Genomic DNA, 56,083 nt, shown 5'->3' on the forward strand with positions numbered 1-56,083 from the left:
GGCCACCAACAACAGGCAGCCGCCGCCCACCAGGCCCTCACCCACCTACGCACCGCCTACCAGCAACAGGCCGCCCCCGTCCTGACCGGACTGGCCCACCGCACCCCACCCACCGAAACGGTCACCCGCTACGAAGCCGCCCTGCGCAATGTCCTCCCCACCCACGCCGACCGCATCCTGACCGATCCGGCCTGGCCAGCCCTGACCACCGTCCTGCGCCGAGCGGAGACCGGCGGCCGTCCTCCATCCGAGCTATTGGCCGAAGCCGCCGAGGGACGCGAACTCGACACCGCCGAGCTCCCCGCCCAGGTCCTGATCTGGCGGATCGACAGCGCACCAGGCCGCCGAAAGGCCGCAGCATCAGCAGCCAGCACACTGACCACCACACGGAACCGGACAGCCACTCCAACGCCGGTAACCAGCAACCCCGGAGTCCTTTCCTCACGCCGCCTCTAACGATGATGTCCCGAGCAGACGGACGGATTCTCGTCACGGTGACATGCTGGAGTCCTCACCGGAAAAGGGAGTTGGGCACATGCAGTGGACCGTCCATGGCGAGCGGCAGATCTACAGCAACCCGTGGGTCAACCTGTGGCTCGTGGACGTGCAGCAGCCCGACGGCCGGCGGTGGGAGCACCACGTCGTGCGGATGCGGCACCTGGCCGTGGCAGCCGTGGTTGACGATCGGAAGCGCGTCCTGATGATGTGGCGCCACCGCTTCATCACCGACACCTGGGGCTGGGAGCTCCCGATGGGCCTCATCGAGGCCGACGAGACTCCCGAGCAGGCCGCCGCCCGTGAGGTCGAGGAGGAGACCGGTTGGCGGGTGGAAGGGGTCAAGCCACTGGTGTACGCCCAGCCCGCGAACGGCATCACCGACTCCGAGCACTACGTGTTCCGCGCAGACGCCGCCTCCTACACCGGCCCGCCCACCGAGCTGAACGAGTCCGACCGCATCGAATGGATCCCCATCTCGGAGATCCGGGGCATGATCGACCGCCGCGAGGTGGTCAGCAGCGGCAGCCTGGTCGGCCTGCTGTATCTACTGCTGGACGAGACGGCCTCAGGGGCCTAAGAGCTCGTAACGCGATCTTGCTCGGGGGTGCTAGTCGGCCGTGGCCGATGTCGCAATTCGGCTGTTCCGGGGGGCGACCATCCGACCGTGGATGGTGGACGGCGACTTGTGGGCTCTGACAGGCTCATCGATCCATAGCGAATGCTCAGCAGCCGGGGACAGTGTGCTGCGTGAGTGTCCCCCATCAGCCCGGTTCGCGCTGCGAGGGTGCGTCCCAGGCGAGTACGGTCGTACCCTCGGGTTTCGCGAAAGGGGCATGATGGAGGCAGAGTTGATGGCGCTCGCTGCATCGGGAGCGACAACGCTTGTACAACAGATGGCGGCGGACTCATGGGCTGGAGCACGTAACCGCCTCGTTGCGTTCTTCGCGCGTAATCGCCGCGGTGAGGAAGCAGCGATCGAGGGAGAGCTAGAGAACTCGCGCCGAGAGTTGGCGATGGCGGTCGAGACTGGCGACGAGGCAGCTATCGCGGACCTTGAGGCAGAGTGGCGTACGCAGCTCAAGCGCATCCTGCGTGCTAACCCTGCCGAGGCGGCTCAACTGCGATCCGTACTTGATAGTTTGGCACCCGGGTGGGAGACGCGACAGGTTACTAACGTCCATAACGCGATCAGCGGAGGCGTCCAGCTCGGCCCAGTGATCCAAGCGGGCAACACTGGACCGATCACCTTCGGCTAGCCCGCTGGCCCGTCATGAACCGCCATCGGAGAGCTGCCTCATCAGGGAGATTCCTGCGGCAAGCCTGCCCCAGGTGGCGGCAGTTAGCATAACTTTCTGGCTATGGAGGCATCGCAGGACGACTTCGACCGGCAGCACGTCGAGAATGACATGAGCGGGAACGTCTACGGAACATCGGGGCAGTTCGGCAATGTCTATGGAGATGTTCACTTCCATGGCCCCACGTCCGCACCGCCCCCGTTCGACGGCGCCCCGAAGCAAGCCGAAGGCGTCAGGAGAGCGAAGCGGAAGAAGAACAGCACCAGGGGGAAGCGGCAACGGCGAGAAGCGGCCGAGCGTGCCCGACAGCAGCTGAGGGCGGACGACAACAAGGCGATCAAGGGTTGCGGGCTCCTGGTGCTTGGGCTGGCCGTTCCGGGCTTTATTTACCTGGGCCTCGTTACCCGCGACTGGGCAGCTACCGGCGTGGTCGTCGGGGTGGTAGCCGTAGTCCTCTTCCTCGGTGGCGCTGGGATGGCCATGCGCGGTGACTGATACACGCAGTGTCCGTGCGGCGCCTAATGGTGCTGGCGTATCTTCCGAGGCATGAGCGAGAAGCGATCCGTACACAATGAGTTCAGTGGTGATGCTCATGGGCCAGTTGTCCAGGCAGGGGAAATTGGTCGGATTGTTTTCAACCCGCCACCGCAAGGGTTGCCACCGGAGGATCTGGCTATCTACCAGAGGCTGTTGGCCAGGGAGGCGGCCCGAGCGAACGCTGAGGATATGGCAGCACAAGCAGCACAGGCGGAAGTAGCGAGCCGTACCCACAGAGCCCTCAGGGCGCGCCGACGTAGATGGTGGTACCTGCTTCTTATGCTCCTCTGGGCTGGAGCAGCCATCGCGCATGTCTGGTTCACGCGGTTTCTTGAGGCTCCCCGAATTGAGGTCATGGTGCTGTGGCTCGCTGGGACAGTCTTCCTCGTCTTCCTCGGCGCAAGGAATTCGCTTGAGGCTCAGACCGGGCGCCGCCCGACCTGGTCAGACATGTTGCGGTGAGCTTGAGGTGACCGCAGGTCTCCACTCCTGCGCGATTGAGTGGACGACGCAGCGCGTCGGGCTACGGTCATCGACCTCCAACGAGACGCCTTGGCCACCCACGGTGGCCTGCGGGTCCCAGCCGTATGCCGGGAGCTTGCCGAGTGGCCCCTCGCATGAGGAGTGGACGAGCAGCTGGTCCGCAACAAGCAGGGTGGACACGCAGCGGATTCCATCCGTGAAGGCGTTCAACGCACGAGCGAGGCCCGAGTGCCCGTCGGCCCACCCTCGGCACATCCACACCAACACCGGCTCCCTCGGCGAAGCCGCCGACCAAACATGACCCGACAACAAGACCAGATCCGGTAATCAGAAGGAGACTTCAACCAAACCACGAAGAGGGTCAGCCGAAGGCGTCGCGCATACGCTGCTCGAAGGCGAGGACGGGGGCCTCGCGGGCGTGTGGCAGCATGCGGCGGTGCAGTTCCTGGACGTGGCCGCTCACACGCGGCGAGTCGATGGCCGTGGTGAGGTCGAGCGCGAGGCCGGCGCTCAGGCACGCCTGGTCGAGTTTGCCCTGCTGAAGCTGGGTGCTGGCCAGCCAGTAAGCGTGGAAGGCTCGTCCCCGCTGCTGGTCGGCGTTCTCGCGGCGCAGCCCCTCGGCGATGAGGGGTTCGGCGCGAGCTGCTTCGCCGAGGCGGGCGTAGGCGATCCCGGTGTCGACGAGGAGCTTCGTCTCGTCGAAGTAGCGGATCCAGGAAGGGGCTTCGGCTTCCCGCCCGCGTGATTGCTCGTACTCTTCGCGGGACAGGTCCACCGCCTGGTGGCAGGCGTGGACATCGCGCAGGGTGGCGTGAGCGAAGGCTTCTCGCAGGTGCAGCATCGACATGACGAGGGGCTGGTCGCCTGCGGCGCGGGCGGCGTCCTGGGCGTGGCAGGCGAGGGTGACGGCGTCGTTCGGGTTGCCGTCGTAGGTGGCCAGCAGACTCATGCACGACAGCACGTTCGCCATGAAGAGGCGGTCACCTTGTGCGTGGGCCAGCTTCAGTGCCTGGGTGAAGTAGGTGCGGGCGGTGCTGTACTGGCGGGCGTCGAAGTACGCCCAGCCGGAGAGACGAGCCAGTTCCGCCGCAACCGTTTGCAGGTCGTCGCGCAGTCCGCCCTCGGCGGAGTCCAGGAGACGGCTGACGTAACGCAGGTACCCGACGACAGCGGGCCGCAGGGTCGCCCCGCCGTGTGCGTTGTCACGTCGCCAGTAGTCCTCGACCGAGGAGCGCAGGGCGGTGAGGGTGGAGTGGGTGGCCCGGCCGTCGACCAGGGCGAGCAGGTCGTCCAATTCCTCAGCCGGTTCGGCGGGCTGGGGCTCTTCCGGTACGGAGTGAACGGGCTCGGGCCCCCACACCTCAGCACGCGCCGGGGCCGGAATCTCCCAGGACCGGTGGGCGAGGCCCAGCATCGCGCCGGGGATACGAAGGCCGTCGGCGACCCGCTCGATCACATCGATATGGGCCAGAGAGCGCCGCCCGGCCATGATTTCGCCGACTCTGCTGGGCGTCATGCCACACAAGCTGGCGATCCGCGAGGGGTAGATCCCAGCCTTGACCTTGACGAGCCGGAATACGCGGGCGAAGTCACGGCGGCGGCAGGCGTCCTGCCATTCCGCACTCGCCAGAAGCTCGGGTGGCAGGGCCTGGTGGACCGGTAGACGCGGCACTCGCCCCCCTCACTCGCCCTTACGGGCGGACTGGTGTGGGACCAACTCTTGAAGAGATTACCCACGTTGGGTAATCACGGTGGCCTGATCCCGTGATCGCCGTAGCGGTGCACTCGTATCCCACAGCCCGCCCGCGACGAGGGGATGCGATGCACGCGATGACCGCGCACGACCGACAGACCACCACCCAGCAGTGGCAGATGCAGTTCCGCTCGGTACGCAAGTGCGTCCCCCTCATCCGCGGTCTCGTCACCAAAACGCTCGCGAACTGGGGATACGGCCAGGACGATATCGACCGGGTGACCCTCGTCTGCGGGGAACTCTCCACCAACGCCGTCGAGCACGGCGGCAGACGAGGCCACCTCTTCGAGGTCACGCTGACCGCCGACGGCCCGCACTGCCTCGTCGAAGTCTCCGACGCCGGCCGCACACCGCCCCGCCCCGTCGAGGCCGACGAGGACGACGAAGGCGGACGCGGCCTGCTCCTCGTCGCCGCCCTCTCCAAAGAGACCGGCTATCACGACCGCGACCCGATCGGTAAGACCGTCTGGGCCCGCCTGGCTCTCAATGCTCCGGAGGTGCCATCCCCGTGCACCAACTGATCGCCGCCCCATACGCCGACCACCACCTCCTGGTGCGCCCGGGGAGCCCACGGGCCGCCCGTCTCCCCCTTCGCCGATACGAAGAGCTGCGCACCCCCGCCTCCTCCGTAGCACCCGCCTGGCTGGCCGACGCCGCCCGTCTCGCCTGGGACATGGAGCTGAGCGAGCAGGCCGTCAACGAGATCGTCCTGGTGCGCAACCACTCCCCATACGGCTACGGACGCGCCTCGTACGAGCTGAACCTCGGCTGCAACTACGACTGCGAGCACTGCTACCTGGGACTCAAGCAGTTCTCCGGCCTCGACTGGCCCGACCGCGAACGCTTGCTCCACGTCGTCCGGGACGCCGGGGTGCTCTGGTTTCAGCTCACCGGTGGCGAGCCGATGATCGACAAGTTCTTCCCCGAGACATACGAACTCGCCTACGAGCTGGGCATGCTGGTCAAGATCCTCACGAACGGTTCCCGCCTCGCCACCGCAAGGAACCTCGCCCTCCTGACACGACTCCGCCCGAACAGGATCACGCTCAGCCTGTACGGGGCCACAGCCGATGCGTACGACGGACTCACCCGTCGCCGAGGCGCGTACCGCATGTTCCTCAAGGGACTGGACGCAGCCCACGAGGCCGGGCTGCCGCTCGATCTGGCCCTGATCATCACGCGGCACAACGCCCACGAGGCCGACCAGATGCGCGCCTTCGCGGACCGCTACGCACTGCCGTACCGCGAGTACACCCACATGTCACCCACCATCTACGGCGGCGCGGAAACGCTCGCGACCCAGGCCCCCAACCACCTCGCCGACCGCGAGCCCTTCCGTGGTTGCAATGCGGGTCACACCTTCTTCCACGTCGACCCGCACGGCATGGCGTCCATCTGCAAGGTCGGCCGCGACGACGCGATCCCCCTCATGACCACGGGAGTCGAGGGCCTGAGCCGCCTCGGCGGCGTCGCCGACTCCCTGATGCTTCGCACCGGTGGTTGCACCGGCTGTCAGCTCTCCGGCACCTGCCGGGTCTGCCGACCGCTGGCCAAGGTCTACCAGGAGGCGGAGGCACCACTGGACAGGTACTGCCAGCACTCAACGACAAGGAGCTGACCCCATGACCGCAGTAGCAGTCACCATCGCCCCCATCCGTCCGCCGTCCGAACCCGACGAGGAGATCGTCCTCATCGAGGACGTGGACGCCTTCGCCGAAGCCACCACGCCCGGCTGCGGCGACGACAACCCCTACAGCTGACCATCCCTCCAGGGGGCTTCCCGCCGCACACGCCGCGCCGGAAGCCCCCTCAGGCACGTACGTCTGGAAGCCTGTCCGCCATGCCCGCACCCACCACCGCATTCAACGAACTCCCCTCCGGGATTCGCGCCGCCATCGAGTCGGAGACCGGCCCCATCCTCAAGGTCGATCCCGTCACCGCCGGCCTCAACAGCTCCCTCTCCGCCCACGCAAACACCGCCGACGGCACCGTCTTTCTCAAGGGCCTGCGCACCGACCACCGCTGGGTCTGGACGCAACAGCGCGAGGCGGACATCAACCCGTACGTCACCCCGCTCGCCCCACGCCTCCTCTTCCACGTCGTCGTCGACGGTTGGGACGTCCTCGGCTTCGAGACCATCGACGGCCGCCACGCCGACTACTCCCCCGGCTCGCCGGACCTCCCCAAGGTCACCGACGCTCTCCGCGAACTGGCGGCCCTCCCATGCCCGGACATCGAGCTCCGTCGCGCAGAACAACGCTTGGCCGGGTACGTCGCCCACCCTGCCGACGCCGAAGTCTTCGCAGGCGACGCCCTGCTCCACACCGACTGGAACAACCAAAACGTCCTCGTCACCGAAGACCGTGCGCACCTGGTCGACTGGGGCTGGGCCACCCGCGGGGCCGCCTGGCTCGACGCCGCCCACTGGGTCATCTGGCTTGTCGCAGCCGGCCACACACCAGCCGATGCCGAGCAACTGGTCGGACACGTCCCCACGTGGAAATCAGCACCCCCACGCGCCGTCGACGCCTTCGTCCAGGCCAGCGCAAACCTTTGGACGGAGATCGCAGGCGCCAAGCCTGATGCATGGACCAGCCGCCTCGTTTCCGCGTCACAGCGTTGGAACCAGCACCGAAGCAAGCACAGTCACGTACCGCCCCGAACGGTGCACTGAGTTCGTGCCCAACCCCCACACCGCAAAGGGACTGCCCCTCATGCCACTCGCCGTCCTCCTGATCGGCATCACCGGTTCCGGGAAAACCACCCTCGCCAAGGCCCTCGCCGAACGAGGCTTCACCCGCCTCTCCGTAGACGAGGAAGTACACCGCCTCCACGGCCGCTACGGCATCGACTACCCCGAGCACACCTACTTCGAGCACGAACGCCCCGCCGTCGAAACCATCCGCCAACAGCTCGCCGCCGAACTCACCGCCGGCCACGACGTCGTCCTCGACCACGGCCTCTGGACCCGAGCCGACCGCACGGCCTGGCAAACCACCGCCCGCCGGGCCAGCGGCCAACCTGTCATGGTCTACCTCCCGGCCGACCACGACGAACTCTTGACCCGCCTCAACGAACGCAACCGCCGCGAAGACGCCAATGCCCTCACCGTCACACCAGAGGCACTGGATGACTTCTTCGCCCGGTTCGAGCCACCGGCGGACGACGAAATGACGGTGACCTATACCGGTGACTTGGATGCCATTATCAAATATCGAGTGAGGTGAATCCGCTTAGTTGCGGCAGTAGAGCCCTACTCCGGAACTCTCACAAGGGGCCGGGCAAAGTCCCTGATTATCACCTGCTGTACGGCGCCAGCCCCTCATTTCCGGCGACGACCAAGGAGTCGACGAGCATCTGCCACTCGTCCAATTCGCCGAGTTCCTCGGCCGCCCTGCGAATTTCCTTGAGCCAGCTGTTCGAGAGCCACGACTGCTTAACCGTGACACGTCCATCTTGAATGCAGAGGTCGGAAACCCAATGCACGCCACGGATGACCTGCACTTCCTCCGAGAGCTTCCGCAAGATGCCGATGAGCGCGTCGACGCCCTTGGCCTCCCCGCGAGCTGTCGGCAGCCAATCGTCGAGCGACTCAACGAGGTCCTCAGCACGGACCCAGTCGACGGGTTCGCCAACGACCTCGTTGTACAAGCCCTGCGTCCATGGAAGAGGGTCCGGCAGCAGGGCAGCGGCAGCCCAGTCGCCCCAATGATGGTCACGGTAAGGACTTGAGTCGTTACTCAGGTAGCCAATGGCATGACGCAGCAACGACGGCCAGACACCTCGGGCCGCTTCAGCCAAGCGGTCGTTCTCTGCACCTACCGCAGCAAGACCGTGGAGAAAATTCGACATCAGCCCTGCATCTGCGCAAAGGACGTCGAGGTGTTCGAGAACCGGTCCGGCATCGACGTCCTTCGCGAAGCCCTCGAGCAGGGCCCGTGCGGCAACCAAGGTGTGCGTCCCGCGGTCGTCCGCGGTCCAGCCCTGCTTCTCCTGCGCAACCATGGCACGTCGCTCGACGTCGAGAAAGGCGGCGAGGAGAGCGGCTGCGTTGTCGGTGCAACAGTGGCCCGTCGACGCGGCTGCCCCGAGTCCGCGAATGGCTGCATCTAGAACCGCGATGTCAACGGAGTCACCTGATAGTGCCTGGAGGCGTTCGGCAACGTCGCCAGCAATCAGGACATTCGGCCGTCGCTGACCGTGCCGGTCCCACGGACCGATTTCTGCGCCACGGGCAGTCTCAAGCAACCAGTTCAACGTGGTCCGGTGGGCGCAAGGGTCGAGGTGGCATGCGGACCTCCAGACGACATCGCATCCACGCGCCAGGTACAGCCGCGTCTCCAAGGGCGCCTTGCCTGCCATCGCAAGACCAGCCTCGGCAACATCTTCGGTCGAGACGCCAGCCGCTTCCAGCGGCGCAGCCAGTGCGGGTGTGAGAAACGCCGGCAAGGCTTGCGCCACGGCTCGATCGGCACCAAGATCGAAGAACTGATCCGCGTGACGTTGGTCCTCGGCCTCCCGGAACAACAATGCGATGCCGATGACGAACTCAGTCACGAACTGCTCTTCGTTGCCCAGCGCCGCTATATCACCAGCGGCGGCTCGTTCGACCGCTGCTCTAACGACATGGGCAACGGCGTCCACAGGCCGATTCGCCATCAGGTCTTCATCGGCTTCGACCAAGGCACGTCCTGCCGCCAGGTCCGCAGCAATCTCCTCCGACGAGGGCAGCACGTACTCGGCGCCATGCTTGACCGAGCCCCAGTACCGATTCTGCAGGCGCAGGCTAGTCTGCACGACCTCCTGGTGAGCCGCGTGCGCTTCTTGCACGGCTTGCAACTCAAGCGGTGATTCGACCTCGATGTAGACCTTATCGCCATGCTGCTTAACTCGATATTGCTCCGGGTCCAGGCTGGCAGCCCAGTTCTTCGTACGCTCCTGGCTAATGCGCAGCCGGTCGCCGTTCTCGACAAGCTTGTCGGCAACCTTCTTCAAAGCCTGGGCACGCTCCTGCCCGCCGTGCACCATCAGCCACATGGCTACCTCACGCGGTGTCCACTGGCGACGTTCAAGGTTTGCGAGCCCCTCGGTTGCTGCACGCAGCCCTACGTACTCACTCGCCCTGCGGCCAAACTCCAACTCCCATACGGCAGGTTCGGCGAGAAAAAGGTCGAGCTCGGTGCCGATCTTCTCAATGTGGCGCACCAGCAGACCGAATAGCATCCCTGGAACTGCCAGGTTCTCGCAGCCGTTCAAGAGTGCCTCGACAACCACCCTCGGTGACGCACCCCGGCTCAACCACCCGTCGGCAAGACGTTCCATCGCCTGGAGTGCGCTCATAGCCGAGTATGGGCCCACCGACGTGCCCCGGTACCAGCTCCACACGTGGCTGTCGCCGACGTACAAGCGAGCAGTACCGTCCAGGTTCAGAACCGCACCGCGGTCTTCAACCTCTCCGTCCTCTGCCTCACTTTCACCGCCCTCGTCCCCGTCATCAAAGGGATCAGTCAACGCGTAAGGCGGACTAGGCCGCGACAGCGTTGCTACGCGTGCCCGCGCACCACTATTCAGGATGCTGTTCAAAACCCGCGCCGAGGTCGGAAACGGCGCTGTCTGGAACAGTTGCCAGAACCCGCCGAAGTAGTACTGGAAGAACGGTGGTCCGATAGCGGTCCACCGGCCCTGATGCCTCCGGACACCCTTATCCAGGTGCCAACTTGGCTCGTCGTCAATGTAGTAGGCCGCCATCAACGTCGCCAATAGCTCCGGGTCCTTCTGCGCCAAGGCTCGGGCGCTCAACGGCGAGTCCGCAGCCGGAGCCAGGAACGCTGGCGCGTCTTCCCCAATGGCTCGAAGGCACCTTTCGACGGCATCATCGATGTCCGGACCGAGCAGAGCCAACGTTTCGACGAACGCCTCCTTCGTTAGGTGGTAATCCAGCTCACGTCGGCGTCGCCGACACTGCGCCGTCCACCCAGACGGCGTGTCCCCGCTGGTCTTGCGTCGAGGGAACGAATTCCAGTAGGCAAGAAGGCGGTCCCGAAGTCGGACTCGTAGTTCGTTGCCAGCAGGAACGTCCGCCAGGGACAGGGCGTGCAGCCAGTCCGCGAGCAGTTCGAAGGACGCCTTTGACACGTCCCACGGCTTTTCGTCATCTAGGAGGAACTGCACAACGGGGTTCGTGACTCGACGGTCGACCAGCCCGTTGACCTTATACCGCTGCTGAACAACTCGAACCACGTCGCCGAGCACCAGGCCGACCGACTGATCCGTGCACGCTGACTTCAGGCATTGGTACGCGAATGGCGTCTCCAGAACCGCCTCCACCGGAACGTCAGTCCACCGGGGTCCGCGTGCTGCGGCGAAAGCCTCGAATTGCGAGCGCAGTTCGATGAACTTCCGGACAGGGCGAGCCTCCGGTGCTTTCAGCAGGCCCTCGCACGCAAGAGTGGCGGCCGACAGTGTCCACCGCGGTGCTCCCGCTGCCTGCAGCAACTCGATGGGGCTCTGACCACGGACAAGCAGGATGGCGGTCGCGTACCGCCGGACCTCGTCATGTGCAAAGTCCGGCTGGTTCCGATACCGGCTCGGTGGCGCGAGCAGATGATCCCGACGCAGTACGTCGACCGCTGCGGCATCAACCCGTGCACCAGGTCGACGGTCCTCGGGCAGCTTCATAGTCTCTGCGGCTACTGCGAGCAGTGTCTGTTCGCGTGCCTCCGCCGAGCCGACACCGGGCCGCCCATCGCCCCGTATAATCCTGCTCCACACCAGATCAAGGCACTCCCACTCACCCAGTGAGCTAGCTGGCTCCGCCCCGGTCCGAGCCAGAAGGTCCAGTACAACGGGCCTTCTCAGCAGCGAGTTCACGGGCAGGTCTCGCAGGACCGTACGCAAAAGCGGAAATTGGCCTGAGACGACGGAGATGTCCTCATCGCCCAACGGCCGCATCTCAAAAGACGAAATGGACTTCGGGAACCCCAGCTCCACCTGCTCCCGCACGAAACCAAGTGCCACGTCAGATGTCACCGCAACGAGCCCAACACCCGCCGCAGCCGCTGCCAGAACCAAGTCACTCAACAGACCAGCAGACCGCTCCAGAGCAGCATCAGCCGCGTCGATGACCAGGACTCGAGAAAGTGCCGATGCCTCCGCGAGCACGTCCTCCAGCGAAACCCCGAGCGCAGCTCGCAGCTCCAAACTCGACTGCGGCATGCCACGGAAGTTCACCACCACGCCCTGGAAGCCGGCGGGGTCTGCGGCTTCCAACTCTGCAACGGCCGACAGAGTCAGCGCACTCTTACCGATGCCCGACTCGCCAGATACCAACAAAGCCGAAGCACGGGTACCGGCCTCGCGCAGGGCATCAGCGAGTCGTTCGCGGCGGTCGGCGAACGAGATCTGGACCGACCCTCCGGACGACTCATCACCGATAGTGGCCCGCACGCCGGCAACGGCCAACTTGCGTTGCTCAGCAAGCACCGACCACGCATGCCGACTTCGAGTCGCTGCCGAGTCCAAGAGCACGTGAATGTCACGGCGGAGCACCTTGAGGTCCACCACAGCGCCAGTCGCGTCGTAGCGGGTCGCCTCGACCTCAAGACGGTCCCGCACCACCACCCCGTCGGCGGCATCCGAGGCAACGCTGTCCAGCGACGTTGCGACCGCTGTGCGGTCGCCTTCGTCCGGGCTCTGAACCGCAAAACCGAGGATGTGCAGCCGGCCAAGCAGCCGCCACTCCAGCCGCAGGATCTCTTCCTGCGTTGTGTCGTCTTCGACGACCTTCTCCACCATCTCCAGAAAATGCTCATGCCGCTTACGCACCGGCTTGGACCAGCGGCGATCGACGTCCATGGACGCTTGGAACGACTCCGGGTCGGCATGAGCACGCGCGATGCCGCAGAGCGTTGCGAGCTGGTCCCACTGATCGGACCGACCGGCGGTCGCGACGGCGACTTGGTGAGTGTCGGCGTCGAACCTCTCGACCTCGGCGAGAAGCGACCCGACGAGCTTCACCGTGTCGCCATGGCTCTGGACGAAGTTCGGCGTTGCTCGACATGCCACCGCAAGGATGACCTCAGCTGCCGCATCGCCGCATTCGATCAGAAGATCGTCCACCGGGTGCGCCGGACCGGTTTGGAACGACACCCTCCGGACCGGCAGCTCAGATACTTCCGCCCGTCGTGCGCCAGTCAACATGCCAGCGAGATAGACAGCCGCGACGCGGTGCGCGAACGAAACACCACCGCCGCCGGTCGCATAGGTACTCGATCCTCGCTCAGTTTCACCGGCTGCAGCGATGTCGCCTCCGGCGGTCGCATCCTCGGGAGCAGCAGCGAGTCCAGATGGCGTCTCACCCCCGGGCTGAGCAGCATCCGGTGCAACAGACTCGTCCATATGTTCCTCGGTGGCATCGTGCTGTCAGCGGCCTTACGGCTCACCGTAGCGGCGCGTCCAGAACCGTGCAGTGATATCCCATCAGTCCCAACCCAGTCCGCACACAGTCCGCAGGACACTCGATCGAGACTGTCACGCCCCATCGCCAGCCATCACTAAAAAGCCAGGTCAGCGACCCGCAGCCATCATCACCGCAGGTCACCGACCCACCCCCTTACTAGGAGACGAAGAAGGCCTGACCTTCGGTCGGAGCTTCTGACCCGCGGTTTCGCCGGTCAGATCGCTTGCCCGCCCGCACCCGGTCCAGGGACGCCGAGCACGGCGTCCCGCGTGGGCCGGGTGCGGTCTTCTTTGTGCGGCCAGGTACGGCAGCGCGACGGGCTTCGGTTGAGACCGGCCCGCGGTGCACTCCCCGTGCCGGGCCGCCTCCGCCACCGTCCGAACACGTCACGCCCGCGGCGTCGGCACCGTCGCGTCCCATGCCTCGCGGGCCGCCGCGATGGCCGGGCGGTGGGCGATGGACCAGTCCGCCAGGGACTTGACCAGGTGGGTGAGGCTGTGGCCGAGTTCCGTCAGCTCGTACTCGACCTGGGGCGGGACGGTCGGGTACACCGTCCGGCTCACCAGCCCGTCGCGCTCCAGGCGTCGCACGGTGAGCGTGAGCATCCGCTGCGGGATGTTGCCCGGCACGGCGCGTTGCAGCTCCTTGAAGCGCCTGACGCCGGAGGCGAGTTCGACGATCACGTACACCGACCACTTGTCGCCGAGCCGGTCCAGTACGTCCCGTACCCCGCACTCGTCCTGCGGCGTGTCACAGACGATCACGGGCTCGGCCGGCGCCGGGGTGGTTACCGCGGTGTGCCCTACTGACATCGAAGTGCCTCCTTACGGGATCCGTCTCCGCTCCCGAGGATGAGAGCACACGGCTGGACGGACAGCTGATCACACCGCTGGTCACACCGCCGGTTCCAGTGCACAAACCACCGCCCAGGAGGCTGTTTCCATGATTTTCGTCACCGGTGCGAACGGCGCTCTCGGCCGGCTCGTCGTCCGCGAACTCGCCGGGCGGGACGACGTCATCTTCGGTACCCGCACACCCCGCACCGCCGCCGAGCGACGCGTGGACTTCGACGACCCATCCTCACTCGATCTCACCGGTGTGGACACCTTGCTGCTCATATCCGCCGGGTACGGCGAGGACGACGTGGTCATCGCGCGTCACGAGGGAGTGCTGGCCGCCGCGGAGGAGGCCGGTGTACGGCACGTGGTGTACACCAGCCTCAGCGGTGACGGCGACCACCTGCCCTACGCGCTCGCCCACCGCTGGACGGAACGGCGCCTGGCCCGCTCCTCGCTGAGCTGGACGGTCCTCCGCAACGGGCTGTACGCCGAGTTCTTCGCCGCCGTCGCCGCCCCCGCGCCCGACGGGACGATCGTCGCGCCCCTGGGCGAGGGCGGGCTGGCAGCGGTGGCCCGCGCGGACCTCGCAGCGGTCGCCGCCCGCGTGGCGACAGCGCCCGGGGCACACGCGGGCAGGACCTACGAACTCGTCGGCGAGCAGGCCTTGGGCGGCGCGGACCTGGCGCGGGCGATCGGCGGGCGGTACCGGCCGGCCACGCTCGCCACGACGCGCGAGGCAATCGCCGCGGCCGGGCAGGCGCAGCCCTTCCAGGTGCCGATGCTCGTCGGCACGTACTCGGCGATCGCCGGCGGTTTCCTGGACGGGACCGGGATCACGGACAACGCCCTCCGCGCCCTGCTGGGGCGCGAGCCCCGTCCGGCCCTCGACGTGTACCGCGCCGCTGTCGGCGTCGGTACGGACCCGGCGCAGGACACCGCCGCAGATCACTGACCGCGCGCAGCCACGGGACGCCGCCTACCGACCGGCTTGGAGGGCTTCCCGGTGGGCCCGTAGGTTGGGCAGCCGAACACGGTCGAATGCGGGTACGAGGCAACGGATGCCGGCGGCGACCGCTGACGGGTGGCGAGCGGGCCGCTGGTGGCGATCGGGCCGCTGGTGGTGGGCGGGGGGCTGCCTGGAACGCGTGACAATCGGCGAGTGGGGAGCATGGTGGGGTCTGCGGTGCGGGAGAAGGAGTCGGAGTCCGGACGCACGCCCGGGGGCAGGACCGGGGACAGGACCGGCGGCGGGGATACGACCCCGGCTCATGTCCCGGGTGCGCAGCAGCGCGGTGAGCGGCTGCTCGTCGCGCTGCGCGAGCGGATCCCCGGGCCGCGCGTCCTCGCCTGGTCCCTCACCGCGCTCTTCTTCGTGCTCTATGCAGTCGTGGCCGTCCTGCGGCACGGCCGGATGCTCAACGGTGGATTCGACATCGGGATATTCGAGCAGGCGATCAAGGCGTACGCGCATCTGCGGGCGCCCGTGGTGGAGCTGAAGGGGCCCGGGTTCAACCTCCTCGGGGATCACTTCCATCCGATCCTGGTGCTCGTGGCGCCCTTCTACCGGCTCGTCCCCCGTACGGAGACCCTTCTCGTCGTGCAGTCGGCGCTGCTCGCACTGGCCGTTGTGCCGTTGACGCGCTGGGCGCACCGGGCTCTCGGGCCGGTCGCCGCGCTCGTGGTGGGGTGCGGGGTCGGAGCGTCCTGGGGGATCGTCTCGGCCGCGGCCAAGGACTTCCACGAGATCGCCTTCGCGGTGCCGTTGCTTGCGTTCTGCGCGGTCGCGCTCGGGCAACGGCGGTGGTGGGCGGGCGCGCTGTGGGCCGCACCGCTGCTGCTCGTCAAGGAGGACCTCGGGCTGACCCTGTCCGCCGTCGGCTTGTACATCGCCTGGCAGGCGCTGCGGGAACGGCGGGCGGCCTCCCGCGCCCCCTCCGCGGGCAAGACGTACTCCGCGCCCTCCACGGGCGGAACGTACTCCGCGTCCGCCGCGGTCGCGGGAGGGTCCGACGTCCTGCCGCCACCCGGCCCGAGCATCGCCGCCCGTCTCCGGCTCGGGGTCGCGGTGGTTCTGCTCGGCGCCGCGGGCAGTGCCGTGGAGATCCTCGTACTCCTCCCGGCCATGAACCCCGCCGGGGGCTTCGCCTACTGGGGGCAGATACCGGGTGACGAGAGCGCCGCGTCCGGGAGCGCGTTGTCGCTCGCGCTCGGGGTGTTCTGGCCACCGATGAAGTACCTGCTGCTGCTCATGCTGGCCGCACCGGTCGCCTTCTTCGGTGTGCGTTCGCCGCTGCTGCTGCTCTGCGCGCCGACCCTCGGCTGGCGGTTCGTCGCCGGGAACGAGCACTACTGGACCCCGGGCTTCCACTACAGCGCGATCCTGATGCCGGTGCTGTTCGCCGGGTTCGTGGATGTGCTCAGCCGGCGGAAGGAACTGCTGCCCGGGGTGCGGCGCCGGCGCGCGCTCGCCTTCTCCGCCGCCTTCACTGCGGTCACGGCCGCCGTGTACCCCCTGCACGACCTCGTCCTGCCGGCCGCCTGGCGGACCCCCGCGCACGTCACCGTCGCCCGTCAGATCCTCGACCGGATCCCCGACGGCGCCACCGTCGCCTCGTCCAACCGCCTCGCCCCGCTGCTCACCTCACGTACGACCGTGAGCCTGGTCTGTTACGGGACCGGGGCCGACCCCGCGGCGCCCACCGGCCTTCCCGCGGACCCGCCGCAGTGGGTGGTCTCGGACCGTACCGACCCCACCGTGAAGGTGCCCTGCCCGGTGGCCACCTCCGAGCGCATGCTCCGCCTGTACCGCACGCACGGCTACGTACAGGTGGCGGATCGGGACGGCATCATCCTGCTGCGCCGCCCCTGAGGAGGGGCCGGCGCCCCGGGGCACCGTGTGCCACCGCCACGCGTTACGAACGTCCCGCGGCCCTCGCCGCGCACAGCCCCACCAGCGCGCAGGCCGCGGCCACGGTGAACCCGTCCTGCCACGACCGGCCCATCACCTGGTGCTGGAACAGCGCCATCAGCTGCACCAGCACCGCCAGCCACATCATCATCCGCATCCCGTTGGCCCTCATACGGTGCCGGATACCCCCGTGGCAGGAAGATCAACGGGCGCCGTGGCCCGCGTGTCCACGACCGGGCGGGCCCGGAAGATTTCTCTTCGGGCGTGCATGACGCGACCGGCCCGGGGCACGTGAGCGTACGAGGGCCCCGCCACGTTCCCCCGTCGTGGCGGGGCCCTCATCACGTTCCGCCCCCGGGGCTCCATCGCGTACCGGCCCCTCGCCGAGGCGTGGCACCCATCTCGTACCGGCCCTCCCTCGACCCGTGCCGCGTCACGCACCCACCAGCGGGCTCCCCGCGCGTTCCAGCCACTCCCGGTATCCCGCCGCCCGCAGCGCCGCGTCCCGGTAGGCCGTCTCCAGGTCCTGGTAGAGGAGTGGGAGTTCGGGGAGGCCCGGGCGGGCGGCCAGCAGCAGCCGGACGCCCAGTGGGTCGTCACGCAGCGGACGGATCGCCATGTCGTCCCGGGGTCCCGAGGTGGGCTGGCAGGGCGCCACCGCCTCCCCTATGACGATGAGCGAGGAGGCGGTGAGGTAATCACCGTGCAGCAAGGGCGGGTTGAGCCCCGCCGCGGCGAGTACGCGGCGCAGGCCGTCGCGTTCGCCGTCGACACTCGGGTCCACCATCCAGCGGTCCGCCGCCAGATCGGTGAGGTCCACGACGGCCGCCGATGCCGCCGGGTGGTCCAGCGAGAGGGAGACGAACTGCGGCTCGCGGTCCAGGAGCACCCGGACGTCGAGGCCGGCGGGCACGCGCAGCGGGCAGCCCTCGACCTCGTGCACGAAGGCCACGTCGAGGGTGCCGCAGGCCACCATGCGCAGCAGCGCGTTCGCGGAGACGTCGACATGGAGGGACGTCCCCCGGTCGGGCAGGCGCAGCCTGAGCCTGCGCAGCCAGAGGGCGACCACCCGGCTCGCGGTGGAGCCGATGCGCAGGGCGGGTCCCTCGCCGATCGCACGGGCGGCCTCGGCCCTGGTCTCCGTGATGAGTTCGCTCATCCCCTCGATCAGGGGGCGGGCCCTGGCCAGGAGCGTCTGGCCGAGCGGGGTGGGGCGGCAGCCGGTCCTGCGACGGGAGAACAGCTCGGCGCCCACCGAGTTCTCGATCCGCCGCAGCTGGGTGGTCAGGGACGGCTGGCTCATGCCGAGGGTGCGGGCGGCCTTGTGCAGACTGCCCGCGTCGGCGATCGCGCACAGTGCACGAAGATGTCGCACCTCCAGCTCCATGGGGGTGAGGGTAGAGCTGCGTCACCGCCCGCACCAGATGTTCTCGTTCCGGTTGTCGGAGCAAGTGGCTTGATTTGAGCGGCAGTTACCTGCCGGAGAGAGCTTGGCGCAGGCCGTCCCGGCGGGGGGTGATGTCATCGCGCTATCGGTGAATGACATCATCCGCAGGCACCTCCGGCTCCCCCACACTCTCCCCAGTCCCACCCACGCCCGGAACCCACCGGGCCACGGACAAGCAGGGAGAACCCCCCACCATGAGACACCCCCGCGCCCTCCTCGCCACCGCTCTCGGTCTCGGACTCGCCGCCGTCGGCACCGTGCCCATGGCGAACGCCGCCACCACCGCGCCGGCTCCCACGACTTCGTACGCCGCGTACGAGCAGTCCCAGGAGAACGCCTCCGCCACCAAGGCCTTCCAGCAGGCCGTCATGCAGTCGGTGCGCGAGCAGCGGGCCGCCAACCCCGGCATCCGCGTCGTCACCGTGCGCTACAACGCGTCGGCCGCGCCGTCCTTCCGCTCGCAGATAGCCAGCTCCACCCAGATCTGGAACAGCGCCGTCAGCAATGTGAAGCTCCAGGAGACGACCTCGGGCGCCAACTTCACGTACCGCGAGGGCAACGACTCGCGCGGTTCGTACGCCAGCACGGACGGTCACGGACGCGGTTACATCTTCCTGGACTACCGGCAGAACCAGCAGTACAACTCCACCCGCGTCACCGCCCACGAGACCGGTCACGTGCTCGGCCTGCCGGACCACTACTCCGGTCCGTGCAGCGAGCTGATGTCCGGCGGCGGCCCCGGCACCTCCTGCCAGAACAGCCAGCCGAACGCCCAGGAGCGTGCCCGCGTCAACCAGCTGTGGGCGAACGGCCTGGTCGGCTAGGCCTTTCGGCACCCGCGCGACCAGGTCCCGCCCCGGGCGGGCACCGGCGCCGCGTACCCGTGCGAACCGGCCCCCCAACCGGAACCGTGCGGGCACGCGGCGCCGCCGTGCGTGCGCCCCGGGACGCGGTGACCGATCAGCCGGCGAACGCCTGCGGAGGCTTGAAATCCCCCTGGGAGTGCTCCAGTTCCGGTCGCGGTGCGGGGAAGGCGCCCCGGTGCCCGGTACCGGGCCCTGCTTCGGGCCTGCGCTCGAAACCGGGGCAGCGGTGGGTCTCCTGGACGGTGCCGGAGTTGCTGCCCCAGAGTTCGAGGAGCCCGTCCGGGGCCGCCACCGCGCGGTAGGCGTCCCTGGCGTCCAGGAAGCACGTCAGCGCGCCGAAGAAGCCGGTACCCGCGCCGGGGAGGTAGTCGGAGAAGGCGCACGAGAGGCATGACTTGAGGTAGCTGCCGGCCGGGAGCTGGCGCTGGATCTCGGCGAGGGCCGCAGCGAAGTCGCTCTCCGCGTGCCCGGACAGGAACAGCGCGCCGTCGAAGTGCAGGGCGAGCCCGAGGTGCAGCCGGTCGAGCCCGTGGCCCTGGGCCGCGGGCCGGCCGAGGGTGAGCAGACAGCGCAGCGCCGCGCGGTGCACCGTCCCCGCGTCGTACACCGGCATCGGTATGTCCCACTCCAGTACACAACCGCACAGCGCGCCGTCCGGGGTGAGGGTGAACTCGCCCTCGTCCGGCGGGAGTCCGGGGTCGGCACGCAGGCCGGTGAAGCCGTCGCCGGTGAAGTCGGTGCCCCTGATGCGGGCGCGCAGCCGCCGCCCGTCCGTCACGATGGTGAGGGCTTGTGTACCGGCGCGATCGCGGTACCAGCCGACCCATGACTCTCCTGTCATGGGCGGGACTTTAGTGCGTCCGCGCGTCCGGCCGATCGAGGACGGCCCCCGCGGCGGAGCACCGGCGGCGGCCGTCCCGGCGCACGGTCACCGGATCTTGCGGTAGGTCGCGACGATCGCGCCGTTGTCGAAGGTCCTGCAGTCGCTCAACTCGTACTGCCGCAGGGCGAATCCGGCGGACGCCATGGGAATGCCGGAACCGACGAGGAACGGGTATGTCTTGATGATCAGCTCGTCGATCTCGTCGATGAGCTGGCCGGCGATGTCACCGCCGCCGCAGAGGTAGATGCCGAGTCCGCCCTCCTCGGCCTTCAGCTCGCGCACCTTGCCCACGAGGTCGTCACGGATCAACTCGACGGCGGGGTCCGGGTACTCGGTGAGGGTGCGGGAGGCGACGTACTGCCGCAGGTGCGCGTACGGGCTGGTCACCCCCTGGTCGTACGCCACCTGGTTGCTCCTGCGGCCCTGAATGACCGTGTCGAAGCGGGTCAGCGGCTTGCCTTCGAGACCGAGGTGCTCACGGGCGAAGGTGGGCAGGGTGTCGGAGAACTCGTCGAACATGAAGCGGTGGTACTCACCGCTGGCCAGCTGCTCGAAGAACGCACCGTCGCCCGTGTGCGGGTCTCCGATGAAGCCGTCGAGCGAGGAGGCGATGTAGTAGGTCAGTTCGCGCAAAGCGGTCAGCCCTTCAGCCGGGAGTAGGTGAGTACGAGGGTGCCGTTGGCGTAGCCGCGGGTGGAGTCGAGCGAGAAGGAGTGCACGCCGAACTCCGTGGAGAACAACCGGATGCCGTCGCCGATGACCACCGGGTAGACCTTGAGGACGATCTCGTCGATCTCATCGATGAGCTGGCCCGCCAGGTTGGCGCCGCCCGCGAGGTAGATGCCGAGTTCACCGTCCTCGGCCTTCAGCTCCCGCACCTTGGTGACGACGTCGCCCGTGACGAGCTGGACGTCCGGGGACGGCGAGGGGCCGGCGTCGGTGAGGCTGCGGGAGACCACGTACTGGCGCAGGTGCGCGTACGGGCTGGTGATGCCGATGTCGAGGGCGGGCTGATAGGTGGTGCGGCCCTGGAGCATCGTGTCGAAGTGCTTGTTGGGCACGTCGTCCGCGTCGAAGTGGCGGCGGATGTGCGTCGGGAGGCAGTCCGGGTACTCGCCGAGCAGGAAGTCCTTCAGGAACTCCTCACTGACCGGGTAGGCGTCGACGGCGTGGTCCGGGGCCGCGATGAAGCCGTCGAGGGACATACCGACGTAGTAGGTGAGCTTGCGCAAGCGGGGTCCTTTGCGGGGTCGGGGTGCGGTCACGGCTCAGCCCATAACCACGACAGCTATAGTGCTTCACGTGTAGTGGTTACGCAAGCACTTTGCCGTACGAGAGTGAAGAAGGAAGCGATCCCATGGCCAGGAACACCGAGCGCCGCACCGCTCTGCTCGATGCCGCCATCGACGTGCTCACGGACGAGGGCGCCCGCGGCCTCACCTTCCGCGCCGTCGACTCCCGGGCGGGCGTCCCCACGGGCACCGCCTCCAACTACTTCGCCGACCGCGACGAGCTGCTCGCCCAGACCGCGACGCGCGTCAACGAGCGGATGGTCCCCGACCCGGCACACGTGGCCGAGCTGATGACCCCGGAGCCGTCCCAGGAGCTGATCGTCCACCTCATGCAGGACCTGGTACGCCGCATGACCGCCGAACGCTCCGGGTATCTGGCGATGCTGGAACTACGGCTCGAAGCCACCCGGCGGCCCGGTCTGCGCGAGGCGCTCAACCGGACCGTCCGGGAGCAGTTCGACGAGAACCTCCGCTTCCACCAGGCGGCGGGCCTGCCCGGTGACGCGGACGCCATGCGGGTCCTCTATCTGGCCATGACCGGCCTGCTGGTGGAGCACTTCACCCTGCCGGAGATGCTGTCCGACACCCAGGAGGCGCTGGACGCACTGGTGGCGACGACGGTGGAGCGGATCTTCCCGGCCACGTAGGCGCACGGCGTGCGGCGCCGGCCGCCCGACGCTCCCGGGGGCGGACATCCCTCACCCGGAGCCAAACGGGTCACACCCGGGGGCTCAAACGGGTCACGCGCCCAGCGGGGTCACGCGCCTTGCGGGTCACGCGTCCTGCGATCACGCACCCTGCGATCACGCGTCCTGCGGGTCGCGCCACATCGGGTACATGCGGGGGCCGCCGGGCAGCTGGAGCGGCTCCCCCAGATCGGTGAAGCCAAGGCGCCGGTACAGCTCCCGGCTCCGCGTGCTGCTCGCCTCCAGGTACGCGGCCCTGCCGTCACGGTCGCAGCGCTCCAGCACCGGAGTCATCAGGGCGCTGCCCAGGCCCTCGCCCTGCCGGCCCGGGTCCACCGCGATCATCCAGAGGTAGTCGTGCGCCCTGTGGTGCGGGTGGATCGCCGCGGTCAGCGTGCCGACCAGCTCCACGCGCTCGTTCGCCGGGTCGATGGCGGCCCGCAGCTGCGCGGGCCCGTCGTCCGGCTCGGGCTTCCCCGCCGCGGTGGGCAGCCACAGCGCGGCGGCCGAGCCGTCCTCCGTCATGTCCACCCAGCCGTGGGCGAGGACCGCGCCTAGGAAGGCACCCATCATCAGCGGGTGCACCCGCCGCCTGTGCTCCACCCCGGGCAGTATCCAGCTGCTCACCGGGTCACCGTGGAAGGCGTCGTCCATCAGCCGCCGCACCCCGTCCCGGTCCGCGGCCGTCGCCTGCCGTATCCCTACGCCCATGTCCGTCTCCGTATCCCCGCCGCACGACAACTCTCGTACGTGATCATAGGGTTGGAGCCACGGACGGGGCCCGCCGGACCCTTCCGGCGGGCCCCGACGCGAGGTGCGGCGGGTGTGGCGAGCGCGGGGCGATCAGCGCGTGCGGCGGGTCACGAACTCCGCCAGGGCCAGCAGTTCGTCGGCAGCGCCGAGGTCCGGCACCGCCCGCGAGAGGTGGTCCACCGCCCGTGCCATCCGGTCGGCGGCCTGGCTCTGCGCCCAGTCCCGGCCACCGGCCCGCTCCACGGCGTCGGCGGCCCGGCGGACCGTGCCGGCGTCCATGGCGGGCCCCCGGTAGAGCTCGGCCAGTTCGGCGGCGGCCGGGGACCCGGAGGCCATCGCCGCCACGACCGGCAGCGACTTCTTGTGCGCGACCAGGTCGGCGCCCGCGGGCTTGCCGGTGTGCGCCGGGTCGCCCCAGATGCCGATCAGGTCGTCGATGAGCTGGAAGGCGAGGCCCGCCTCACGGCCGAACGCGTCCATCGCCTCGACCTCCTCGTCCCCCGCCCCCGCGTACAGCGCGCCGAGCGCGCACGCACAGCCGAGCAGGGCGCCCGTCTTGGCCTCGGCCATCGTCAGGCACTCGTCGATGGTGACGTCCTGCGGCGCCCGCTGCTCGAACGCGCAGTCCGCCTGCTGGCCAGCGCAGAGCTCGATGATGCAGGCCGCCAGCCGGGCGGAGGCCTTCGCCGACGCCGGGTGCGGGTCCTGCGCGAGCACCTGCAGCGACAGCGCGCACATCGCGTCGCCCACGACGATCGCGTCCGCGATGCCGAACACCGTCCAGGCCGTGGGCCGGTTCCGGCGGGTCGGGTCCTCGTCGATCACGTCGTCGTGCAGCAGGGTGAAGTTGTGCGCCAACTCCACCGCGGCGGCAGCCCGTTCCGCGTGCTGCGGGTCGCCGCCGAGCGCCTGGGCGGCGGCGAGGACGAGGGCGGGCCGCAGGGCCTTGCCGGACGGGGCGGTGGACGGCGTGCCGTCCGCCTGCTCCCAGCCGAAGTGGTAGCGCGCGATCCGGCGGACCTGCCCCGGCAGCGAGTCGACCGTCTCACGCAGCCGGGGGTCGACGGCCGCCCTGGTGCGTGCGAGAAGGTCGGCCGCACTCTCGGGGCCGCCCCCCGCCCCGGGGCCCCGGCCGTCCGCCGATGCGCCCGCTGAGCCTTCCCCCGAGCCACCCGTGGAACCGCCCGCCGCTTGGGCCGTGGTCATCGTCAATGCCAACTCCTCCCGTGTTCGGGGGTGTTGCGCCCCGGCCGCCCGCACCGGGAGGGCAACACCCCCACTCGCCCCATGACCCCCCTCGGGCCGTCCCCTCCTGCGCCCGCCGGCCTCGTCAGCTCCAGCGGCCGATCTCGACGTTCTCCAGCACGCCCAGGGCGTCCGGCACCAGGACCGCGGCCGAGTAGTACGCGGTCACCAGGTAGGAGATGAGGGCCTGCTCGTCGATGCCCATGAAGCGGACCGACAGGCTGGGCTCGATCTCGTCCGGGATGCCGGACTGCTGGAGGCCGATGACGCCCTGCTCGGCCTCGCCCGTACGCATGCAGATGATGGACGTCGTACGGGCGTCGCTGATCGGGATCTTGTTGCACGGGAAGATCGGTACGCCGCGCCAGGCCGGGATCTTGTTGCCCGCGATGTCGACCGAGTCCGGGACCAGGCCCCGCTTGTTGAACTCGCGGCCGATCGCGGCGATCGCGCGCGGGTGCGCGAGGAAGAACTTGTTGCCGCGCCGCCGGGAGAGCAGTTCGTCCAGGTCGTCCGGGCTGGGCACGCCGTCGTGCGGCTGGATCCGCTGGCCGTAGTCGCAGTTGGCGAGGAGGCCGAACTCCCTGTTGTTGACCAGCTCGTCCTCCTGACGCTCCCGGAGCGCCTCGACGGTGAGCCGCAACTGCTGCTCGGTCTGGTTCATCGGCTGGTTGTAGAGGTCCGCCACCCGGCTGTGCACCTTCAGCACCGTCTGCGCGACGGACAGTTCGTACTCGCGCGGCGCCGCGTCGTAGTCCACGAAGGTGTGCGGCACGAGGGCTTCGCCGACATGGCCGGCGGAGAGGTCGATGGGCGCCTCGCCGAACCTGTTGGTGCGCTGGCGCGGCAGTTCGGCGGCCTGGGCGAGGTGGTCGCGCAGCGAGTCCGCGCGGTCGGCGAGCGTGAGCACGTCGTTCCTGCTCAGTGCCAGTACGGTGCAGGCGGTCGCGGCCTTCGCGGTGTAGCCCCAGGAGGCGTCGCCGTCGATCAGCGCCTGGTCGCCGAAGTACGAGCCGTCCGCGAGGGTGCCGAGCACCTGCTCCTCGCCGTAGGGCCCCGCGCCGACCTTCTCGACCCGGCCGTGCGCGAGCAGATAGACGGTGTCGGCGCTGTCCCCCTGTGTCGCGATGACGTCCCCTGCGGCGAACTCCCGCTGCTCGCAGCGCTGGGCGAGCTCCGCGAGCACGTCGTGGTCGCCGTACGCCCGCAGCGGGGGCAGTTCGCCCAGCTCCCCGGGGATGACCGACACCGCGCCCCCGGTCTGCACGAAGGTGACCCGGCCGTCGCCGACGGAGTAGCTGAGCCTTCGGTTGACCCGGTACGTACCGCCCTGGACCTGCACCCAGGGCAGCATCCGCAGCAGCCAGCGGGAGGTGATCTCCTGCATCTGCGGCGCGGACTTGGTGGTGGTCGCCAAGTTCCGCGCGGCGGCCGTACCGAGACTCTGCTGCGGCGGTGCCTGCTCTTCCCGGACCTCGGAACCTGCCTCGACCGACATCTGACTCCCTCATAACGTGCTGATTACTGCCTGTGCTGACCTGCGGGAGAAGCCTTTCAGCACGCACAGTGGCGGCGCCATTACACAAAAGAGTGTGACTAGATCACCGGGGAAGAGGGAATCCCGCGCGAACGGTTGACCTGTCACCGGGAGTTGACCGCCCGCCACCGGGCCGGACGCTCGCGTCAGGGCGCCCGCCCGCGCGGGGCCGCACATCCGCGCAGGCCAAGACGCGCGTCCCTGTCCTGATCGGCTCGCACACCGTGCGAAACAGATGCCCCGGGCGCATGTCTCGCGGTACAAGCGGTACACGCAGTTCCGGAAGCACTCCCGATCACGCTCCCGGGACCCCCGAGCCGCTCAGCGAGGAGACCGCCATGGCCAACCCCCTCTCCGCCGACACCTTCCTGTCCGCGCTCCGCGCCGAGGGGGTGACCGTGGTCGAGGTGGGCGACTGGCGCCATCACAACCGGCAGGGCCACGGCGCCTGGGGCCCGGTGCACGGCGTGATGATCCACCACACCGTCACCAAGGGCACCGCCGCCACCGTCGAGATCTGCCGCGACGGCCACGCCGACCTGCCGGGACCGCTCTGCCACGGCGTGATCGCCAAGGACGGCACGGTCCACCTGGTCGGCTACGGCAGGGCCAACCACGCCGGTCTCGGTGATGACGACGTGCTGCGCGCGGTGATCGCCGAGAAGCAGCTGCCACCGGACAACGAGGCCAACACCGACGGCAACGCCCGCTTCTACGGCTTCGAGTGCGAGAACCTCGGCGACGGCGAGGACCCGTGGCCGGCCGCCCAGATCGAGGCGGTCGAGCGCGTCTCGGCGGCGATCTGCCGCGCCCACGGCTGGAGCGCGCGCTCGGTCATCGGCCACCGGGAGTGGCAACCGGGAAAGGTCGACCCGCTCGGCTTCACGATGGACGCGCTGCGGGACAGGGTGCACGGCCTGCTGAAGTGATCGCCGGGAGAGGCCAGGGGCGCGGGACGATGAGAGGCCAAGGGCGCAGGACGATGAGCGGGCAGGGGCGCGGGACAATGGGCGGGTGACCTCCGCACACCTGGAGCTGCGCCCGCGGCTGCCGTCCCCCCTGGTCCCCGTCGAGGACGAGCGTTTCGCGCTCCATGGCGTGCGGCTGCTGCTCAAGCGGGACGACCTGATCCACCCGGACCTCTCCGGCAACAAGTGGCGCAAACTGGAGCCCAATCTGCGGGCCGCCGCCGGCCGCCCGCTGCTCACCTTCGGCGGCGCGTACTCCAACCACCTGCGCGCGACCGCCGCGGCCGGCCGGCTGCTGGGCTTCCCGACGGTCGGCGTCGTGCGGGGCGAGGAGCTGGCCGGCCGCCCGCTCAACCCCTCCCTCACGCAGTGCGCCGCCGACGGCATGCGGCTGCACTTCGTCTCCCGTACGGAGTACCGGCGCCGCGCCGACCCGTCGTACCTGCGCGAGCTATTGCCCCGCACCCCCTTCCCCGAGGCGTACGTGGTCCCCGAGGGCGGCAGCAACGCGCTCGCCGTCCAGGGCTGCAAGGCGCTCGGCCGGGAGCTGCGCGGGGCGGCCGACACCGTCGCGGTGGCCTGCGGAACGGGCGGCACGCTCGCCGGCCTCGCGGCGGGACTGGCCCCGGACCAGCGCGCCCTCGGCGTTCCGGTTCTCGCCGGGGGCTTCTTGGAGGCGGAGGTGCTGGCGCTCCAGCACTCGGCGTTCGGCGGGCGGTGCGGATCGTGGTCCCTCGCGGAGGGCTTCCACTTCGGGGCGTACGCGCGCACGCCCCCGGAGCTTCTCGACTTCGCGGCCGACTTCGAGGCGCGGCACGGGGTGGCGGTGGAACGGCTGTACGTGGCGAAGCTGCTGTACGCGCTGGTGTCGCTGGTGGAGCGCGGCGGGTTCCCGGCGGGCAGCCGGGTGGCCGCGGTGGTCACAGGACGCCCGTAACACCGGACCGGACCAGGCCCGCCACCTCGCCGTGCCCCGCCAGGCCCCAGGACGCCCGTAGCACCGGACCGGGCCAGGCCGCCACCTCGCCGTACCCCGCGAGGCCCACCGGCCGGGCCCTCACCCCCCGTCCGCCGACCGCCAGGCCGCCGCCTCCTCCAGGTCCAGGCGGCGCAGCAGGGTGCGCATCAGCTCGTCGTCGATCCGGCGGCCGTCCCGGAGTTCCACGAAGACCGCGCGTTCCGCGTCGATCACCTGGCGGGACAGCCGCCGGTAGGTCGCGTCGGCCGACTCCCCGGTCTCCTCGTTGACCGTCCCGAGCCGCTCCCACACCGCGTTGCGGCGCCTTTCCAGGACCGTGCGCAGGCGGTCCGCCAACGGTCCTGGCAGGGCGTTGTGTTCGTCGGCGAGCAGTTCGTCGAGCCGGGCCTCCGCCGCCTGCGAGGCCTCGCTCTGCGCCTGCGCCTCGGCGAGCGTCTCCGCGTGGACGTCCCGCGCGGGCAGCCTCAGCAGCCGGATCAGGGGCGCCAGGGTCAGTCCCTGCACGCCCAGCGTCGCGATCACCGTCGTGAAGGTCAGGAAGAGGATCAGGTCGCGCCCGGGGAAGGGTTCACCCTCCGCCACGAGCGGGATCGAGAAGGCGATGGCGAGCGAGACCACCCCGCGCATCCCCGCCCACCCGACGATCACCGGCGCCTTCCAGTCGACGTCGGGCTCCCGGGTGCGGATGCGCTTCGACAGCCATCGCGGGAGGTACGTCGCCGGGAAGACCCAGACGAACCGCGCCACCACCACCAGTACGAACACCACGAGCGCGTACTCGACGAGCGTCCACCCGTCGTAGGGCCCCAGCCCCTTGAGCACCACCGGCAGCTGGAGCCCGATCAGCGCGAACACCGCCGATTCGAGGATGAAGGAGACCATCTTCCAGACGGCCTCCTCCTGGAGCCTGGTCGCGAAGTCGACCTTCCAGGACCGGTGCCCGATGTGCAGGGCGACCACGACCACCGCGAGCACCCCGGACGCGTGCACGTACTCCGCCGTCGCATATGCGACGAAGGGAATCAGCAGCGAGAGCGTGTTCTGCAGGATCGGTTCGCTCAGCCGGGTGCGCAGCCAGTGGATCGGGACCATCAGCAGCAGCCCCACGCCGATGCCGCCGCACGCCGCCAGCAGAAACTCCTGGACGCCCGCGCTCCAGCTCGCGCCCTCCCCGACCGCGGCCGCCAGGGCGACCTTGTACGCGGTGATGGCCGTGGCGTCGTTGACCAGGGACTCGCCCTGGAGGATCGCGGTGATGCGCGGCGGCAGCCCGAGCTTGCGCGCGATCGCGGTCGCCGCCACCGCGTCCGGCGGGGCGATCACCGCGCCGAGCACCAGCGCCGAGGTCAGCGGCAGCCCCGGCACCAGCACGCTCACCAGCCACCCCACCGTCACGGTCGCGAACAGCACGTACCCGACGGAGAGGAAGGCGACCGGCCGCAGGTTGGCCCGCAGGTCCAGGTACGAGCTCTCCAGCGCCGCCGTGTGCAGCAGGGGCGGCAGCAGCAGCGGCAGCACGATGTGCGGGTCGAGCGTGAAGTCCGGGACCCCCGGCACGAAGGAGGCGGCGATCCCGACCGCCACGAGCAGCAGCGGTGCGGGCACGGGGGTGCGCCGGGCGAACCCGGCTACGGCGGCACTTCCCGCGATCATGGCCAGCAGAGGCAGCGCGTCCATCGGTTCCGTCCGTCCGGTTCAGCGGCTCCGGCAGCCCGGAGTGCCCACACATCATGAACAATGGTGCTCATGAACGACTGCCCGCACGTCGAGGAACTGCCGCGGCCCCAGCCGGAGCCGCAGAGCGACACCTGTCCGGAGTGCCTGGCCAACGGCACCCACCCGGTCCAGCTGCGGATCTGCCTGGAGTGCGGGCACGTCGGCTGTTGCGACTCCTCCCCCGGCAGGCACGCCACCGGTCACTTCAACGACACGGGCCACCCGGTGATGCGCAGCTTCGAACCAGGTGAGAGCTGGCGCTGGTGCTTCGTCGACGGTTCGATCGTCTGAAGCCGGGGTACGTCAACCCCTCACCGGTGCGGTCCAATTGGGCCCCGCACACCCCTAGCCACTGTCCGTGCACATGGACCTACCATGAGTGACAGCGGCCCTGGCAGGGGGTCCGGCGACACGCGGCAGCGGATCGCGATAGCGTCACCGGCGATAGACGTAAGAGACGTACCGCTTGTGCCACCTTGGAGGTGAGGGTGTCCCCTATCGCAGGCGAGCCCGGGAACCAGGACTTCGTGGAGGTCCGGCTGCCCGCTGCGGGTGCCTACCTGTCGGTGCTGCGTACGGCCACGGCCGGCCTCGCAGCGCGTTTGGACTTCACCCTCGACGAGATCGAGGACTTGCGCATCGCGGTCGACGAGGCCTGCGCGATCCTGCTCCAGCAGGCCGTGCCGGGCTCCGTCCTCAGCTGTGTGTTCCGGCTGGTGGACGACTCGCTTGAAGTGACGGTGTCGGCACCCACCACGGACGGGCGCGCCCCGGAGCGCGACACCTTCGCGTGGACGGTGCTCTCCGCACTCGCCGGCAAGGTCGACGCGACCGTCGCCGACGACCGTACGGTCAGTATCAGCCTGTACAAACAGCGCGGCGCGGGACCCGGTCCGGCGTGAGCGGGGACGGGCCGGTGCGGGACGACGAGCGCAGCCGGCGGGCGCTGAACGGGATTCCTGAGCAGCAGGCCCGCCCGCACCCGGCGGTGGAGGCCCCGGCGGAACAAGCTCAGTCAGCAGAGCGGGCGGCGGACCAGATGAGCGACGAGAGTGAAGTCCACAAGGAGCGCGAGGAACACGGGCTCCCGCACAACCCCCGGGACCGCAGCGGTGCGCGGGCCCTTTTCATCCAGCTGCGCGAGCTGGCCGACGGCTCGCCGGAGAAGGCCGAGCTGCGCAACCGGCTGGTGCGGATGCACCTGCCGCTGGTCGAACACCTGGCGCGGCGCTTCCGCAACCGGGGGGAGCCGCTGGACGACCTGACGCAGGTCGCCACCATCGGTCTGATCAAGTCGGTGGACCGGTTCGACCCGGACCGGGGCGTGGAGTTCTCGACGTACGCGACGCCCACCGTGGTCGGCGAGATCAAGCGGCACTTCCGCGACAAGGGCTGGGCGGTTCGGGTCCCGCGCCGGCTCCAGGAGCTGCGGCTCTCGCTGACCTCGGCGACCGCCGAGCTCTCCCAGCAGCACGGCCGCTCACCGACCGTGAAGGAGCTGGCCGAGCGGCTGGCGATCTCCGAGGAGGAGGTCCTGGAGGGTCTGGAGTCCGCGAACGCGTACTCCACGCTGTCCCTGGACGTCCCCGACACGGACGACGAGTCCCCCGCGGTCGCGGACACCCTGGGCTCGGAGGACGTGGCGCTGGAGGGCGTGGAGTACCGGGAGTCCCTGAAACCGCTCCTGGAGGGCCTGGCGCCGCGCGAGAAGCAGATCCTGCTGCTGCGCTTCTTCGGGAACATGACCCAGTCGCAGATCGCCCAGGAGGTCGGCATCTCGCAGATGCACGTCTCCCGGCTGCTGGCCCGCACCCTGGCCCAGCTCCGCGAGAAGCTGCTGGTCGAGGAGTAGTCACCCGCACCGCCCGGAACAGCACACAGCGCGCTCGGAACAGCACACGGCGGGGCTCGTACGGCACTGACAGCCGCCTACGAGCCCCGCCGTGACGTGTCAGGTGCCGCGCGGCCCCCGCTTGATGCCGAGCGCGTCGACGGCCGCCGGGTTCAGCAGCAGTACCAGCGAGGCGACGGCCACCACCCCGAGCGCGATGCCCGCCGGGATGGCCCAGGCGCCGTCCGTGGTCATCAGGGTGTACGCGACCGGCAGCGCCATCAGCTGCGTGATCATCGCGGGGCCCCGGCTCCAGCTGCGCCGCAGCCGCAGTCCGTTCGCCGCGAGCAGCGGCAGCACGGCGAGCGCGATCAGGGTGAGCCCGCCCATCTCGGCCTGCTCCGGGCGGTCCGGGCTGCCGAAGAGACCCATCACGAGCATGTAGAGGCCGACGGCGACGAGCGCCAGGCCTTCGAGTGCGGCGAGCGCGGCTGCGGCGCCCAGCCGGGCGGGACGGGGCGTGGCCGGATGCGGGACGGCCGGCGATTCGGGCAGCGGTTCGACCGGCTGTCCGGGCCGCCGTGCGGGCTTTTTACTCACCCTTGCAGGGTAGCGGCCGACGCCCGCCGGAAGCCGGGCGGTCGTACCGGAGGACGACCGGCGCACGGGCGGCCGGTAATCTGGCGCCCATGCGCGCACTCCTCGTGGTCAATCCGGCAGCCACCACCACCAGTGCCCGCACCCGGGACGTGCTGATCCACGCCCTGGCCAGCGAGATGAAGCTGGAGACGGTCACCACCGAGTACCGCGGCCACGCCCGCGACCTGGGCCGGCGGGCCGCCGACAGCGCGGACGTCATCGACCTGGTGGTCGCCCTGGGCGGCGACGGCACCGTGAACGAGGTCGTGAACGGCCTGCTGCACGACGGGCCCGACCCCGAAAGGCTGCCCGGTTTCGCCGTTGTCCCCGGCGGTTCCACCAATGTCTTCGCCCGTGCGCTCGGCCTTCCCAATGACGCCGTCGAGGCGACCGGCGCCCTTCTGGACGCACTGCGTACCGGAAGCGAACGCACAGTGAGCCTCGGACTGACAAAGGGCGTACCGGGGACGGAGGACGAGGGCGTCCCGAGCCGCTGGTTCACTTTCTGTGCGGGGCTCGGATTCGACGCGGGAGTCATCGGCCGGGTCGAACAGCAGCGTGAGCGCGGTAAGCGTTCGACGCACGCCCTCTATCTCCGCCAGGTGATCCGTCAATTCCTGGAGGAGCCGCACCGGAGACAGGGTGTGATTTCCCTGGAGAGAGCCGGTGAGGACCCGGTGACGGACCTCGTCCTTTCGATAGTCTGCAACACCTCCCCCTGGACCTACCTGGGGAATCGTCCGCTGTACGCCTCCCCGGAGGCCTCTTTCGACACCGCGCTGGACGTGCTCGGCCTGAGCCGGCTCTCCACCCCCGCGGTGACGCGTTACGCCACCCAGCTGCTCACTTCCACGCCCGAACGCGGTCCGCACGGTAAGCATGCCGTCACCCTGCACGACCTCACCGACTTCACCTTGCATTCGAAGGTCCCACTGCCCCTTCAAATGGACGGTGACCACTTGGGACTGCGTACGAGCGTCGCGTTCACAGGCGTTCGCCGTGCACTGCGTGTGATTGTGTGAGTGGAAGGGCCTAAAGTCCTTTATCTCGAACGTACGGACTGCCATCCACCCCATGGAAGTACGGCTGTGACCTAGTCGACACCGAGGAATCAAAAAAAACTTCTCGGAAGGGGTTGTATCCGCCGTCGAGGTTTGCGAGTCTCTTCATGGCGATCGGGACGGCCCGCAACACCGGCCTCCCTGAAGACCAGAACCCCTCCTCACACAACCTGGACCACAACCAGTTCTTCTGGAAGTCGGCCCTTCCCTGGTGAGGGGATTCGTGAAAGCGTTCACATTCACAAGCAACGTGGATGTCATCAAAGGAGAGGTAGCAGCCATGGACTGGCGTCACAACGCCGTTTGTCGTGAGGAAGACCCGGAGCTGTTCTTCCCCATCGGCAACACCGGTCCTGCGCTGCTGCAGATCGAGGAAGCCAAGGCCGTCTGCCGCCGCTGCCCCGTCATGGAGCAGTGCCTGCAGTGGGCCCTCGAGTCCGGCCAGGACTCGGGTGTCTGGGGTGGCCTCAGCGAGGACGAGCGCCGCGCAATGAAGCGCCGTGCCGCTCGCAACCGGGCCCGCAACGCGACCGCCTGACCCACCCTGCTTCGAGCCTGAGCTCGGCGGCGCATACAGCGCGTATGCAGTCACCGCCCCCGAATCGCAGCGCGCAGTACCCCCCAATGCGCAGTAACGCGTGAGCAGTTGAGCCCCGGACCGCACCTCGGTCCGGGGCTCTTCGCTGTCCGCCGCCGCCACGGCCGCCGCCGCGGCCGTCGCCGGCCCCTTCGTCCGGCGGCTACTTCTGCGTCCGTACCGGGATGTCGAGCACCACCCGGGTACCGCGCTCGGGTCCTGGCACCATGTCGAAGGTGCCGCCCAACTCGCCCTCCACCAGCGTCCGGACGATCTGCAGGCCGAGGTTGCCCGCCCGCTGCGGGTCGAAGCCCTCGGGCAGTCCGCGCCCGTCGTCCAGCACCGTGATGAGCAGCCGCGCCTCGGCCGCGGTGCCGCCGCGCAGGGCGGAGACCTCGACGGCGCCCTGCTCGCCCTGGGCGAAGCCGTGTTCCAGGGCGTTCTGCAGGATCTCCGTCAGCACCATGGAGAGCGGGGTGGCGACCTCGGCGTCGAGTATGCCGAAGCGGCCGGTCCTGCGGCAGACCACCTTTCCCGGCGAAATCTCCGACACCATCGCCAGGACCCGGTCGGCGATCTCGTCGAACTCGACGCGCTCGTCCAGGTTCTGGGACAGCGTCTCGTGCACGATGGCGATCGAGCCCACGCGCCGTACCGCCTCATTGAGGGCCTCGCGGCCCTGGGCGGAGTCCATCCTGCGGGACTGGAGTCTCAGCAGCGCGGCGACCGTCTGGAGGTTGTTCTTCACCCGGTGGTGGATCTCCCGGATGGTGGCGTCCTTGGTGATCAACTCCCGCTCCCGGCGGCGCAGTTCCGTGACGTCGCGGCAGAGCACCAGGGAACCGATCCGCGGCCCCTTGGGCTTGAGCGGGATGGCGCGCAGCTGGATCACTCCCCCGCTGCCCTCCACCTCGGTCTCCCGCGGGGCGTAACCGCTGGCCAGTTTGACCAGCGCCTCGTCGACCGGGCCGCGGGACGGCGCGAGTTCGGCGGTGGCCCCGCCGAGGTGGTGGCCGACCAGGTCGGAGGCGAGGCCGAGCCGGTGGTAGGCGGAGAGGGCGTTGGGGCTCGCGTACTGGACGATCCCGTCGGCGTCGAGCCGGATCAGGCCGTCGCCGACCCGCGGCGAGGCGTCCATGTCCACCTGCTGGCCGGGGAAGGGGAACGATCCCGCGGCAATCATCTGGGCGAGGTCGGACGCGCTCTGGAGGTACGTCAGTTCCAGCCGGCTGGGGGTGCGGACGGTGAGCAGGTTGGTGTTGCGGCCGATCACGCCGAGCACCCGGCCCTCGCGCCGCACCGGAATGGACTCGACCCGTACCGGTACCTCCTCACGCCACTCGGGGTCGCCCTCGCGCACGATGCGGCCCTCGTCGAGGGCGGCGTCCAGCAGGGGGCGCCGGCCGCGCGGGACGAGATGCCCCACCATGTCGTCGTGGTACGAGGTGGGGCCGGTGTTCGGCCGCATCTGGGCCACGGAGACGTACCGGGTGCCGTCGCGGGTGGGAACCCACAGCACGAGGTCGGCGAAGGAGAGGTCGGAGAGCAGCTGCCACTCCGAGACCAGCAGGTGGAGCCACTCGAGGTCGGACTCGCTGAGGGCGGTGTGCTGGCGTACGAGATCGTTCATGGAGGGCACACGCATGAACATACCCGTAACCTCATGGGCAACTGCCGGTGCCCATCCGTAGACAGGGCTTAGTGGTCTAGTCCACAATGGCCGGGCAAAGCTTCACCCTCCCCGCACAGGAGGGTGAGATCGAGGGGACGAAGCGCTCTCTGCCCTGACTGCGCCCGCCCCTCCACACGGCCGATGGCACCGCACACCGTCGGCCGATGCAACTCCGGGCTGCGGTGCCGGGTGGGCCGAGGGTCCCGCCGGGCGCCGTGGCCCGCGGGTGTTTCCGGGGCCGTGGGGCTTGCCGCGCCCCGGTTCCTTACGGGGCCGTGGGGCCTTGCCGCGCCTCGGGTCCTTCCGGGCCGCCCCTCAGCGCGTCTGCGTGACCTTCGCCAGCGCCCTCGGGGCGTCCGGGTCCTGGCCGCGGGCCAGCGTGATCTCGTACGCGAGCAGTTGCAGCGGCAGGATCTCCAGGATCGGCTGGAGCTCCTCCAGGACGCCCTCGGTAGGCAGTACGAAGCCCGAGGAGGCCGCGTCCACCTGGGGTCCGGGGCCGACCACGAAGAGGTCGGCGCCCCTGCCCCTGAGCCGGTCGAGCACCGGCTGGAGGGCCTCGCCGCCACAGCCCGAGGTGACCACGGCGATCACCGGGGAGATGTTGTCGACCATGGCCAGGGGGCCGTGCAGGAGGTCGGCGCCCGAGTAGGCGAGCGCGGGGATGTAGCTCGTCTCCATGAGCTTGAGCGCGGCCTCCTTGGCCGTGGGGTAGCCGTAGCCGCGCGAGGTGACGACCATGCGTTCGGCGAAGCGGTAGCGGGAGGCGAGCCGGCGGACCTCCGCACCGCGGCCGATGACCTCGCCCGCCAGGTCCACCACCGGGCGGGCCGCCGCGGTGCCGTCGACGGACTGCAGGCCCTGCACCAGCAGGTAGAGGGCCAGCAGGGAGGCGGTGTACGTCTTGGTGGCCGGGAGCGCCTTCTCCGGGCCCGCCAGCACGTCGATGTGGTGCTCGGAGACGGCGGCGAGCGGGGAGTCCGGGTTGTTGGTGACGGCGAGGGTGATCGCCCCCGCCTCCCGGGCCGCGCGGGTGGAGGCGACGAGGTCGGGCGAGCCGCCGGACTGGCTGACGGTGATCACCAGCACGTCGCGGAAGACCGGCCGGGCGCTGTACGCCGTCGTGGTGGACATCGAGGTGAGCCCGCAGGGCAGGCCCAGCTGGATCTCCAGCAGGTACTTGGCGTAGAGGGCGGCGTGGTCGGAGGTGCCGCGCGCGGTCAGCAGGACGAACCGGGGGCTCCGCGCGGCGATCGCCTGCGCCGTCGCGAAGATCCTCGGGGCACCCTCTTCGAGGATCCGGCGCAGCACGGCGGGCTGCTCGGCCATCTCGGAGGCCATGGTCCGGCCCGGCCGCTCGGCGGCGGATGCAGAGGACATACGGGGCCTCCTGGACACTCCCGAGGTGACGGACGCTCCGTCCCAGTCGACCATGGGAGTTCGGACAACCGCCAGCGGGAGGACTGCCGCAGGGCGGGTGCGCGTGGCCCTGCTCTGCTAGATTGGTCTATACCACAGATCGTCGAGCCCCCTCGGCGCACGGTCTCCCTCCTCCGCACAGACAGGCAGGCATCAGCGTGGAAGTTGTCATCGTTCCGGACGCCAAGGCGGGCGGCGAGATCGTCGCGCAGAGCATCGCGAACCTGCTGGGCGCCAAGCCCGACGCCCTGCTCGGTGTGGCGACCGGCTCGTCCCCGCTGCCCATCTACCAGGCCCTGACGGCCAAGGTGCGGGGCGGCGAGGTGGATGCCTCGCGCGCCCGCATCTGCCAGCTCGACGAGTACGTGGGGCTGCCCGCCGGCCACCCGGAGTCCTACCGGGCCACCGTGCTGCGCGAGGTCGTGGAGCCGCTGGGGCTGACCGAGGCGTCCTTCTTCGGCCCCGACGGGTCGGCGCAGGACGTGCAGGCGGCCTGCGCCGCCTACGACAGGGCGCTCGCCGAGGCCGGTGGCGTCGACCTACAGATCCTCGGCATCGGCACCGACGGGCACATCGGCTTCAACGAGCCGTGCTCCTCGCTCGCCTCGCGCACCCGCATCAAGACGCTCACCCAGCAGACCATCGACGACAACGCGCGCTTCTTCGAGGGCGACACCGCCCAGGTCCCGCGGCACGTCATCACCCAGGGCATCGGCACCATCCTGGACGCGCGCCACCTGGTGCTGCTCGCCACCGGCGAGGGCAAGGCCGAGGCCGTCGCCCAGACCGTCGAGGGTCCGCTCTCCGCGCTCGTACCGGCCTCCGCCCTCCAGCTGCACCCGCACGCGACCGTCGTCGTGGACGAGGCGGCGGCGTCGAAGCTGAAGCTGGCGGACTACTTCCGTCACACGTACGCGAACAAGCCGGTGTGGCAGGGTCTCTAGACCCTTCGGCCCGCCCCCGCCCGCTCGGGGTGCCGGGCCCCGCGCCGCGCCGTGGAGGAGGACGAAGGGCCGGGCACCCCGCAGTGGGTGCCCGGCCCTTCGCGTGCGTACGGCAGGTCAGCGGCCGACGATCGCCTCGGCCGCCGCCTGTCCGCAGACCCTGGCCGCGCCGTGGGTGGCGATGTGCAGCGCACCGCGCGGGGCCGACTGGGGAACGCCCATCTCGACCACGACGGTGTCCGGGCGGGCGGCGAGCAGCGCGTCCAGCGCCGCGGCCATCCACGGGTGCCGGTGCTCGTCGCGCACGACGGCGACGATCCGGCGCTCGCCCGCGGCGGCCAGGATCGACCCGGCGGCGTCCGCCCCGTCGTTGAAGGTGCCTGTCTCGGTGCCCGGGAGGAGCCGCGCCAGGTCGGCGGCGACTCCCCACGGAGTCTCGTCGCCGACCGCGATGTTCGCGACCGGGGCCAGGGCGGCCACGTACGGCGCGGCCGTGAGCGGCACGGCGCCGGGGGCGCGGGTGACGCGGACCGCACGGCGGGCGGCGGTGAGGCCGACCTCCCTCGGGTGCGGGGCGCCGACGGCGGTCCCGTTGCCGGGCGCGGTCCCCTCCTGCACTTCCGCGCCCGGCCCCGGGATCCGGGCCTGCCGGGCCCACGCGGCGAGTGCGCGTACCCGCGCCGCCGCGTCGGCCAGCCGCTCCTCCGGCAGTTCGCCGGAGCGGACCGCCGTGACCAGCGCGTCGCGCAGTCGCAGGACGGTCTCCTCGTCGGCGAGGCCGCCGCCGACGCAGATCGCGTCGGCTCCCGCGGCGATCGCCAGGACGGAGCCACGCTCGATCCCGTACGTCGCGGAGATGGCACGCATCTCCATGCCGTCCGTGATGATCAGCCCCTGGTAGCCCAACTCCTCCCGGAGCAGACCGGTCAGGATCTGCGGGCTGAGAGTCGCGGGGCAGGTGGGGTCGAGCGCAGGAAGAAGAATATGCGCACTCATGACCGATTTGGAACCCGCGGCGATCGCGGCCCGGAAGGGCGCCAGTTCACGGGCGTGCAGGGTGTCCAGGGCCACATCGATGCGCGGCATGTCGAGGTGCGAGTCGACCGCGGTGTCGCCGTGCCCGGGGAAGTGCTTGGTGCAGGCGGCGACTCCGGAGGCCTGGAGGCCCTCGACGTACGCGGCCGTGTGGCGGGCGACGAGCTGCGGGTCGGCGCCGAACGAGCGGACGCCGATGACCGGGTTGCCGGGGTCGGAGTTGACGTCGGCCGACGGCGCCCAGTTGAGGTTGACACCGCACTCGGCGAGCCGGCGGCCCAGCTCGCGGGCGACGTCGCGGGTGAGCGCGGTGTCGTCGACGGAGCCGAGCGCGAGGTTGCCGGGGAAGGACGAGCCGCCGCGCACCTCAAGGCGGGTGACGTCGCCGCCCTCCTCGTCGATGGCGACCAGCACGTCGTCCCGCTCGGCCCGCAGCTGGGCGGTGAGCGCGGCCAGCTGTGCCGGGGAGGCGATGTTACGGCCGAACAGACCGACCGAGGAGAGGCCTTCGCCGACGCTGCGCAGCAGCCAGTCGGGGGCCGCGGTGCCGGTGAAGCCGGGCTGCAGGACGGCCAGGGCGTCCCGGGTGAGGGTGTCGGAGCGGCTGATGAGCGTCGTCATGGCTGCGTTATCCCTTCACCGCGCCGTCGGTCAGACCACTGACCGCCCTGCGCTGGAGGAAGACGAAGAGGATCAGGATCGGAATCGCGAAGAGCGAGGAAGCTGCCATGGTGGCACCCCAGTCGTCGCCGAACTGCGTCTGGAACTGCGACAGCCACAGCGGCAGCGTCTGGAACTCCACCTGCTTGTTGAGGATCAGCACCATGGGGAACTCGTTCCACGCGGTGATGAATCCGAAGAGCGAGGTGGACATCAGGCCCGGGGCCAGCAGCGGCAGGATCACCTTCACGAAGGCCTGGCGGCGGGTGCAGCCGTCGACCATCGCGGACTCCTCCAGCTCCTTGGGCACGGCGGCGACGAAGCCGCGCAGCGTCAGGAGGGTGAAGGGCAGCACCATGACCATGTAGAACACGGTCAGCGGGATCAGGCTGTTGAGCATGTCGGCGTCGCGCACGATGAAGTAGATGGCGATGACCATGACTTCCCAGGGCGCCATCTGCGCCACCATGAAGCCGATGATGAAGCCGCGCCGCCCCTTGAACCGCATCCGGGCGAGCGCGAAGGAGCCGGCCAGGGCGAGGATCAGCGAGAAGACGACCGCGAGGATCGTCACGGTGAGCGAGTTGCGCACCATCGTGGCGAAGTTCTCGGCGTCGATCGCCGTCTTGAAGTGCTCGAAGGTGATGTCCGTCGGGAACCAGACGGGGTCCTCGGAGACGATGTCCGGCGTCTTCTTGAACGCCGTGGCGAACATCCAGTACACCGGGAAGACGAAACCTATGACGAGCAGGACCGCCGTCGCGTTGGGCCAGATGCGGCCGGCCAGAGAGCGCTTCATCGCTCGTCCTCCTCTTGCTTCAGAACGATCCGCAGGTAGTACGCGGTGAGCAGCAGCAGGACCAGGATGGTCAGGACGGAGATCGCCGAGCCCATGCCGAAGTGCTGGTTGCCCATGCCCTCGATGAAGGCGTACACGGGCAGGATCTCGGTCAGCCGGTCGGGGCCGCCGGCGTTGATCGCGTAGACCTGGACGAACGCCTTGAAGACCCAGATGACTTCGAGGAAGGTCGTGGCGAGGAGGAAGGGACGCAGGAACGGCATAGTGACCGAGGTGAAGCTCTTCCAGGCCCCGGCGCCGTCCAGCGAGGCCGCCTCGTACAGCTCCTTGGAGATGGTCGTGGTCGCCGCGTACAGGTTGAGCGCCACGAAGGGCACCGACTGCCAGACGATCAGTACCGTGATCACGAAGAAGGTGGAGAGCTGGCTGCCGGTCCAGTTGTACTCGGCCATCGAGTGGAAGCCGAGGGCGTCCAGCACCCAGTTGACGACACCGAAGCGCTGGGCGAACAGCCACTGGTAGACGGTGGTGGCGGCGACGACGGGCATCGCCCAGGCCAGCACCAGGCCGATCAGCAGGGTGACCCGCATCCGCCTGCCGAGCCGCGCGAGCAGCAGGCCGACCAGGGTGCCGATCACCATGATCAGTACGACGTTGACCGCCGTGAAGGCGAGCGAGCGCGCGGTGACGTTCCAGAAGTCGGCGCTGCCGAGGACCTCGCCGTAGTTGTCGAGGCCGTTCCACTCGGTGAGGTGCTGGATCAGCTGCCTCATGTTGAGGTTCTGGAACGAGATGACGAAGTTCGTGATCAGCGGCCAGCCCAGGAAGACCAGTACGGCGGCCACCGGGGGCAACAGCAGCAGATAAGGGGTCAGGGCGCCGGTTCTGCGCCGCTTTCCCGGCTCGGCCGGTGCTGCGCCGGCCCCCTTCAGAACCTCCGTCGGACCGGAGGGCGGCCGTTCGGTCTGCACGGTCATGCTCGCCATCTCTTCCTGGGCGCTGCGGGAGACAGCTGCGGCACTGCGGAGCCACAGCCGACTGCCGGGCTCCGGCCCCTCCTTCGCGGCGTGCCGCGGAGGGACCGGAACCCGGCAGGAGGGGTTACTGCTTCTGCGCGAGGCGCTTGTTGAGCTCGCCCTCGACCTGCTTCGCGGCCTCGGCGGGGGTCTTTCCGTTCAGGACCGCCGTCAGGTACGACTTGATCGGGTTCGGGTTGTTCTCGACCGCGGCCCACTCCGGGATCAGCGGCGTGGTGCCACCGAACTTGGCGGACGGCGCGGCGGCCTCGGCGACCGGGTTGCCGGCCAGGTTGGAGTTGAGCGACTCCTTGTTCGGGATGACGCCGGACTCCTTGGCGAGCGCGCCCTCGAACTTGTCGGAGAGGGCGAGCTTCAGGAACTCCTTGGCGAGCTCCTGCTTCTTGCTGCCCTCGGCGACGGCGAAGTTGGAGCCACCGAGGAAGACGCCCTCGGGCTTGTCGGCGCTCTCACCCGGAATGGTGAAGTAGCCGATGTCCTTCTCCAGGGCCGGGTTGGCCTTGACGGCCGTGCCGGCCTCCCAGCCCATGCCGATGAAGGCGCCGGTCTTGCCCTTGGCGAAGACGTCGGCCTGCTGCGGGGTGGCCTCGTCCTTGTCCTTGGGGGCCTTGGAGTAGGCCTGGTACTTCTTGTACAGCTCGGCGGCCTCGGCGATCTTCGGGTCGGCCAGGTTGGAGACCCACTTGTCGCCGTCCTTCTTGATCAGCTCCGCACCCTTGCCGATGGTGAGGCCGTCGAAGAAGTACCAGTTCTGGCCGGGCAGGTAGATGGGCTCGGCCTTGCCCTTGGCCTTGATCTTGTCGAGCGCCTTGAAGAAGTCGTCACGGGTCTTGGGGACCTCGGTGACACCGGCCTCCTTGAAGACCGTCTTGTTGTAGACGACGACGCGGTTGGCGAACCACCACGGGGCGGCGTACTGCTTGCCGTCCACCACCGCGGCCTCGTTGAAGTTGTCGGCCCAGTCGGCGCCGATCTCCTTCTTGAGGTCGCTCAGGTCGGCCAGGCCGCCGGTCTTGGCGTACGCGGCGGTCTGGGTGTTGCCGATCTCGAAGACGTCGGGAGGGTTCTCCTCGGAGAGGGCCGTCGTCAGCTTCTGCTGGATGCCCTCCCACTTCTGGACCTCGAACTTGAGCTTGGCGCCGGTCTTCTTCTCGAACGCGGCGGTCAGGTCCTTCGTCCAGTTCGGCGGGGTCGAGCCGTCCATGGCCCAGACGGTGAGGGTCTCGCCCTTGAAGCCGTCGGACCCGGCCTTCTTGTCGCTGTCCTTGGTGTCCGAACCACACGCCGCGACGCTGACCAACATGCCGGCGACGCCAATCGCCGCGATGAGCTTGCGCTTCATTACGCCACTCTCCTCAGGGATGCCTGCAACCCCCGCCCACCGCGAGGCATACGCACGAAGACGGCCTGTGGGACTGGGACCTGGTCTTTAATGGTTTAGACCAGTAGCTGGAGCTTGGCCTAGACCTTTTTGGGTGTCAAGGGTGTGTAAGACCGCTCGTTGCGTCCGTTATCGGACCGACACCTAGGCGCCCGTCAGGGGCGTACGGCCGTTCTCAACAGCCCCTGGGGCCACCGCGTTCACGGGCGACGCGGTGTATAAGAGGGAATCGCGCGGAGCCGAAGCTCCGCACGGCGGACCGTGCCACCATCCATGAGAGCCGCGACAGACGGAGGAGCCGGTGACGGCAGCAGCGCAGGAACCGGGAAGGCCGACCATGACCACCAAGGGTCCCAGCACGGACCACGGCACGAACACGGACCCCGGCACGGGCACCGGAACGACCACGGGCGGCATCGGCAGCACGGGCGGCGGCGCGGGCACGGGTGGCGCCGCGGGCAGCGGCGCGGGCACGGGCAGCGGTACGGCCACGAACGCCGGCAGCGGTACGGGAGCGAGCGTCGGCGCGCATCTCGTCAGCCCCGACAGCAGCCAGCCCGCCACCCCCACCCGCACCGCCCGCGTGCCGAAGTACTACCGCCTCAAGCGGCATCTGCTCGACATGACCGAGACCCTCCCGCCGGGCACCCCCGTCCCCCCGGAACGCACCCTCGCCGCCGAGTTCGACACCTCCCGCACCACCGTCCGCCAGGCCCTCCAGGAACTGGTCGTCGAGGGGCGTCTGGAGCGCATCCAGGGCAAGGGCACCTTCGTCGCCAAGCCGAAGGTCTCGCAGTCCCTGCAACTCACCTCCTACACCGAGGACATGCGGGCCCAGGGCCTCGAACCCACCTCTCAGCTGCTGGACATCGGGTACGTCACCGCGGACGACACCCTCGCCGGGCTCCTCGACATCACCGCAGGCGGGCGCGTCCTGCGCATCGAACGGCTGCGCCTGGCGAGCGGCGAGCCGATGGCGATCGAGACGACCCACCTGTCCGCCAAGCGCTTCCCCGCGCTGCGCCGTTCCCTGGCGAAGTACACCTCCCTCTACACCGCCCTCGCCGAGGTCTACGACGTACGCCTCTCGGAGGCCGAGGAGACCATCGAGACCTCGCTCGCCACCCCGCGCGAGGCCGGACTGCTCGGCACCGACGTCGGGCTGCCGATGCTGATGCTCTCGCGGCACTCCCTCGACAAGGACGGCGAGCCCGTCGAGTGGGTGCGCTCGGTCTACCGCGGCGACCGTTACAAGTTCGTGGCCAGACTTCGGCGCCCTAACGACTGAAAACACCCGGAATGCCGAGTACCGATATGCGGACAGGGGGTTCCGTAGCCCGAGACCGGTGCCCTAGATTTCCTGCGCATCGACGCAGGTCTTTACAGGGGACTTACGAGGTCTCGCGAGGGGACGGAGCCACCGCATGGCTGACGAAGAGAACAGATCGGGGGCGCCGGCGGCGCCCACGGTCACACCCGTGCGCGTGGTCATCGCGCTCTGCCTGATCGCGCCCTTCGTGGCGATGCTGTGGGTGGGTTCGTACGCGAAGGTGGAACCGACCTTCGTCGGCGTGCCCTTCTTCTACTGGTACCAGATGCTGTGGGTGCTGATCTCGACCGCGCTCACGATGGTCGCGTACGTCCTGTGGCAGCGCGACCAGCGCGCCCGTAAGGCCGCCAGGCCCGCGTCCAGGCAGTCAGGTCCGAGCGCGCAGGGTGGTGCGTCCAAGTGAACGACGGCGTGAACGGCGTCGCACTCGCCGTCTTCATCTTCTTCTTCCTGGCCGTCACGGTCATGGGCTTCATGGCCGCGCGCTGGCGCAAGGCCGAGAACGAGCAGAGCCTCGACGAATGGGGCCTGGGCGGACGGTCGTTCGGCACCTGGGTCACCTGGTTCCTGCTCGGCGGCGACCTCTACACGGCCTACACCTTCGTGGCCGTACCGGCAGCCGTCTACGCGGCGGGGGCGGCCGGCTTCTTCGCCGTCCCGTACACGATCCTCGTCTACCCGCTGATCTTCACCTTCCTGCCCCGGCTCTGGTCGGTGTCGCACAAGCACGGCTACGTCACCACCTCGGACTTCGTCCGCGGCCGGTTCGGCTCCAAGGGCCTGTCGCTGGCCGTCGCGGTCACCGGCATCCTCGCCACCATGCCCTACATCGCGCTCCAACTGGTCGGAATCCAGGCCGTCCTGGACGTGATGGGCATCGGCGGCACCGAGTCCACGCACTGGTTCATCAAGGACCTGCCGCTGCTGATCGCGTTCGCGGTGCTCGCCGCGTACACCTACTCCTCGGGCCTGCGCGCGCCCGCACTGATCGCGTTCGTGAAGGACGGACTGATCTACCTGGTCATCGTCGTCGCGATCATCTACATCCCGATCAAGCTCGGTGGCTTCGACGCCATCTTCTCGGCGGCCCAGGAGAAGTTCAGCACCCCGGGCGCGGACGGCAAGCCGACCGGCGCGCTAACCCCGGGCCACACCGGTCAGTGGACCTACGCGACCCTGGCCCTCGGCTCCGCGCTCGCGCTCTTCATGTATCCGCACTCGATCACCGCCACGCTCTCCTCCAAGAGCCGCAACGTGATCCGCCGCAACACCACCATCCTGCCGCTGTACTCGCTGATGCTGGGACTGCTCGCGATACTCGGGTTCATGGCGATCGCCGCCGGGATCAAGGTGAAGAACGGCCAGTTGGCGATCCCGCAGCTGTTCGAGAACATGTTCCCCGACTGGTTCACCGGCGTCGCCTTCGCCGCGATCGGCATCGGCGCACTCGTCCCGGCGGCCATCATGTCGATCGCCGCCGCGAACCTCTTCACCCGCAACATCTACAAGGACTTCATCAAGCCGGACGCGACCCCGGCGCAGGAGACCAAGGTCTCCAAGCTGGTCTCGCTGCTGGTGAAGGTGGGCGCGCTCGTCTTCGTCCTCACCATGGACAAGACGGTCGCGATCAACTTCCAGCTGCTGGGCGGCATCTGGATCCTGCAGACGATGCCCGCACTGGTCGGCGGCCTGTTCACCCGCTGGTTCCACCGCTGGGCGCTGCTGGCCGGCTGGGCCGTCGGCATGGTCTACGGCACGCTGGCCGCCTACGGCGTCGCCTCGCCCACCCAGAAGCACTTCGGCGGCTCCAACGCCGCGATCCCGGGCATCGGCGAGATCGGCTACATCGGCCTCACCGCGTTCCTGCTGAACGTCCTGGTCACCGTGGTGCTCACCTTCGTCCTGCGGGCCCTCAAGGCCCCCGACGGCATCGACGAGACCAGCCCGTCCGACTACACGGCGGACGCGGGCGACCCGGGCGTCAAGGTCGAGCTGCCGCCGGCCACGGCGGGCGCCCCCGGCGGTCACTGACCCGCTCAGGCACAGCGCGTGCGGCCCGGCGCTCCACCCCTCGGAACGGGGTGGGCGCCGGGCCCTCGTCGTTGCACACTCCCCCCATGGACATTGCAATCCGGCCCGCCCGACCCGCCGAACACACCGAGGTGGGCGAACTCACCGCCCGCGCCTACCTGGACGACGGCCTCCTCACCTACGGCGAGGAGGACGACTACCTGCCCGTGCTGCGGGACGCCGCCACCCGCGCCGCCCACGCCGAACTGCTGGTGGCCACCGACCCCGAGGGCACGCTCCTCGGCACCGTCACCTACGCCCCGCAGGGCAGCCCGATGCAGGACATCGCCGGCCCCGGCGAGGCCGAGTTCCGGATGCTCGCGGTCGCCCGCCGGGCCAGGGGCCGCGGCGCAGGCGAGGCGCTCGTCCGCGCCTGCGTCGCCCGTGCGAGGGCGGAGGAGGGCGTCGTACGGGTGGTGATGTCCACCCAGCCGGCCATGCGCGGCGCACATCGGATCTACGAGCGGCTGGGCTTCGTACGCACCCCGGAGCGGGACTGGGACCCGGTGCCTGGACTGACCCTGTTCACCTACGAACGGCCCCTCTGAGCCCCTTCTGAACCGCTTGCGCATATGAAGTCTCGCGACTCGCGACACTAGATGTGGTGGGGTCTTCGTCCAGCACCCACCACATGTATGCTCGTGCTCGCTGTCGCCGCAGGGAAATCCGGTGCGAATCCGGAACTGTCCCGCAACGGTGTGTCATGTGCGCTTTTGCGTACCGCCAAGTCCGAGGACCTGCCGACAGCGCGTCCGGCTCGACCGAACCGGACACCGATACGTCCGGGTCTCGCGGTTGGGCCGGTGGACGCCAGGCGACGCGTGCCCTTTTCCGGGGTGCCGTGCGCTCGCGCGCCCCCTCCGCCGCAGGCCCAGCGCCGAGCGAGGGAGAGCCCCCACGTGACCATCGCGCCAGTCGATCCGGCCGCCCAGGCAGTACAGGGCAACGAAGGAAACCAGGACGCGCCCGGGACCGCGCTCCTGCGCACCCTGACCGACCTGACCGCCGACCTGCCCGACACCGACCCCGGCCGGGTCGCCGCCGCCGCCCTGCGTGGGCGCAACGCCCGTTCGGACGCCGCGGAGCTCAGGTCGCTCGCCACCGAGGCCGCCGCGGGCCTGATCTCCGAGGACCCCGCCTACTCGCGCCTCGCGGCCCGTCTCCTCGCCCGTACGATCCGGGACGAGGCGGCCACCCAGGGCGTGAACTGCTTCTCGGAGTCCGTCTCCGTCGGTCACCGCGAAGGGCTCATCGCGGACCGCACGGCCGACTTCGTCACCCGGCACGCGGCCGCGCTGGACGAGCTGGTCGACCTGGAAGGCGACGACCGCTTCGAGTACTTCGGTCTGCGTACCGTCTACAGCCGCTACCTGCTCCGCCACCCGATCACCCGCCAGGTCGTCGAGACCCCGCAGCACTTCATGCTGCGCGTGGCCTCCGGCCTCGCCGAGGACGACAGCACGCGGGCACTGGCCGAGGTCGCCTCGCTCTACCGGCTGATGAGCCGGCTGGACTACCTCCCGTCCTCGCCGACGCTCTTCAACTCCGGCACCCGCCACCCGCAGATGTCGTCCTGCTACCTCCTCGACTCGCCGATGGACGAGCTGGACTCGATCTACGACCGCTACCACCAGGTCGCCCGCCTCTCCAAGCACGCCGGCGGCATCGGCCTCTCGTACTCCCGCATCCGCGCCCGCGGTTCACTGATCCGCGGCACCAACGGGCACTCCAACGGCATCGTGCCGTTCCTGAAGACCCTGGACGCCTCGGTCGCCGCGGTGAACCAGGGCGGCCGCCGCAAGGGCGCCGCCGCCGTCTACCTGGAGACCTGGCACGCGGACGTCGAGGAGTTCCTGGAGCTGCGCGACAACACCGGCGAGGACGCCCGCCGCACCCACAACCTGAACCTCGCCCACTGGATCCCGGACGAGTTCATGCGCCGCGTCGACCAGGACGGCAGCTGGTCGCTGTTCTCACCCGCCGACGTCCCCGAGTTGGTCGACCTGTGGGGCGGGGAGTTCGACGCCGCGTACCGCAAGGCCGAGGCGGCGGGGCTGGCCAAGAAGTCGATGCCCGCCCGTGAGCTGTACGGCCGCATGATGCGCACCCTCGCGCAGACCGGCAACGGCTGGATCACCTTCAAGGACGCCTCCAACCGGACCGCCAACCAGACGGCGGAGCCGGGCCACACGGTCCACTCCTCCAACCTGTGCACCGAGATCCTCGAAGTGACGAACGACGGCGAGACGGCCGTCTGCAACCTCGGTTCGGTCAACCTGGGTGCCTTCGTCGACACCGAGGCCGGCAGCATCGACTGGGACCGCCTGGACGAGACCGTCCGTACGGCCGTCACCTTCCTCGACCGCGTGGTGGACATCAACTTCTACCCGACCGAGCAGGCCGGGAACTCCAACTCCAGGTGGCGCCCGGTCGGCCTGGGCGCGATGGGCCTCCAGGACGTCTTCTTCCAGCTGAAGCTGCCGTTCGACTCCCCCGAGGCCGCCGCGCTCTCCACGAGGATCGCCGAGCGGATCATGCTGGCCGCGTACGAGGCGTCCTGCGACCTCGCCGAGCGCTCCGGCCCGCTGCCCGCCTGGGAGAAGACCCGCACCGCCCGCGGCGTGCTGCACCCCGACCACTACGGTGTCGAGTTCTCCTGGCCGGAGCGCTGGGAGGCCCTGCGCGCCCGCATCGCCAGGACCGGCATGCGCAACTCGCTCCTGCTCGCCATCGCGCCGACGGCCACCATCGCCTCGATCGCCGGTGTGTACGAGTGCATCGAGCCGCAGGTCTCCAACCTCTTCAAGCGCGAGACCCTCTCCGGCGAGTTCCTCCAGGTCAACTCCTACCTGGTCCGCGACCTGAAGGCGCTCGGCGTCTGGGACGCGCAGACCCGCGAGGCGCTGCGCGAGGCGTCCGGCTCGGTCCAGGGGTTCAACTGGATCCCGGCCGAGGTCCGCGACCTGTACCGCACCGCCTGGGAGATCCCGCAGCGCGGCCTGATCGACATGGCCGCCGCCCGCACCCCGTACCTCGACCAGTCGCAGTCCCTGAACCTCTTCCTGGAAACGCCCACCATCGGCAAGCTCAGCTCGATGTACGCGTACGCCTGGAAGAAGGGGCTGAAGACGACGTACTACCTGCGCTCGCGCCCGGCCACCCGGATCGCGCGCGCCGCCGGCTCGCAGGCTTCCGCCGCGGCCCCGGCCCCCACCGCCACCATCCCCGTGCAGCAGGTGACCGACGCCGAGGCGCTCGCCTGCTCCCTGGAGAACCCCGAGTCCTGCGAGGCCTGCCAGTAATGAGCATCACCGACCCCACCACCGCGCTCCCCGCACAACCGGCCGGGCACAAGGCCGTGAAGAACCTGCTCGACCCGGGCTTCGAGCTCACCCTGCGCCCGATGCGCTACCCGGACTTCTACGAGCGCTACCGGGACGCGATCAAGAACACCTGGACCGTCGAGGAGGTCGACCTCCACTCGGACGTCGCCGACCTGGCGAAGCTGACCCCGGGTGAGCAGCACATGATCGGCCGCCTGGTCGCGTTCTTCGCCACCGGCGACTCGATCGTCTCCAACAACCTCGTGCTCACGCTCTACAAGCACATCAACTCCCCCGAGGCGCGGCTGTACCTCTCGCGCCAGCTGTTCGAGGAAGCCGTCCACGTCCAGTTCTACCTGACGCTGCTCGACACCTACCTGCCCGATCCCGAGGACCGTGCGGCGGCCTTCGACGCGGTCGAGGAGATTCCCTCCATCCGCGAGAAGGCGCAGTTCTGCTTCCGGTGGATGGACTCGGTCGAGAAGATCGACCGCCTGGAGACGAAGGCCGACCGCCGCCGCTTCCTGCTCAACCTGATCTGCTTCGCCGCGTGCATCGAGGGACTGTTCTTCTACGGCGCGTTCGCGTACGTGTACTGGTTCCGCTCCCGGGGCCTGCTGCACGGTCTCGCGACGGGGACGAACTGGGTCTTCCGGGACGAGACCATGCACATGAACTTCGCGTTCGAGGTCGTGGACACGGTCCGCAAGGAGGAGCCCGAGCTCTTCGACGACGAGCTCCAGCAGCAGGTCACCGACATGCTCAAGGAGGCGGTCGCCGCCGAGCTCCAGTTCGGCCGTGACCTGTGCGGCGAGGGCCTGCCCGGCATGAACACCGAGTCCATGCGCGAGTACCTGGAGTGCGTCGCCGACCAGCGCCTGGAGCGCCTGGGCTTCCCGAAGGTCTACGGGTCCTCCAACCCGTTCTCCTTCATGGAGCTCCAGGGCGTCCAGGAGCTGACGAACTTCTTCGAGCGCCGCCCCTCCGCGTACCAGGTGGCCGTCGAGGGCACCGTCGGTTTCGACGACGACTTCTAGGCCGCGCGGCCGTAGCCGTCCTTCGGGTGGGCCGGGATTCCTTCGGGGGTCCCGGCCCGTCCTGCGTCCGCACGCTCCGCGTCCCGCAGCTGGCGGTCGATCCGCAGGTCCCTGGCATGCCCGACCAGGGAGGGAAGGGCGAGCAGGAGGAAGACGAAGGCGACGGCGAGCAGGTCCAGGAAGGTGCTGGTGGCTGTGTTCATGGCTCTACTCTCGTCCGGCGCGAGCATGTTGATGAGTGGCAGGACTGTCACCGTTCGTCGAATTACTGCCACACTGCTCCCATGCTGAAAAACGTGGCCGTGGCGCTTGTCGACGGGGCGAATCCCTTCGAACTCGGCGTGCTGTGCGAGGTGTTCGGGATCGACCGGAGCGAACAGGGTCTGCCGGTCTACGACTTCGCGGTCTGCGCCGCCGAGTCGGGGCCGCTGTCCACCCGTTCGGGGGCCTTCACCCTCAACGTTCCGCACGGTCTGGAGCGGCTGGAGGAGGCGGACCTGATCTGTGTGCCCGCCGACCAGCACTGCGAGTCCAGGACCTACCCCGAGCCGCTGCTCGACGCACTGCGGCGCGGGGTGGCACGTGGGGCGCGGGTGCTGAGCGTCTGCTCGGGGGCCTTCGTCCTCGGCGCCGCCGGGCTCCTCGACGGCCGCCGCTGCACCACCCACTGGCGGCACGTCGACGAGCTGGCCCGCCGCTTTCCGCTGGCCCGCCTCGAACCCGATGTGCTGTACGTCGACGAGGGCCCGGTCATCACATCGGCCGGCACCGCGGCCGGTATCGACGCGTGTCTGCACCTCGTGCGCCAGGAGGACGGCCCCGAGGTCGCGAACACCATCGCGCGGCGCATGGTGGTGCCGCCGCACCGGGACGGCGGTCAGGCGCAGTACATCGAGCGCCCGCTCACGCACGTCCGCTGCGACACCGTCGGCGAGGTGCTGGTCTGGATGGAGCGCCACCTGGAACTCGACCTGACCGTCGAGCAGTTGGCCGAGCGTGCGCACATGTCACCGCGCACCTTCGCCCGGCGGTTCCAGCAGGAGACCGGGACGACCCCGTACCGCTGGGTGCTGCGTCAACGCGTGTTGCTGGCACAGCAGTTGCTGGAGGCGACGGACGAGACGATCGACGCGGTCGCGGGCCGGTCCGGGTTCGGTACGGCGGCGGGACTGCGGCACCACTTCCTGCGTACGCTCGGCACGACCCCGCACGCGTACCGCCGGACCTTCCGGGGCCCGGCGCGCGCGGCGTGACCGGCCTTGCGTACCCGGGTCAGTCGTTGGGCACGGTCTCGTAGCGGGCCGTGCCCTCCGCCATCTGCTTGAGCGCGTCCTTGCGCTCGCGCTTGGAGAGGCGGTCGATGTAGAGGCGGCCGTAGAGGTGGTCCGTCTCGTGCTGGAGGCAGCGGGCGAAGTAGCCGGTGCCCTCGATGGCGACCGGGTTGCCCTCGGCGTCCTGGCCGCGGACGACCGCGTAGTCGGGGCGGGCCAGCTCGGCGTAGGCGGTGGGGACGGAGAGGCAGCCCTCGTTCGAGTCGTCGAGGACCCGGCGCTCGGCGGGCAGCTCGTCGAGGACCGGGTTGCAGATCAGCCCGGTGTGGCGGACGCCGTCGTCGTCCGGGCAGTCGTACACGAAGACCTTGAGGTCGACGCCGATCTGGTTGGCGGCCAGGCCCACGCCCTCGGCGGCCTTCTGGCTGGCGAACATGTCGTCGATCAGCGCGGCCAGCTTGTCGTCGAACTCGGTGACGTCCTGGCACTCCCGGTGCAGGACCGGGTTGCCGACCACCGTGATCGGACGGGCGGTGCCGCGCTCGCGGTACGCCAGCTCGCGCGCCTCGCAGTCCTCCGTGTCCACGACGAACTCGCTCTTTTCCTGCTCGTCGACCTGCTGCTGCTGCGCCATGTCCGCCGTAAGCCTTCCTCAAAACCCGAATCGGTGCCCGTACAGCGTACGTGCCGCGGCCGGCCGGCCCTCGCGGGTTTGCGCGAACCGCTGCCGCGGAGGCCGGGCGGGAGTCAGCAGACCTCTTCGAGGTCGCGCCATTCCCGGCTGTCCGGGCTGTCGGCGACCCAGCCGTCGAGCAGACCGCGCACCAGTCCTGGCGGCGCGGCGAGACCGCACTCACGCTCGGGGACCCACAGCTCGCCGTTGGTCCGGTGGCCCAGGGGCCCGGGGTGGCCGGGCTCGCTGTGGTCGTGCGGGTCCAGGTGCTGTTCGCCGTCGCCCTCGTCGGACGGCATCCGCGACTCCGAACAGGTCCGGCACAGCAGCCGTACCGACGAGGACCAGTCCTCGGCGGCGAACCCGGCGTCGGCGGCCAGCCGCTCCAGGGCGTCCCGGTCGGCCTCGGTGGCCGCCTCCAGGAGGACCACCCAGGTCGGGATCGGGGACGGCGCCCACAGCTCGATCTCGTCGAAGACGGGGAAGGAGGGGCCCGCGGCCGTCACCCGCTCCCCGTGCGGCACGCCGTCGTGCAGGACGACCTCGCCCCAGCGGCGGCCCGAGGACGGCAGCGGGATCGACAGCACCTCGATGCGCGCGGGGTCCAGCCTGCGCCCCCACACCACCTCGGCCTCGCCCTCGGGCGACAGCCGTACGGCGGCGCTGCCCAGCTCCATCCCGAGCGGCTCGCCGTTCTCGGTGGGGCCGCCGGGCACCTTCAGTCCGTACGCCTGCCAGGCCCGGCGTGCGAGCGGCCAGTCCTGGAGCGCGGTGGCGGCGATCCCGACGTTCCACCAGTCGGGGGCGCCGGCCTCGCGGTCGAGCAGTGCGACGGCCCGCAGTCCCGCGGCCCTCGCCTGGTCCCAGTCGTGCCGGAACTTGTGCAGCAGCGCCAGATTGAACCAGGACTCCGAGAGCCAGGGTTCGAGATCCGCCGCGCGTGTCAGCAGCGCCCCCGCGTCCTCGTACCGACCGTCGCCGATCAGCGTGAACGCGCGGTCGGTGGCCTGCCGCCACGAGGCGGAGGGCCGATGCCGTACCTTCCCGAAGATCCTCACGATTCCCGCCTGCCGGTTGGCTCCCTGCCCCTGGCTTCCGCACTCTCCAGAGGCTCTCTTCGCATCCAACCATGCCCGGTCGGAGGCCCGCTCATTACCCACTGGTTACCCAGGTGGGGGCAGGGCGACTCCGTGCCCGAGACCCCTCCGCCGAAGGACCCGGGCCAGGGATTCCACGACCTCGCTCTGGTAGTCGCACCCGGTACCCAGTCGCAGCTGCTCCAGCGCACTCAGCGGGCCGCCCGGCCCCCCTCCGCATTCCCCCGCGAAATCGTCGTACGCATTGACGGTGCGGACGATACGGGCGGTGAGTGACTGCTCACGGTACGGATCCGCCTGGTGCTCGACGACGAGGGCCACCTCGGCAGGCACCCCGGTCTGGCGGACCACCGCCCCGCCGAGCAGGGCGATGCGGCGCTGCTCCGCTGCGGGCAGCGAGGCGGTGGCGCCGGCCGGCACGGGGTCGACGAGCGACAGCTGCCCGATGTCATGCATCAGGGCCGCGTACTCCAGGAGCACCAGGTCCTCCGCGTCCAGCCCCAGCTCCCGCCCCACGGCCGAGGCGAGAGCCGCGACCCTGCGGGCGTGGCCCGGCCTGGTGTACCCGGCGATCTCGGTCGACCTGGCGAGGGAGGCGATGGTCTGTCGGTAGGTCTCCCTGACCTCGCCGTACCGCCGGAACGACAGCTGGGTCAGCAGCAGCGGCACGCAGAACACCGGCAGCGCCCACAGACCCACCACGGCCACCGCCAGTGCCAGCACCACCCCGCTCGCGCACACCGCGGACCCGATGCCGCGCAGGGCGCGCAGCTCGTCCCGGAGCAGCGGGGCGTACGGGTAACCGGTGCGGGCCCGCACGAGCGCGGCGCCGAGCACCGCCTCGCACAGCCCGGTGAGCACCAGCAGCACCACCAGGAACAGGGCGAACCAAGGACCCTGCCCGACCCAGCGCTCCACGGCGCCGGAGTGGTACAGCGGCTGGAAGCACACGGCCGCGAAGGCCACGGTGAGCACCCGCCGGGCCGACCGGTCCAGCCCCGGTCCCCGCCCTCTCGCGAGGTGCGGCACGGCACCGGCGGCGAACGCCCCGACGGTCACCAGCACCACCTGGGACACACCGTGGCCGGTGGGCGTGGAGCCGCAGTGCCCGAGCAGCGCGTAGGCGAGCGCGCCCGCGGTGCCCAGGGGTGCGGGTCCCTCGCCGTGCCTGGCCAGCTCACCCACGCACATCAGCCCCCAGAAGGCGAGCGCGATCCCGGGCTGCTCGACACCGTGGCGCACGGTCTGCACCAGAGCGTCCAGCACCAGCAGCAGCGCGCCTCCCCGCACCGCCCGTACCACCACGGCCCCCCGGCGGATGCGGGCCGGCCTCACGAGCGCCAACCCCGCCACCCCGCACGGGACGGCACGTTTCCGCGCTGTTCCACCAAGGAGGGCACGTCGATGTGAGGACGGGCCGGTGGCGGCCCGTCCTGCTCCGCCGGCGCGCCGCTGTGTGCCCCCGTGTGTGCCGGGGTCCGCCCGGGTTCGGCGGCTCGCTCCCCGGGCGGATCCTCGTCCGCCGTCACCGCCGGGTGCCACCCCTCCTTGGCCAGCCCCGCCACCAGGGCCGCCACCATCCGCGCGTCGAACTGGGCACCCGCGCACCTCCGCAGTTCCGCCACCGCCTGCTCCACCGGCCGTGCCCGCCGGTAGGAACGGGTCGACGTCATCGCGTCGAAGGCGTCCGCGACCGCCACCACCCGGGCGAACTCCGGGATGCCTTCGCCGGTCAGCCCGTACGGATAGCCGCTGCCGTCCATCCGCTCGTGGTGGTGCAGGATCGCCGCCCGTGCCTCGCCCAGGAAGCCGATGCCCCGCACCATTTCCTCCCCGTACTCCGGGTGGAGTTCGATGACGCGCCGTTCCTCCGGCGTCAGCGGCCCTTCCTTGCGCAGCAGCCGGGTCGGCACGCCGAGTTTCCCCACGTCGTGCAGGATCCCGGCGAACCGCAGCACCTCCCTGCGCCCCTCGTCCATCCCCAGCTCGGCGGCCATCATGGCCGAGGCCCGGCCCACCCGCTCGCTGTGTCCGCGGGTGTAGCGGTCCTTGAGGTCGACCGCCTGCACCAGCGCCCTGACGGTCGTCTGGTGTGCGTCTCGTTCGCGCTGGTAACGGGCGAAGACCCAGCACGAGAGGTACATCGGCAGCAGGACGAAGAGCGCGGCGACCGGCCCGTACGGGCTGCGCCACAGAACGGCCATCATCAGTCCGGCGAGGCCGTGCACGCAGTGCGGCGCCAGCGACCGCAGAAAGAGCCCCCGCCACGCGGCGCGCACCGGCAGCCGCTCGGCCGCGACGAGGATGCCGCCGTCGAGCACGGTCAGCACGACGCAGAAGCCGAGGATCGCGACCCCCGCGGGCAGCAGCGCGTACGGGAAGTCCCCCGCGGTGCCGTGCCCCGGCCCGGCGCCGGACCGCCCGTCCAACGCCGTGCGGAGGTACGAGGCGACCCAGACGGCGATCGCCAGTTCCGCGGCCCGCCACACCCGCCGCACGGCTCGGGGGCGCCGTGCCACCCGCCCCAGCAGTGCGCCAGGCACGGCGACGAGGGCGGCGGCGGAGGGCGGCAGCAGGAAGACGGCGGCGAGCGGAACGGGAAAGAAGGCCCCGGGCCCCGCGGAGACCTTGGCCCCGACCAGGGGACAGCCGGGCAGCAGCTCGCACACCGCGTACAGGACGGCCAGCAGGGCGACGGCGTCCCAGGGCGCGTGCCGGAGGTCGGCGAGGACGCAGAGTCCCGCGAGAAGCACCGCGCACAGAACGCAGGTCCGCCCTCCCGCCGGTAAGGCTCGCACCGCTCCCCCGCAACCCTCGGCTCCGCCGCCAGATCGTGCGCCACCCTAGCCACCGGGGCGCCGGGAAAAGCACGGAGGCCGCCGGTTCCCTCCATCGAGTGACGATGAACGAGGAACCGACGGCCTTACGCGGTGCGTTGCTCCGGCACCGGCCCGGCGCGAGCCCGGTACGGACACGAGCGCGCGACCGCGGGGCGACGCGGAGGTGCTTGCTGCAGAGGCGGAGGTGCCTGCTGCAGAGGCGGAGGTGCTTGCTGCGGAGAGGGGCCGGGGCCTACCTGCCCGC

Annotated in this window: 54 protein-coding genes and 1 riboswitch (2 of these 55 cut by a window edge); of the genes, 29 read left to right on the forward strand and 25 right to left on the reverse strand. The window is 69.8% G+C overall.

The features are described 5' to 3' along the window. From ACIQM4_RS05825 to ACIQM4_RS05845, 5 genes are all read left to right on the forward strand, one after another. Nucleotides 1-85, forward strand: the final stretch of a protein-coding gene (locus tag ACIQM4_RS05825; protein ID WP_401586580.1) for a relaxase/mobilization nuclease domain-containing protein. It extends 1,232 nt beyond the left edge of the window; the window shows 85 of its 1,317 coding nt (coding positions 1,233-1,317); the start codon falls outside the window, past its left edge; its stop codon occupies nt 83-85. Nucleotides 86-535: 450 nt separating this feature from the next. Then, the gene (locus tag ACIQM4_RS05830; protein WP_401586583.1) at nt 536-1,075 is read left to right on the forward strand and encodes an NUDIX hydrolase; all 540 of its coding nucleotides are present in this window, start codon (nt 536-538) and stop codon (nt 1,073-1,075) included. A 256-nt stretch (nt 1,076-1,331) separates the two neighbouring features. Next, a complete protein-coding gene (locus ACIQM4_RS05835; protein ID WP_401586586.1) occupies nt 1,332-1,754 on the forward strand; it encodes a hypothetical protein in 423 nt (140 codons plus the stop codon). Between the two features lie 102 nt (nt 1,755-1,856). Next, complete coding sequence (locus ACIQM4_RS05840) at nt 1,857-2,288, forward strand: hypothetical protein (RefSeq protein ID WP_401586588.1); 432 nt, start codon at nt 1,857-1,859, stop codon at nt 2,286-2,288. A gap of 51 nt (nt 2,289-2,339) precedes the next feature. Continuing rightward, on the forward strand, nt 2,340-2,792 hold the full coding sequence (locus ACIQM4_RS05845; RefSeq protein WP_401586591.1) for a hypothetical protein: 453 nt from the start codon (nt 2,340-2,342) through the stop codon (nt 2,790-2,792). 382 nt (nt 2,793-3,174) lie between these two features. Here ACIQM4_RS05845 and ACIQM4_RS05850 read toward each other — a convergent pair whose 3' ends face one another. Beyond that, entirely contained in the window at nt 3,175-4,485 is a 1,311-nt protein-coding gene (locus ACIQM4_RS05850) for a helix-turn-helix domain-containing protein (protein WP_401586594.1), read from the reverse strand. Nucleotides 4,486-4,643: 158 nt separating this feature from the next. On the opposite strand from ACIQM4_RS05850, the gene ACIQM4_RS05855 reads away from it, so the two are divergent. The 5 genes from ACIQM4_RS05855 (at nt 4,644) to ACIQM4_RS05875 (ending at nt 7,793) form a co-directional block, all read left to right on the forward strand. After that, the gene (locus ACIQM4_RS05855; protein WP_401586596.1) at nt 4,644-5,087 is read left to right on the forward strand and encodes an ATP-binding protein; all 444 of its coding nucleotides are present in this window, start codon (nt 4,644-4,646) and stop codon (nt 5,085-5,087) included. Then, nucleotides 5,075-6,184, forward strand: a complete 1,110-nt coding sequence (locus ACIQM4_RS05860; RefSeq protein WP_401586599.1) for a radical SAM protein — start codon at nt 5,075-5,077, stop codon at nt 6,182-6,184. The genes ACIQM4_RS05855 and ACIQM4_RS05860 overlap by 13 nt, the downstream gene beginning before the upstream one ends. Nucleotides 6,185-6,188: 4 nt before the next feature. Then, nucleotides 6,189-6,326 carry a hypothetical protein gene (locus ACIQM4_RS05865; protein ID WP_401586602.1) on the forward strand — a complete coding sequence of 46 codons (138 nt, stop codon included), beginning with the start codon at nt 6,189-6,191 and terminating at the stop codon, nt 6,324-6,326. A gap of 80 nt (nt 6,327-6,406) precedes the next feature. Next, nucleotides 6,407-7,240 carry a phosphotransferase family protein gene (locus ACIQM4_RS05870; RefSeq protein WP_401586604.1) on the forward strand — a complete coding sequence of 278 codons (834 nt, stop codon included), beginning with the start codon at nt 6,407-6,409 and terminating at the stop codon, nt 7,238-7,240. Nucleotides 7,241-7,280: 40 nt separating this feature from the next. Beyond that, a complete protein-coding gene (locus ACIQM4_RS05875) occupies nt 7,281-7,793 on the forward strand; it encodes an AAA family ATPase (RefSeq protein WP_401586606.1) in 513 nt (170 codons plus the stop codon). A 70-nt stretch (nt 7,794-7,863) separates the two neighbouring features. Here the strand turns inward: ACIQM4_RS05875 and ACIQM4_RS05880 are convergent, their stop codons facing one another. Together ACIQM4_RS05880 and ACIQM4_RS05885 are read right to left on the reverse strand one after the other, a co-directional pair. After that, entirely contained in the window at nt 7,864-12,963 is a 5,100-nt protein-coding gene (locus ACIQM4_RS05880; protein ID WP_401586608.1) for a hypothetical protein, read from the reverse strand. A 447-nt stretch (nt 12,964-13,410) separates the two neighbouring features. Further along, nucleotides 13,411-13,836 (reverse strand): winged helix-turn-helix transcriptional regulator, encoded by a 426-nt coding sequence (locus tag ACIQM4_RS05885; RefSeq protein WP_401586610.1) that lies wholly within the window; start codon nt 13,834-13,836, stop codon nt 13,411-13,413. A gap of 130 nt (nt 13,837-13,966) precedes the next feature. On the opposite strand from ACIQM4_RS05885, the gene ACIQM4_RS05890 reads away from it, so the two are divergent. Continuing rightward, entirely contained in the window at nt 13,967-14,815 is an 849-nt protein-coding gene (locus ACIQM4_RS05890; RefSeq protein ID WP_401586613.1) for an NAD(P)H-binding protein, read from the forward strand. A gap of 216 nt (nt 14,816-15,031) precedes the next feature. After that, a complete protein-coding gene (locus ACIQM4_RS05895) occupies nt 15,032-16,732 on the forward strand; it encodes a DUF2079 domain-containing protein (RefSeq protein ID WP_401588113.1) in 1,701 nt (566 codons plus the stop codon). A gap of 43 nt (nt 16,733-16,775) precedes the next feature. Here the strand turns inward: ACIQM4_RS05895 and ACIQM4_RS05900 are convergent, their stop codons facing one another. Next, complete coding sequence (locus ACIQM4_RS05900; RefSeq protein WP_401586615.1) at nt 16,776-16,943, reverse strand: hypothetical protein; 168 nt, start codon at nt 16,941-16,943, stop codon at nt 16,776-16,778. A gap of 261 nt (nt 16,944-17,204) precedes the next feature. Then, complete coding sequence (locus ACIQM4_RS05905) at nt 17,205-18,158, reverse strand: LysR family transcriptional regulator (RefSeq protein WP_401586618.1); 954 nt, start codon at nt 18,156-18,158, stop codon at nt 17,205-17,207. Between the two features lie 254 nt (nt 18,159-18,412). Here ACIQM4_RS05905 and snpA point away from each other — a divergent pair, with 254 nt between their 5' ends. Continuing rightward, the gene (gene snpA / locus ACIQM4_RS05910; protein ID WP_401586620.1) at nt 18,413-19,042 is read left to right on the forward strand and encodes a snapalysin; all 630 of its coding nucleotides are present in this window, start codon (nt 18,413-18,415) and stop codon (nt 19,040-19,042) included. A gap of 136 nt (nt 19,043-19,178) precedes the next feature. Here the strand turns inward: snpA and ACIQM4_RS05915 are convergent, their stop codons facing one another. The 3 genes from ACIQM4_RS05915 to ACIQM4_RS05925 form a co-directional block, all read right to left on the reverse strand. Continuing rightward, a complete protein-coding gene (locus ACIQM4_RS05915) occupies nt 19,179-19,925 on the reverse strand; it encodes a DUF6304 family protein (protein ID WP_401586622.1) in 747 nt (248 codons plus the stop codon). Between the two features lie 87 nt (nt 19,926-20,012). Next, the gene (locus tag ACIQM4_RS05920; protein ID WP_401586624.1) at nt 20,013-20,600 is read right to left on the reverse strand and encodes a dihydrofolate reductase family protein; all 588 of its coding nucleotides are present in this window, start codon (nt 20,598-20,600) and stop codon (nt 20,013-20,015) included. 5 nt (nt 20,601-20,605) lie between these two features. After that, a complete protein-coding gene (locus ACIQM4_RS05925) occupies nt 20,606-21,199 on the reverse strand; it encodes a dihydrofolate reductase family protein (protein ID WP_401586627.1) in 594 nt (197 codons plus the stop codon). Nucleotides 21,200-21,324: 125 nt separating this feature from the next. Between ACIQM4_RS05925 and ACIQM4_RS05930 the strand changes: the two genes are divergently transcribed. Further along, the gene (locus ACIQM4_RS05930; protein WP_401586629.1) at nt 21,325-21,906 is read left to right on the forward strand and encodes a TetR/AcrR family transcriptional regulator; all 582 of its coding nucleotides are present in this window, start codon (nt 21,325-21,327) and stop codon (nt 21,904-21,906) included. A gap of 156 nt (nt 21,907-22,062) precedes the next feature. On the opposite strand, the gene ACIQM4_RS05935 is transcribed toward ACIQM4_RS05930, so the two are convergent. The 3 genes from ACIQM4_RS05935 to ACIQM4_RS05945 form a co-directional block, all read right to left on the reverse strand. Continuing rightward, on the reverse strand, nt 22,063-22,656 hold the full coding sequence (locus ACIQM4_RS05935; RefSeq protein WP_401586632.1) for a GNAT family N-acetyltransferase: 594 nt from the start codon (nt 22,654-22,656) through the stop codon (nt 22,063-22,065). A gap of 132 nt (nt 22,657-22,788) precedes the next feature. Continuing rightward, a complete protein-coding gene (locus tag ACIQM4_RS05940) occupies nt 22,789-23,904 on the reverse strand; it encodes a family 2 encapsulin nanocompartment cargo protein polyprenyl transferase (RefSeq protein ID WP_401586634.1) in 1,116 nt (371 codons plus the stop codon). A 124-nt stretch (nt 23,905-24,028) separates the two neighbouring features. Further along, complete coding sequence (locus tag ACIQM4_RS05945) at nt 24,029-25,441, reverse strand: family 2B encapsulin nanocompartment shell protein (RefSeq protein WP_401586636.1); 1,413 nt, start codon at nt 25,439-25,441, stop codon at nt 24,029-24,031. 377 nt (nt 25,442-25,818) lie between these two features. On the opposite strand from ACIQM4_RS05945, the gene ACIQM4_RS05950 reads away from it, so the two are divergent. Next, nucleotides 25,819-26,409 carry an N-acetylmuramoyl-L-alanine amidase gene (locus tag ACIQM4_RS05950; RefSeq protein WP_401586639.1) on the forward strand — a complete coding sequence of 197 codons (591 nt, stop codon included), beginning with the start codon at nt 25,819-25,821 and terminating at the stop codon, nt 26,407-26,409. Nucleotides 26,410-26,494: 85 nt separating this feature from the next. Next, entirely contained in the window at nt 26,495-27,385 is an 891-nt protein-coding gene (locus tag ACIQM4_RS05955; protein WP_401586642.1) for a 1-aminocyclopropane-1-carboxylate deaminase/D-cysteine desulfhydrase, read from the forward strand. Nucleotides 27,386-27,505: 120 nt separating this feature from the next. Here ACIQM4_RS05955 and ACIQM4_RS05960 read toward each other — a convergent pair whose 3' ends face one another. Further along, nucleotides 27,506-29,104, reverse strand: a complete 1,599-nt coding sequence (locus tag ACIQM4_RS05960; RefSeq protein WP_401586644.1) for a Na+/H+ antiporter — start codon at nt 29,102-29,104, stop codon at nt 27,506-27,508. A gap of 69 nt (nt 29,105-29,173) precedes the next feature. On the opposite strand from ACIQM4_RS05960, the gene ACIQM4_RS05965 reads away from it, so the two are divergent. From ACIQM4_RS05965 to ACIQM4_RS05975, 3 genes are all read left to right on the forward strand, one after another. Next, on the forward strand, nt 29,174-29,434 hold the full coding sequence (locus ACIQM4_RS05965; RefSeq protein WP_401586647.1) for a UBP-type zinc finger domain-containing protein: 261 nt from the start codon (nt 29,174-29,176) through the stop codon (nt 29,432-29,434). Nucleotides 29,435-29,631: 197 nt separating this feature from the next. Continuing rightward, nucleotides 29,632-30,045, forward strand: a complete 414-nt coding sequence (locus ACIQM4_RS05970) for an anti-sigma regulatory factor (protein WP_398422469.1) — start codon at nt 29,632-29,634, stop codon at nt 30,043-30,045. After that, on the forward strand, nt 30,042-30,995 hold the full coding sequence (locus ACIQM4_RS05975) for an RNA polymerase sigma factor SigF (protein WP_401586649.1): 954 nt from the start codon (nt 30,042-30,044) through the stop codon (nt 30,993-30,995). The genes ACIQM4_RS05970 and ACIQM4_RS05975 overlap by 4 nt, the downstream gene beginning before the upstream one ends. Before the next feature lie 99 nt (nt 30,996-31,094). On the opposite strand, the gene ACIQM4_RS05980 is transcribed toward ACIQM4_RS05975, so the two are convergent. Continuing rightward, on the reverse strand, nt 31,095-31,529 hold the full coding sequence (locus ACIQM4_RS05980; protein ID WP_401588116.1) for a hypothetical protein: 435 nt from the start codon (nt 31,527-31,529) through the stop codon (nt 31,095-31,097). Nucleotides 31,530-31,663: 134 nt separating this feature from the next. On the opposite strand from ACIQM4_RS05980, the gene ACIQM4_RS05985 reads away from it, so the two are divergent. Together ACIQM4_RS05985 and ACIQM4_RS05990 are read left to right on the forward strand one after the other, a co-directional pair. Beyond that, nucleotides 31,664-32,635: a diacylglycerol/lipid kinase family protein gene (locus ACIQM4_RS05985; RefSeq protein WP_401586652.1), complete on the forward strand. Its 972-nt coding sequence runs from the start codon at nt 31,664-31,666 to the stop codon at nt 32,633-32,635. A 319-nt stretch (nt 32,636-32,954) separates the two neighbouring features. Continuing rightward, a complete protein-coding gene (locus tag ACIQM4_RS05990) occupies nt 32,955-33,212 on the forward strand; it encodes a WhiB family transcriptional regulator (protein ID WP_004937597.1) in 258 nt (85 codons plus the stop codon). 202 nt (nt 33,213-33,414) lie between these two features. Here ACIQM4_RS05990 and ACIQM4_RS05995 read toward each other — a convergent pair whose 3' ends face one another. Together ACIQM4_RS05995 and ACIQM4_RS06000 are read right to left on the reverse strand one after the other, a co-directional pair. After that, nucleotides 33,415-34,881 (reverse strand): PAS domain-containing sensor histidine kinase, encoded by a 1,467-nt coding sequence (locus tag ACIQM4_RS05995; RefSeq protein WP_401588118.1) that lies wholly within the window; start codon nt 34,879-34,881, stop codon nt 33,415-33,417. 357 nt (nt 34,882-35,238) lie between these two features. Then, nucleotides 35,239-36,303: an SIS domain-containing protein gene (locus ACIQM4_RS06000; protein ID WP_401586655.1), complete on the reverse strand. Its 1,065-nt coding sequence runs from the start codon at nt 36,301-36,303 to the stop codon at nt 35,239-35,241. A gap of 197 nt (nt 36,304-36,500) precedes the next feature. On the opposite strand from ACIQM4_RS06000, the gene nagB reads away from it, so the two are divergent. Beyond that, nucleotides 36,501-37,286, forward strand: coding sequence for a glucosamine-6-phosphate deaminase (gene nagB / locus ACIQM4_RS06005; protein WP_401586658.1), 786 nt, complete (start codon nt 36,501-36,503; stop codon nt 37,284-37,286). A gap of 117 nt (nt 37,287-37,403) precedes the next feature. On the opposite strand, the gene ACIQM4_RS06010 is transcribed toward nagB, so the two are convergent. From ACIQM4_RS06010 to ACIQM4_RS06025, 4 genes are all read right to left on the reverse strand, one after another. Then, the gene (locus ACIQM4_RS06010; protein ID WP_401586660.1) at nt 37,404-38,942 is read right to left on the reverse strand and encodes a glycoside hydrolase family 3 protein; all 1,539 of its coding nucleotides are present in this window, start codon (nt 38,940-38,942) and stop codon (nt 37,404-37,406) included. A gap of 7 nt (nt 38,943-38,949) precedes the next feature. Then, nucleotides 38,950-39,780 carry a carbohydrate ABC transporter permease gene (locus tag ACIQM4_RS06015; protein ID WP_401586662.1) on the reverse strand — a complete coding sequence of 277 codons (831 nt, stop codon included), beginning with the start codon at nt 39,778-39,780 and terminating at the stop codon, nt 38,950-38,952. Next, nucleotides 39,777-40,757 carry a carbohydrate ABC transporter permease gene (locus ACIQM4_RS06020; protein ID WP_401586665.1) on the reverse strand — a complete coding sequence of 327 codons (981 nt, stop codon included), beginning with the start codon at nt 40,755-40,757 and terminating at the stop codon, nt 39,777-39,779. The genes ACIQM4_RS06015 and ACIQM4_RS06020 overlap by 4 nt, the downstream gene beginning before the upstream one ends. A 124-nt stretch (nt 40,758-40,881) precedes the next feature. Next, nucleotides 40,882-42,159, reverse strand: a complete 1,278-nt coding sequence (locus ACIQM4_RS06025; RefSeq protein WP_401586668.1) for an extracellular solute-binding protein — start codon at nt 42,157-42,159, stop codon at nt 40,882-40,884. A 454-nt stretch (nt 42,160-42,613) separates the two neighbouring features. On the opposite strand from ACIQM4_RS06025, the gene ACIQM4_RS06030 reads away from it, so the two are divergent. The 6 genes from ACIQM4_RS06030 (at nt 42,614) to ACIQM4_RS06055 (ending at nt 49,958) form a co-directional block, all read left to right on the forward strand. Beyond that, nucleotides 42,614-43,486: a GntR family transcriptional regulator gene (locus tag ACIQM4_RS06030; protein WP_401588120.1), complete on the forward strand. Its 873-nt coding sequence runs from the start codon at nt 42,614-42,616 to the stop codon at nt 43,484-43,486. A gap of 136 nt (nt 43,487-43,622) precedes the next feature. Continuing rightward, nucleotides 43,623-43,931 carry a DUF3311 domain-containing protein gene (locus tag ACIQM4_RS06035; protein WP_401586671.1) on the forward strand — a complete coding sequence of 103 codons (309 nt, stop codon included), beginning with the start codon at nt 43,623-43,625 and terminating at the stop codon, nt 43,929-43,931. After that, nucleotides 43,928-45,559: a monocarboxylate uptake permease MctP gene (gene mctP, locus ACIQM4_RS06040; RefSeq protein ID WP_401586673.1), complete on the forward strand. Its 1,632-nt coding sequence runs from the start codon at nt 43,928-43,930 to the stop codon at nt 45,557-45,559. The genes ACIQM4_RS06035 and mctP overlap by 4 nt, the downstream gene beginning before the upstream one ends. 86 nt (nt 45,560-45,645) lie before the next feature. Next, nucleotides 45,646-46,146 (forward strand): GNAT family N-acetyltransferase, encoded by a 501-nt coding sequence (locus ACIQM4_RS06045; protein WP_401586676.1) that lies wholly within the window; start codon nt 45,646-45,648, stop codon nt 46,144-46,146. Nucleotides 46,147-46,220: 74 nt separating this feature from the next. Next, nucleotides 46,221-46,358: riboswitch (cobalamin riboswitch) on the forward strand. 139 nt (nt 46,359-46,497) lie between these two features. Beyond that, the gene (locus ACIQM4_RS06050; RefSeq protein WP_401586679.1) at nt 46,498-48,900 is read left to right on the forward strand and encodes a ribonucleoside-diphosphate reductase subunit alpha; all 2,403 of its coding nucleotides are present in this window, start codon (nt 46,498-46,500) and stop codon (nt 48,898-48,900) included. Beyond that, complete coding sequence (locus ACIQM4_RS06055; RefSeq protein WP_401586681.1) at nt 48,900-49,958, forward strand: ribonucleotide-diphosphate reductase subunit beta; 1,059 nt, start codon at nt 48,900-48,902, stop codon at nt 49,956-49,958. The genes ACIQM4_RS06050 and ACIQM4_RS06055 overlap by 1 nt, the downstream gene beginning before the upstream one ends. On the opposite strand, the gene ACIQM4_RS06060 is transcribed toward ACIQM4_RS06055, so the two are convergent. Then, nucleotides 49,955-50,161 carry a hypothetical protein gene (locus tag ACIQM4_RS06060; protein ID WP_401586683.1) on the reverse strand — a complete coding sequence of 69 codons (207 nt, stop codon included), beginning with the start codon at nt 50,159-50,161 and terminating at the stop codon, nt 49,955-49,957. The genes ACIQM4_RS06055 and ACIQM4_RS06060 overlap by 4 nt on opposite strands. An 81-nt stretch (nt 50,162-50,242) precedes the next feature. Here ACIQM4_RS06060 and ACIQM4_RS06065 point away from each other — a divergent pair, with 81 nt between their 5' ends. Beyond that, nucleotides 50,243-51,211, forward strand: coding sequence for a helix-turn-helix domain-containing protein (locus tag ACIQM4_RS06065; protein ID WP_401586685.1), 969 nt, complete (start codon nt 50,243-50,245; stop codon nt 51,209-51,211). Nucleotides 51,212-51,230: 19 nt separating this feature from the next. Here the strand turns inward: ACIQM4_RS06065 and def are convergent, their stop codons facing one another. From def to rsrA, 5 genes are all read right to left on the reverse strand, one after another. Next, entirely contained in the window at nt 51,231-51,863 is a 633-nt protein-coding gene (def, locus tag ACIQM4_RS06070) for a peptide deformylase (protein WP_401586688.1), read from the reverse strand. A 113-nt stretch (nt 51,864-51,976) separates the two neighbouring features. After that, on the reverse strand, nt 51,977-52,960 hold the full coding sequence (locus ACIQM4_RS06075; RefSeq protein WP_401586691.1) for a tetratricopeptide repeat protein: 984 nt from the start codon (nt 52,958-52,960) through the stop codon (nt 51,977-51,979). 105 nt (nt 52,961-53,065) lie between these two features. Further along, the gene (locus tag ACIQM4_RS06080; protein WP_401588122.1) at nt 53,066-54,334 is read right to left on the reverse strand and encodes an HD-GYP domain-containing protein; all 1,269 of its coding nucleotides are present in this window, start codon (nt 54,332-54,334) and stop codon (nt 53,066-53,068) included. Next, nucleotides 54,331-55,797 (reverse strand): HD-GYP domain-containing protein, encoded by a 1,467-nt coding sequence (locus ACIQM4_RS06085; protein ID WP_401586694.1) that lies wholly within the window; start codon nt 55,795-55,797, stop codon nt 54,331-54,333. The genes ACIQM4_RS06080 and ACIQM4_RS06085 overlap by 4 nt, the downstream gene beginning before the upstream one ends. Before the next feature lie 285 nt (nt 55,798-56,082). Further along, on the reverse strand, nt 56,083 holds a 1-nt sliver of the coding sequence (gene rsrA / locus ACIQM4_RS06090) for a mycothiol system anti-sigma-R factor (protein ID WP_401586697.1). 350 nt of this gene lie beyond the right edge of the window; a 1-nt sliver of its 351-nt coding sequence is all that appears in the window; the start codon falls outside the window, past its right edge — the gene reads right to left on this strand; only part of the stop codon is in view: it crosses the right edge, with 1 base visible at nt 56,083.

The sequence above is a fragment of the Streptomyces sp. NPDC091272 genome, assembly GCF_044757485.1.
Lineage (GTDB): Bacteria > Actinomycetota > Actinomycetes > Streptomycetales > Streptomycetaceae > Streptomyces.

Bases quoted from the DNA above. Each gene is read 5' to 3' on its own strand.
- ACIQM4_RS06015 (WP_401586662.1), bottom strand. From the start codon at position 39,780: ATGAAGCGCTCTCTGGCCGGCCGCATCTGGCCCAACGCGACGGCGGTC.
- ACIQM4_RS05880 (WP_401586608.1), bottom strand. From the start codon at position 12,963: ATGGACGAGTCTGTTGCACCGGATGCTGCTCAGCCCGGGGGTGAGACG.
- ACIQM4_RS06025 (WP_401586668.1), bottom strand. From the start codon at position 42,159: ATGAAGCGCAAGCTCATCGCGGCGATTGGCGTCGCCGGCATGTTGGTC.
- ACIQM4_RS06000 (WP_401586655.1), bottom strand. From the start codon at position 36,303: ATGTCCTCTGCATCCGCCGCCGAGCGGCCGGGCCGGACCATGGCCTCC.
- ACIQM4_RS06035 (WP_401586671.1), top strand. From the start codon at position 43,623: ATGGCTGACGAAGAGAACAGATCGGGGGCGCCGGCGGCGCCCACGGTC.
- ACIQM4_RS05885 (WP_401586610.1), bottom strand. From the start codon at position 13,836: ATGTCAGTAGGGCACACCGCGGTAACCACCCCGGCGCCGGCCGAGCCC.
- ACIQM4_RS06055 (WP_401586681.1), top strand. From the start codon at position 48,900: ATGAGCATCACCGACCCCACCACCGCGCTCCCCGCACAACCGGCCGGG.
- ACIQM4_RS05935 (WP_401586632.1), bottom strand. From the start codon at position 22,656: ATGGGCGTAGGGATACGGCAGGCGACGGCCGCGGACCGGGACGGGGTG.
- ACIQM4_RS05915 (WP_401586622.1), bottom strand. From the start codon at position 19,925: ATGACAGGAGAGTCATGGGTCGGCTGGTACCGCGATCGCGCCGGTACA.
- snpA (WP_401586620.1), top strand. From the start codon at position 18,413: ATGAGACACCCCCGCGCCCTCCTCGCCACCGCTCTCGGTCTCGGACTC.
- ACIQM4_RS05990 (WP_004937597.1), top strand. From the start codon at position 32,955: ATGGACTGGCGTCACAACGCCGTTTGTCGTGAGGAAGACCCGGAGCTG.
- ACIQM4_RS06020 (WP_401586665.1), bottom strand. From the start codon at position 40,757: ATGACCGTGCAGACCGAACGGCCGCCCTCCGGTCCGACGGAGGTTCTG.
- ACIQM4_RS05995 (WP_401588118.1), bottom strand. From the start codon at position 34,881: ATGAACGATCTCGTACGCCAGCACACCGCCCTCAGCGAGTCCGACCTC.
- ACIQM4_RS05950 (WP_401586639.1), top strand. From the start codon at position 25,819: ATGGCCAACCCCCTCTCCGCCGACACCTTCCTGTCCGCGCTCCGCGCC.
- ACIQM4_RS05960 (WP_401586644.1), bottom strand. From the start codon at position 29,104: ATGGACGCGCTGCCTCTGCTGGCCATGATCGCGGGAAGTGCCGCCGTA.
- def (WP_401586688.1), bottom strand. From the start codon at position 51,863: ATGGCGCAGCAGCAGCAGGTCGACGAGCAGGAAAAGAGCGAGTTCGTC.
- ACIQM4_RS05945 (WP_401586636.1), bottom strand. From the start codon at position 25,441: ATGTCGGTCGAGGCAGGTTCCGAGGTCCGGGAAGAGCAGGCACCGCCG.
- ACIQM4_RS05845 (WP_401586591.1), top strand. From the start codon at position 2,340: ATGAGCGAGAAGCGATCCGTACACAATGAGTTCAGTGGTGATGCTCAT.
- ACIQM4_RS05865 (WP_401586602.1), top strand. From the start codon at position 6,189: ATGACCGCAGTAGCAGTCACCATCGCCCCCATCCGTCCGCCGTCCGAA.
- ACIQM4_RS06060 (WP_401586683.1), bottom strand. From the start codon at position 50,161: ATGAACACAGCCACCAGCACCTTCCTGGACCTGCTCGCCGTCGCCTTC.
- ACIQM4_RS05890 (WP_401586613.1), top strand. From the start codon at position 13,967: ATGATTTTCGTCACCGGTGCGAACGGCGCTCTCGGCCGGCTCGTCGTC.
- ACIQM4_RS05930 (WP_401586629.1), top strand. From the start codon at position 21,325: ATGGCCAGGAACACCGAGCGCCGCACCGCTCTGCTCGATGCCGCCATC.
- ACIQM4_RS06010 (WP_401586660.1), bottom strand. From the start codon at position 38,942: ATGACGACGCTCATCAGCCGCTCCGACACCCTCACCCGGGACGCCCTG.
- ACIQM4_RS05870 (WP_401586604.1), top strand. From the start codon at position 6,407: ATGCCCGCACCCACCACCGCATTCAACGAACTCCCCTCCGGGATTCGC.
- ACIQM4_RS05940 (WP_401586634.1), bottom strand. From the start codon at position 23,904: ATGACCACGGCCCAAGCGGCGGGCGGTTCCACGGGTGGCTCGGGGGAA.
- ACIQM4_RS05875 (WP_401586606.1), top strand. From the start codon at position 7,281: ATGCCACTCGCCGTCCTCCTGATCGGCATCACCGGTTCCGGGAAAACC.
- ACIQM4_RS06045 (WP_401586676.1), top strand. From the start codon at position 45,646: ATGGACATTGCAATCCGGCCCGCCCGACCCGCCGAACACACCGAGGTG.
- ACIQM4_RS05840 (WP_401586588.1), top strand. From the start codon at position 1,857: ATGGAGGCATCGCAGGACGACTTCGACCGGCAGCACGTCGAGAATGAC.
- ACIQM4_RS05905 (WP_401586618.1), bottom strand. From the start codon at position 18,158: ATGGAGCTGGAGGTGCGACATCTTCGTGCACTGTGCGCGATCGCCGAC.
- ACIQM4_RS06065 (WP_401586685.1), top strand. From the start codon at position 50,243: ATGCTGAAAAACGTGGCCGTGGCGCTTGTCGACGGGGCGAATCCCTTC.
- ACIQM4_RS05985 (WP_401586652.1), top strand. From the start codon at position 31,664: ATGCGCGCACTCCTCGTGGTCAATCCGGCAGCCACCACCACCAGTGCC.
- ACIQM4_RS05965 (WP_401586647.1), top strand. From the start codon at position 29,174: ATGAACGACTGCCCGCACGTCGAGGAACTGCCGCGGCCCCAGCCGGAG.
- ACIQM4_RS05830 (WP_401586583.1), top strand. From the start codon at position 536: ATGCAGTGGACCGTCCATGGCGAGCGGCAGATCTACAGCAACCCGTGG.
- ACIQM4_RS05895 (WP_401588113.1), top strand. From the start codon at position 15,032: ATGGTGGGGTCTGCGGTGCGGGAGAAGGAGTCGGAGTCCGGACGCACG.
- ACIQM4_RS05900 (WP_401586615.1), bottom strand. From the start codon at position 16,943: ATGAGGGCCAACGGGATGCGGATGATGATGTGGCTGGCGGTGCTGGTG.
- ACIQM4_RS05835 (WP_401586586.1), top strand. From the start codon at position 1,332: ATGATGGAGGCAGAGTTGATGGCGCTCGCTGCATCGGGAGCGACAACG.
- ACIQM4_RS05855 (WP_401586596.1), top strand. From the start codon at position 4,644: ATGACCGCGCACGACCGACAGACCACCACCCAGCAGTGGCAGATGCAG.